Source organism: Streptomyces sp. NPDC050508 (genome assembly GCF_040655155.1).
In the GTDB taxonomy this organism is placed as follows: domain Bacteria; phylum Actinomycetota; class Actinomycetes; order Streptomycetales; family Streptomycetaceae; genus Streptomyces.
This window is the reverse complement of the sequence record NZ_JBFAJJ010000004.1, coordinates 454,152-509,548: the sequence shown is the minus strand read 5'-3', so window position 1 is coordinate 509,548 and position 55,397 is coordinate 454,152. Positions and strand designations below refer to the sequence as shown.

General features: G+C 70.1%; 55 protein-coding genes, 1 tRNA gene, 1 pseudogene and 1 riboswitch. Of the genes and pseudogenes, 15 read left to right on the top strand and 42 right to left on the bottom strand.

The features are described 5' to 3' along the window. Positions 1-1,369 precede the first annotated feature (1,369 nt). Both AB0I69_RS14705 and AB0I69_RS14700 read left to right on the top strand, forming a co-directional pair. A complete protein-coding gene (locus tag AB0I69_RS14705) occupies positions 1,370-1,522 on the top strand; it encodes a hypothetical protein (protein WP_327399718.1) in 153 nt (50 codons plus the stop codon). Continuing rightward, a complete protein-coding gene (locus AB0I69_RS14700) occupies positions 1,522-2,739 on the top strand; it encodes a site-specific integrase (protein ID WP_363095982.1) in 1,218 nt (405 codons plus the stop codon). Before AB0I69_RS14705 ends, AB0I69_RS14700 begins: the two co-directional genes overlap by 1 nt. A 100-nt stretch (positions 2,740-2,839) precedes the next feature. Here AB0I69_RS14700 and AB0I69_RS14695 read toward each other — a convergent pair. Further along, positions 2,840-2,913 (bottom strand) — tRNA-Pro (locus tag AB0I69_RS14695). Between the two features lie 159 nt (positions 2,914-3,072). Here AB0I69_RS14695 and AB0I69_RS14690 point away from each other — a divergent pair. Together AB0I69_RS14690 and AB0I69_RS14685 are read left to right on the top strand one after the other, a co-directional pair. Continuing rightward, entirely contained in the window at positions 3,073-3,780 is a 708-nt protein-coding gene (locus AB0I69_RS14690) for a transketolase (RefSeq protein WP_363095981.1), read from the top strand. Between the two features lie 56 nt (positions 3,781-3,836). Then, complete coding sequence (locus tag AB0I69_RS14685) at positions 3,837-4,757, top strand: transketolase (protein WP_363095980.1); 921 nt, start codon at positions 3,837-3,839, stop codon at positions 4,755-4,757. Positions 4,758-4,805: 48 nt separating this feature from the next. Here the strand turns inward: AB0I69_RS14685 and AB0I69_RS14680 are convergent, their stop codons facing one another. From AB0I69_RS14680 to AB0I69_RS14640, 9 genes are all read right to left on the bottom strand, one after another. Continuing rightward, entirely contained in the window at positions 4,806-5,165 is a 360-nt protein-coding gene (locus tag AB0I69_RS14680) for an MmcQ/YjbR family DNA-binding protein (RefSeq protein ID WP_363095979.1), read from the bottom strand. A 30-nt stretch (positions 5,166-5,195) separates the two neighbouring features. Next, positions 5,196-5,753, bottom strand: coding sequence for a GNAT family N-acetyltransferase (locus tag AB0I69_RS14675; RefSeq protein WP_363095978.1), 558 nt, complete (start codon positions 5,751-5,753; stop codon positions 5,196-5,198). Then, positions 5,750-6,325, bottom strand: coding sequence for an XRE family transcriptional regulator (locus AB0I69_RS14670; protein WP_363096150.1), 576 nt, complete (start codon positions 6,323-6,325; stop codon positions 5,750-5,752). The genes AB0I69_RS14675 and AB0I69_RS14670 overlap by 4 nt, the downstream gene beginning before the upstream one ends. A gap of 38 nt (positions 6,326-6,363) precedes the next feature. Further along, the gene (locus AB0I69_RS14665; RefSeq protein ID WP_363095977.1) at positions 6,364-7,266 is read right to left on the bottom strand and encodes a LysR family transcriptional regulator; all 903 of its coding nucleotides are present in this window, start codon (positions 7,264-7,266) and stop codon (positions 6,364-6,366) included. A gap of 31 nt (positions 7,267-7,297) precedes the next feature. Beyond that, on the bottom strand, positions 7,298-8,491 hold the full coding sequence (locus tag AB0I69_RS14660) for a glycine C-acetyltransferase (protein WP_363095976.1): 1,194 nt from the start codon (positions 8,489-8,491) through the stop codon (positions 7,298-7,300). A gap of 36 nt (positions 8,492-8,527) precedes the next feature. Further along, entirely contained in the window at positions 8,528-9,556 is a 1,029-nt protein-coding gene (tdh, locus tag AB0I69_RS14655) for an L-threonine 3-dehydrogenase (RefSeq protein ID WP_363095975.1), read from the bottom strand. Positions 9,557-9,751: 195 nt separating this feature from the next. Next, positions 9,752-10,126, bottom strand: coding sequence for a hypothetical protein (locus AB0I69_RS14650; protein WP_363095974.1), 375 nt, complete (start codon positions 10,124-10,126; stop codon positions 9,752-9,754). A 15-nt stretch (positions 10,127-10,141) separates the two neighbouring features. Next, positions 10,142-10,855, bottom strand: coding sequence for an SDR family oxidoreductase (locus tag AB0I69_RS14645; RefSeq protein ID WP_363095973.1), 714 nt, complete (start codon positions 10,853-10,855; stop codon positions 10,142-10,144). Positions 10,856-11,026: 171 nt separating this feature from the next. Then, on the bottom strand, positions 11,027-11,953 hold the full coding sequence (locus tag AB0I69_RS14640; protein ID WP_363095972.1) for a LysR family transcriptional regulator: 927 nt from the start codon (positions 11,951-11,953) through the stop codon (positions 11,027-11,029). Positions 11,954-12,094: 141 nt separating this feature from the next. On the opposite strand from AB0I69_RS14640, the gene AB0I69_RS14635 reads away from it, so the two are divergent. Together AB0I69_RS14635 and AB0I69_RS14630 are read left to right on the top strand one after the other, a co-directional pair. Next, on the top strand, positions 12,095-12,388 hold the full coding sequence (locus AB0I69_RS14635) for a muconolactone Delta-isomerase family protein (protein ID WP_363096149.1): 294 nt from the start codon (positions 12,095-12,097) through the stop codon (positions 12,386-12,388). A 41-nt stretch (positions 12,389-12,429) separates the two neighbouring features. Next, positions 12,430-13,653, top strand: a complete 1,224-nt coding sequence (locus tag AB0I69_RS14630) for a YbfB/YjiJ family MFS transporter (RefSeq protein ID WP_363095971.1) — start codon at positions 12,430-12,432, stop codon at positions 13,651-13,653. Here AB0I69_RS14630 and AB0I69_RS14625 read toward each other — a convergent pair whose 3' ends face one another. From AB0I69_RS14625 to AB0I69_RS14600, 6 genes and pseudogenes are all read right to left on the bottom strand, one after another. After that, on the bottom strand, positions 13,654-14,253 hold the full coding sequence (locus AB0I69_RS14625) for a TetR/AcrR family transcriptional regulator (protein WP_363095970.1): 600 nt from the start codon (positions 14,251-14,253) through the stop codon (positions 13,654-13,656). A 23-nt stretch (positions 14,254-14,276) separates the two neighbouring features. Further along, positions 14,277-14,852, bottom strand: coding sequence for a GAF domain-containing protein (locus AB0I69_RS14620; protein WP_363095969.1), 576 nt, complete (start codon positions 14,850-14,852; stop codon positions 14,277-14,279). Between the two features lie 60 nt (positions 14,853-14,912). Further along, entirely contained in the window at positions 14,913-15,530 is a 618-nt protein-coding gene (locus AB0I69_RS14615) for an ATP/GTP-binding protein (protein ID WP_363095968.1), read from the bottom strand. Next, complete coding sequence (locus AB0I69_RS14610; RefSeq protein WP_363096148.1) at positions 15,508-15,879, bottom strand: DUF742 domain-containing protein; 372 nt, start codon at positions 15,877-15,879, stop codon at positions 15,508-15,510. The genes AB0I69_RS14615 and AB0I69_RS14610 overlap by 23 nt, the downstream gene beginning before the upstream one ends. Positions 15,880-15,881: 2 nt before the next feature. Beyond that, positions 15,882-16,316 carry a roadblock/LC7 domain-containing protein gene (locus AB0I69_RS14605; protein WP_019069670.1) on the bottom strand — a complete coding sequence of 145 codons (435 nt, stop codon included), beginning with the start codon at positions 16,314-16,316 and terminating at the stop codon, positions 15,882-15,884. A gap of 800 nt (positions 16,317-17,116) precedes the next feature. Continuing rightward, positions 17,117-18,919 (bottom strand): annotated as a pseudogene (locus AB0I69_RS14600) (ATP-binding protein); the annotation flags it as partial. 672 nt (positions 18,920-19,591) lie between these two features. Here AB0I69_RS14600 and AB0I69_RS14595 point away from each other — a divergent pair. Further along, positions 19,592-19,756, top strand: a complete 165-nt coding sequence (locus AB0I69_RS14595) for a hypothetical protein (protein ID WP_363095967.1) — start codon at positions 19,592-19,594, stop codon at positions 19,754-19,756. 35 nt (positions 19,757-19,791) lie between these two features. Here the strand turns inward: AB0I69_RS14595 and AB0I69_RS14590 are convergent, their stop codons facing one another. Continuing rightward, positions 19,792-20,172, bottom strand: a complete 381-nt coding sequence (locus AB0I69_RS14590; protein WP_363095966.1) for a helix-turn-helix domain-containing protein — start codon at positions 20,170-20,172, stop codon at positions 19,792-19,794. Between the two features lie 99 nt (positions 20,173-20,271). Between AB0I69_RS14590 and AB0I69_RS14585 the strand changes: the two genes are divergently transcribed. Next, positions 20,272-20,679, top strand: coding sequence for a RidA family protein (locus AB0I69_RS14585; RefSeq protein WP_363095965.1), 408 nt, complete (start codon positions 20,272-20,274; stop codon positions 20,677-20,679). 132 nt (positions 20,680-20,811) lie between these two features. Here the strand turns inward: AB0I69_RS14585 and AB0I69_RS14580 are convergent, their stop codons facing one another. Beyond that, positions 20,812-22,008, bottom strand: coding sequence for an MBL fold metallo-hydrolase (locus tag AB0I69_RS14580; protein WP_363095964.1), 1,197 nt, complete (start codon positions 22,006-22,008; stop codon positions 20,812-20,814). 218 nt (positions 22,009-22,226) lie between these two features. Here AB0I69_RS14580 and AB0I69_RS14575 point away from each other — a divergent pair, with 218 nt between their 5' ends. Further along, complete coding sequence (locus AB0I69_RS14575; protein ID WP_363095963.1) at positions 22,227-23,405, top strand: Glu/Leu/Phe/Val dehydrogenase dimerization domain-containing protein; 1,179 nt, start codon at positions 22,227-22,229, stop codon at positions 23,403-23,405. Positions 23,406-23,449: 44 nt separating this feature from the next. Further along, a complete protein-coding gene (locus tag AB0I69_RS14570) occupies positions 23,450-24,064 on the top strand; it encodes a TetR/AcrR family transcriptional regulator (protein WP_363095962.1) in 615 nt (204 codons plus the stop codon). Positions 24,065-24,122: 58 nt separating this feature from the next. On the opposite strand, the gene AB0I69_RS14565 is transcribed toward AB0I69_RS14570, so the two are convergent. The 3 genes from AB0I69_RS14565 to AB0I69_RS14555 all read right to left on the bottom strand — a co-directional run bounded on the left by AB0I69_RS14565 (position 24,123) and on the right by AB0I69_RS14555 (position 28,524). After that, the gene (locus AB0I69_RS14565; protein WP_363096147.1) at positions 24,123-24,908 is read right to left on the bottom strand and encodes an SGNH/GDSL hydrolase family protein; all 786 of its coding nucleotides are present in this window, start codon (positions 24,906-24,908) and stop codon (positions 24,123-24,125) included. 188 nt (positions 24,909-25,096) lie between these two features. Then, entirely contained in the window at positions 25,097-25,981 is an 885-nt protein-coding gene (locus tag AB0I69_RS14560) for a peptidoglycan DD-metalloendopeptidase family protein (RefSeq protein WP_363095961.1), read from the bottom strand. 4 nt (positions 25,982-25,985) lie between these two features. Then, positions 25,986-26,148, bottom strand: a riboswitch (cyclic di-AMP (ydaO/yuaA leader). Positions 26,149-26,451: 303 nt separating this feature from the next. Continuing rightward, positions 26,452-28,524 carry an alpha-galactosidase gene (locus AB0I69_RS14555; protein ID WP_363095960.1) on the bottom strand — a complete coding sequence of 691 codons (2,073 nt, stop codon included), beginning with the start codon at positions 28,522-28,524 and terminating at the stop codon, positions 26,452-26,454. 170 nt (positions 28,525-28,694) lie between these two features. Between AB0I69_RS14555 and AB0I69_RS14550 the strand changes: the two genes are divergently transcribed. Then, the gene (locus AB0I69_RS14550) at positions 28,695-29,492 is read left to right on the top strand and encodes a tyrosine-protein phosphatase (RefSeq protein WP_363095959.1); all 798 of its coding nucleotides are present in this window, start codon (positions 28,695-28,697) and stop codon (positions 29,490-29,492) included. 27 nt (positions 29,493-29,519) lie between these two features. On the opposite strand, the gene AB0I69_RS14545 is transcribed toward AB0I69_RS14550, so the two are convergent. From AB0I69_RS14545 to AB0I69_RS14450, 20 genes are all read right to left on the bottom strand, one after another. Beyond that, positions 29,520-29,645, bottom strand: a complete 126-nt coding sequence (locus AB0I69_RS14545) for a DUF6126 family protein (protein WP_019058824.1) — start codon at positions 29,643-29,645, stop codon at positions 29,520-29,522. Continuing rightward, positions 29,642-30,274 (bottom strand): XRE family transcriptional regulator, encoded by a 633-nt coding sequence (locus AB0I69_RS14540; RefSeq protein WP_363095958.1) that lies wholly within the window; start codon positions 30,272-30,274, stop codon positions 29,642-29,644. Before AB0I69_RS14540 ends, AB0I69_RS14545 begins: the two co-directional genes overlap by 4 nt. A gap of 75 nt (positions 30,275-30,349) precedes the next feature. Continuing rightward, the gene (locus tag AB0I69_RS14535) at positions 30,350-31,735 is read right to left on the bottom strand and encodes an aspartate aminotransferase family protein (protein ID WP_363095957.1); all 1,386 of its coding nucleotides are present in this window, start codon (positions 31,733-31,735) and stop codon (positions 30,350-30,352) included. Continuing rightward, positions 31,732-33,639: a 1-deoxy-D-xylulose-5-phosphate synthase gene (gene dxs / locus AB0I69_RS14530; RefSeq protein ID WP_363095956.1), complete on the bottom strand. Its 1,908-nt coding sequence runs from the start codon at positions 33,637-33,639 to the stop codon at positions 31,732-31,734. Before dxs ends, AB0I69_RS14535 begins: the two co-directional genes overlap by 4 nt. A gap of 27 nt (positions 33,640-33,666) precedes the next feature. Continuing rightward, positions 33,667-34,824: a flavodoxin-dependent (E)-4-hydroxy-3-methylbut-2-enyl-diphosphate synthase gene (ispG, locus tag AB0I69_RS14525; RefSeq protein WP_363095955.1), complete on the bottom strand. Its 1,158-nt coding sequence runs from the start codon at positions 34,822-34,824 to the stop codon at positions 33,667-33,669. 4 nt (positions 34,825-34,828) lie between these two features. Next, a complete protein-coding gene (gene hpnH, locus AB0I69_RS14520) occupies positions 34,829-35,851 on the bottom strand; it encodes an adenosyl-hopene transferase HpnH (RefSeq protein ID WP_363095954.1) in 1,023 nt (340 codons plus the stop codon). Positions 35,852-35,856: 5 nt separating this feature from the next. Further along, on the bottom strand, positions 35,857-36,498 hold the full coding sequence (locus AB0I69_RS14515; RefSeq protein WP_363095953.1) for a 1-hydroxy-2-methyl-2-butenyl 4-diphosphate reductase: 642 nt from the start codon (positions 36,496-36,498) through the stop codon (positions 35,857-35,859). After that, positions 36,498-38,504, bottom strand: coding sequence for a squalene--hopene cyclase (gene shc / locus AB0I69_RS14510; protein ID WP_363095952.1), 2,007 nt, complete (start codon positions 38,502-38,504; stop codon positions 36,498-36,500). Before shc ends, AB0I69_RS14515 begins: the two co-directional genes overlap by 1 nt. 112 nt (positions 38,505-38,616) lie before the next feature. Beyond that, on the bottom strand, positions 38,617-39,747 hold the full coding sequence (locus tag AB0I69_RS14505) for a polyprenyl synthetase family protein (protein WP_363095951.1): 1,131 nt from the start codon (positions 39,745-39,747) through the stop codon (positions 38,617-38,619). After that, complete coding sequence (hpnE, locus tag AB0I69_RS14500) at positions 39,747-41,177, bottom strand: hydroxysqualene dehydroxylase HpnE (RefSeq protein WP_363095950.1); 1,431 nt, start codon at positions 41,175-41,177, stop codon at positions 39,747-39,749. The genes AB0I69_RS14505 and hpnE overlap by 1 nt, the downstream gene beginning before the upstream one ends. Continuing rightward, positions 41,174-41,296 carry a DUF6380 family protein gene (locus AB0I69_RS14495; RefSeq protein ID WP_363095949.1) on the bottom strand — a complete coding sequence of 41 codons (123 nt, stop codon included), beginning with the start codon at positions 41,294-41,296 and terminating at the stop codon, positions 41,174-41,176. The genes hpnE and AB0I69_RS14495 overlap by 4 nt, the downstream gene beginning before the upstream one ends. Next, positions 41,296-42,246: a presqualene diphosphate synthase HpnD gene (hpnD, locus tag AB0I69_RS14490; RefSeq protein WP_363095948.1), complete on the bottom strand. Its 951-nt coding sequence runs from the start codon at positions 42,244-42,246 to the stop codon at positions 41,296-41,298. The genes AB0I69_RS14495 and hpnD overlap by 1 nt, the downstream gene beginning before the upstream one ends. Then, complete coding sequence (gene hpnC / locus AB0I69_RS14485; RefSeq protein ID WP_363095947.1) at positions 42,243-43,145, bottom strand: squalene synthase HpnC; 903 nt, start codon at positions 43,143-43,145, stop codon at positions 42,243-42,245. Before hpnC ends, hpnD begins: the two co-directional genes overlap by 4 nt. A gap of 386 nt (positions 43,146-43,531) precedes the next feature. Next, entirely contained in the window at positions 43,532-44,335 is an 804-nt protein-coding gene (locus tag AB0I69_RS14480; protein ID WP_363095946.1) for an ABC transporter ATP-binding protein, read from the bottom strand. Further along, complete coding sequence (locus AB0I69_RS14475; RefSeq protein WP_363095945.1) at positions 44,328-45,257, bottom strand: ABC transporter permease; 930 nt, start codon at positions 45,255-45,257, stop codon at positions 44,328-44,330. Before AB0I69_RS14475 ends, AB0I69_RS14480 begins: the two co-directional genes overlap by 8 nt. Before the next feature lie 152 nt (positions 45,258-45,409). Next, complete coding sequence (locus AB0I69_RS14470) at positions 45,410-46,282, bottom strand: glycosyltransferase (protein ID WP_363096146.1); 873 nt, start codon at positions 46,280-46,282, stop codon at positions 45,410-45,412. 5 nt (positions 46,283-46,287) lie between these two features. Then, entirely contained in the window at positions 46,288-47,067 is a 780-nt protein-coding gene (locus AB0I69_RS14465; RefSeq protein WP_317880951.1) for a CDP-alcohol phosphatidyltransferase family protein, read from the bottom strand. After that, on the bottom strand, positions 47,045-48,106 hold the full coding sequence (locus AB0I69_RS14460; RefSeq protein WP_363095944.1) for an iron-containing alcohol dehydrogenase family protein: 1,062 nt from the start codon (positions 48,104-48,106) through the stop codon (positions 47,045-47,047). Before AB0I69_RS14460 ends, AB0I69_RS14465 begins: the two co-directional genes overlap by 23 nt. Then, positions 48,094-48,846 carry a phosphocholine cytidylyltransferase family protein gene (locus AB0I69_RS14455; protein ID WP_363095943.1) on the bottom strand — a complete coding sequence of 251 codons (753 nt, stop codon included), beginning with the start codon at positions 48,844-48,846 and terminating at the stop codon, positions 48,094-48,096. Before AB0I69_RS14455 ends, AB0I69_RS14460 begins: the two co-directional genes overlap by 13 nt. After that, on the bottom strand, positions 48,843-50,627 hold the full coding sequence (locus tag AB0I69_RS14450) for a DUF5941 domain-containing protein (protein ID WP_363095942.1): 1,785 nt from the start codon (positions 50,625-50,627) through the stop codon (positions 48,843-48,845). The genes AB0I69_RS14455 and AB0I69_RS14450 overlap by 4 nt, the downstream gene beginning before the upstream one ends. A gap of 277 nt (positions 50,628-50,904) precedes the next feature. Between AB0I69_RS14450 and galE the strand changes: the two genes are divergently transcribed. From galE to idi, 3 genes are all read left to right on the top strand, one after another. Then, a complete protein-coding gene (gene galE, locus AB0I69_RS14445) occupies positions 50,905-51,876 on the top strand; it encodes a UDP-glucose 4-epimerase GalE (protein WP_363095941.1) in 972 nt (323 codons plus the stop codon). 136 nt (positions 51,877-52,012) lie between these two features. After that, positions 52,013-52,951, top strand: coding sequence for a cation diffusion facilitator family transporter (locus AB0I69_RS14440; RefSeq protein ID WP_363095940.1), 939 nt, complete (start codon positions 52,013-52,015; stop codon positions 52,949-52,951). 240 nt (positions 52,952-53,191) lie between these two features. Continuing rightward, positions 53,192-53,785: an isopentenyl-diphosphate Delta-isomerase gene (idi, locus tag AB0I69_RS14435; protein WP_363095939.1), complete on the top strand. Its 594-nt coding sequence runs from the start codon at positions 53,192-53,194 to the stop codon at positions 53,783-53,785. 9 nt (positions 53,786-53,794) lie between these two features. Here the strand turns inward: idi and AB0I69_RS14430 are convergent, their stop codons facing one another. After that, on the bottom strand, positions 53,795-54,316 hold the full coding sequence (locus tag AB0I69_RS14430; protein WP_363096145.1) for an ATP-binding protein: 522 nt from the start codon (positions 54,314-54,316) through the stop codon (positions 53,795-53,797). A gap of 204 nt (positions 54,317-54,520) precedes the next feature. Here AB0I69_RS14430 and AB0I69_RS14425 point away from each other — a divergent pair, with 204 nt between their 5' ends. Next, entirely contained in the window at positions 54,521-55,294 is a 774-nt protein-coding gene (locus AB0I69_RS14425; RefSeq protein ID WP_363095938.1) for an enoyl-CoA hydratase/isomerase family protein, read from the top strand. The last annotated feature ends 103 nt before the right edge of the window (positions 55,295-55,397 follow it).

Below are 55,397 nucleotides of genomic sequence, written 5' to 3'. Positions count from 1 at the left end.
TGGAGGCAGGCGTGCCGTAATCTGCTCCGCACCCCGCGGAGGTCACCCAGTGCCGTTCGTGCGGACCACCATGTTCACCGGGTCTGCTCCGCACCCGCAGAGGTCACACGTCGCTCGGCTTCGCCCCCTACTTCATGGAGGCGTCTGCTCCGCCCCCGCGGAGGTCACCCGCGCATATCTAACCGCTGGCAGCGTGAGGCGTAGTCTGCTCCGTACCAGCGGAGGTGTTCCGATCCGTCACGACCTGCGATTACGGGGCCGCCGGTCGGCTCCGCGCGAGCGGAGGTGTTCCGGCATCCGGGGTGCCGGAAAGCCGAGGGGGGATGTCGGCTCCGCGCGAGCGGAGGTGTTCCGATGACCGGCCAAGGTCTCTGTCGGACGGCCGCGTCAGCTCCGCGCGAGCGGAGGTGTTCCGGCGTCGGCGTCGTCGCCGTAGGGATCGGGGACGTCAGTTCCGCGCGAGCGGAGGTGTTCCGTCGGCAATGGCCAGGGTGAAGGTGGTGCCGTCATCAGCTCCGCGCGAGCGGAGGTGTTCCGCTGTCGACGCTCATCGACGCGTTCACCGCGACGTCAGCTCCGCGCGAGCGGAGGTATTCCGGCCAGCCTCCGAACCGGGTGCAGACGCACGAGTCAGCTCCGCGCGAGCGGAGGTGTTCCGGTACAGCAGTCACATCGCCTGACCAGAGACGCAACGCGTCTGACGCCCCATCAGAACGAGCGTCACGAGCGTCGTTTCAGCGTCAAGATATCGCCCGTAACGCCCACACTACACATAACGCACGCGCACAAAACGGCAGGTCAGGACACCTTTGCCACCAGCTCAAGGAGCGCAACACACTCCACATGGTGCGTCATCGGGAAAGCATGAAACGGCACGGCACCTGATGCGTCAAGCATGTACGCGATCGCCGACGCATCCGACGAATCTCGTCGCCCCGCAGGAGCCGCGCTCCGGCAATTTCGCTCGTGAGCGAGGGGAACATAGCCGCACATCGCCGGTTAGCCAAACCGGCGTTTCTGCAGACGATTGTTGTCCAACGTCTGCCCCGAGCACCACTGCGGATCGATCCATCAGCGAGGATTCACCACCGCTGCGGAGGTGGAATCCCCTGTTCTCCGTTTGCGAGCGGTGTCATCCATCGCCGGAGGTTCTTCTCCGGTATCCGTTTGGTGCTCCATACCGCCCGGAGATCCACCGCACTTGCCCCCCGAACCGATAATAGATTCCACAATCCATCAGCCACGCAAGCAAAAGGAGCACGCGGCGCACTCCATAGCCAGTCAGGCCGTCTCCGTCCAAGGTGACAGCCGTTCGTCCCTTCTGGCCAACGCCTGGTATTCGACGAGTGATCTCGCCTCCTGTCTGCACGTGGACGCCTCGACTCTGCGTCGGTGGCGCACCGCCCGGCCACCGCAGGGCCCGCCGTTCGTCTCCGTTTCGGAACGCGTCGTCATGTACAGCGCGCTCGACGTCGAGGAATGGCTGCACAGCCGCCGGACCGTCCCGCGCCGAGAAGCCTGATGGCCGAGAAGACCATTGTTCCGGTCGGCGTCAAGCTCTCCACCGACATCGAGTACCGGCCCGATCGTCCCAATCCCTACCGAGCGCGCGTCCGCTGGTTCGATCCGGCGACGAAGCGACGCCTGTCCCTGTCGGAGGGAAAGGCGGACGAGGACGAGGCTCAGGAGTGGCTCCAGGACATCATCGACGCCGCGCAGGCCGGCCTGTCCCCGTCGCTCGCCACCATGAAACTCGCCGAATACGGCGACACCAACATGGATCTCGCCCTGCGCGGGCTGGAGTTGAAGACCCTCGACCCGTATCTCGCGGGATGGCGGATGCGCGTGGTCCCAGCCCTGGGCCACCTCGCCGTACGGATGATCACCAACGGCGTCGTCGACCGCAGCGTGCAGAACTGGATCGTCGACGACCACAGTCGCTCCACGGTCAAGAACACCATCGCCGTCCTGGTCCGCGTCATGGAGCAGGCGGTCCGCGACGGCATCATCAAGGTCAACCCCGCCCGCGTCAGCGGCTGGCAGAAGCTCTACAAGCAGGCCGAGGACGAACTCCGCGACCCACGGGCCCTCGCCCTGCCCGACTGGGACACGCTCGTCCAGCTGGCCGAGGCACTCGTGGCCGCCTCCTCCAACCAGTACCGAGGCTGGGGCGACGTCGTTCTGTTCGCCGCGAGCACCGCCGCCCGGATCGGAGAGGTCTCCGGGTGCCGCGTCGGAGACATCGACACCAGCCAGTGGATCTGGACGGTGCGGCGTCAGACCACGCCCGCGCCCGGCGGACTGACCGACAAGGGCACCAAGGGCAAGCGCGCCCGGAAGGTTCCCATCATCGAGGAGATCCGCCCGCTCGTGGCCCAGCGCATCCTCTCCGCCGGCCCTGCCCCCGACGCGCGGCTGTTCACCGGCCCACGCGGAGGACGCATCTCCACCGCGGTCCTGCGCGACGCGACCCACTGGGACGAGGTGGTCACCCAGCTCGGCTACGAGCACCTGCGCCGCCACGATCTCCGCCACACCGGACTGACCTGGCTCGCGGACGCCGGAGTCCCCATCCACGTCCTGCGCAGGATCGCTGGTCACGGTTCACTGACGACCACTCAGCGCTACCTGCACCCAGACGTCCACAAGATCACAGCCGCAGGTACGGCACTCTCCGCACACCTCAGCGTGCTGCGCGCCCCGCGCACGCTTCCCGCGACGGCTGTCCTCACCCGCTGACACCGGTCAAGGCACGCTGGTCCCCAACTGGTCCCCAACAATGATCAAGGGGCGGTTTCGGATTCCTCCGAAACCGCCCCTCACCAGCGACTCCATCGAGTCGGGACGACAGGATTTGAACCTGCGACCCCTTGACCCCCAGTCAAGTGCGCTACCAAGCTGCGCCACGTCCCGTTGCCCATCTGACCTGGGGTTTCCCCTGGCCGAACGCGCATGGAAACAATACCGCACTCGCGTCAGTGATCGCGCACGCCTTTATTCGGGGCGGACTTTCGACCGCCCCCCTCTCCGACACTTGACCTGAAGTTTGGTTGAGGTTGCACGATCGTCCGTATGACGACGACCACGGAACACAGCCGCACCTACACGCACGACGACCTGCCCCGCCTCATGGGGCTGATGACCGGCGACGAGAAGCACGGTCCGGCGGCGACGTCGACGCTGGACGTGCTGTGGGTGCTCTACGACCGGGTGCTGCGGGTCGGCCCGGAGCGGATGGGCGACCCCGAACGTGACCGGTTCCTGCTCTCCAAGGGGCACGGTCCGATGGCGTACTACGCCGTACTGGCCGCCAAGGGGTTCGTCCCGGTGGAGTGGCTCCCGGGCTTCGGCTCGTACGACTCGCCGCTCGGGCACCACCCCGACCGGGTGCTGGTGCCGGGCGCCGAGATCGGCAGCGGGTCGCTGGGGCACGGGCTGCCGATCGCCGTCGGGACGGCACTGGGGCTGCGGGCCCAGGGGCGTGCCGAACCGCGGGTCTGGGTGCTGGTCGGGGACGCCGAGCTGGACGAGGGCAGCAACCACGAGGCCATCGCCTTCGCCGGGCCTGCCGGACTGGACCGGCTGCACACCGTCGTCGTCGACAACTCCTCCGCCAGTCACGCCCGGCCCGGCGGCATCGCCGCCCGCTTCGAGGCCGCGGGCTGGTCCGCGGTGACGGTCGACGGCCGTGATCACGAGGCGCTGTACGCCGCCTTCACCGCGCCGCACCCCGGCCGGCCGCACGTGGTCGTGGCCCGGGTGGAGCCGAAGTCCGTCTGATCACCCGCCTCCCTCACCACCACCATCAGCATCAGTTCAAGAAGGGTTCCCTCTCCATGGACACCATGCGTGACCGTTTTGCCCCGGTCGTCTCCCGGCTGCTCGACGAGGATCCGCGGGTCGCTGTCGTCCTCGCCGAGATCGGCCGGGACGGCTTCGCGGAGGCACAGCTCAGCCATCCCGACCGGGTGATCAACGTCGGCATCCGCGAGCAGCTCCTCGTCGGGGCGGGCGCGGGGCTCGCCCTGACCGGCATGCGTCCGGTCGTGCACACCTTCGCCAGCTTCCTCGTCGAGCGGCCCTTCGAGCAGGTCAAGCTGGACCTCGGGCACCAGAACGTCGGCGCGGTGCTGGTGAGCGCGGCGGCCTCGTTCGACTGGCCCGCCGGCGGGTTCACGCACATGGCTCCGAGCGATGTGGCCCTCCTCGACACCCTCGACGGCTGGACCGTCCATGTGCCGGGCCACCCGGACGAGGCCGAGACCCTGCTGCGGCACGCGGTCGCCGCAGGCGACGACAGGGTGTACGTACGCCTGTCCATCCAGTCCAACACGGAGGGCCTCCCGGTCGACGGCGAGCGTTTTCTGACCGTCCGCGAGGGCGGCTCCGGTGTGGTCGTCGCCGTCGGGCCGATGCTCGACGCCGTACTCACCGCGACGGAGGGCCTCGACGTCACCGTCCTGTACGCCACGACCGTGCGGCCCTTCGACGCGACCGCGCTGCGCCGTGCCACGCGGACGGCCGGGACGGACGTCGTCCTCGTCGAGCCGTACCTGGCCGGCACCTCGACGGCCGCAGCTGGCGACGCGCTCGCCGACGTGCCCCACCGTGTGCTGGGCCTGGGTGTGGGACGCGCCGAACTGCGGCGCTACGGCACCCTCACGGAGCACCTGTCCGCCCACGGCCTCGACGCCCGGACGCTGCGCGAGCGGATCGGCGGCTTCGTCGGAGGCGGACGGATGGCGGTGTCGAGCTGAGGTCGGCGCCTGCCGGCGAAAGAGCGTCTCCGTTGGCACCGACGGCTGTCAGTCGCCGGACGGCGGGCCCAACTCCGGGTAGGAGTCGAGGAGTCGGGGCGGGGCCGCCTGGCGCCAGGAGTCGGTGAGGATGTCGCGCAGTTCGTCCTCGCTCTCCAGCGCGGCGAGCCGGGCCCGGACCCAGGCGAAGCCCGCCTCGTGGTCGGCGACCCAGAACTTCTCCGGCTCGGCCAGGACCAGTTCGTCGCGCTCCTCCTTCGGGCAGCGCACGGCGATGGAGGTCTCCTCCTCGGGCACTGTGACGAACATCTTCCCGGCGACCCGGAACGTGGGCATGTTCCAGGCGATCTTCTCCGTCGTGTCCGGGAGGGAGAGGGCGATTCGGCGTACGTCTTCGGCATCCGGCATGACACGCAACATAGCGTCCGGCACTGACAATCACCTGGTGAGAGCGGCTGCCCCCACCTCCGCCCCGGCGCCCTTCCCCACGTGCTTGTAGTAGAGCGTCGTCGGCCGCAGCACCCCGGCCGGGCTCGCCGCGTAGTCGGGGATCACGCCGGCCCGGGTCCAGCCGGCTGTGCGATACAAGTGCTCGGCGAGGCTGTCGGTCTCGGTGTCCAGGTGGAGCAGGGTGATGCCGGCGGCGACGGCCGCGTCCTCGGCGAGGGCCAGGAGCCGGCGTCCGAGCCCCTCTCCCCTGGCCTCTCTGTGCACCATCAGCTTGACCAGTTCGGCGCGGTGGCGGCTGTTGGGCTTGTCGGCGAAGGCCAGGCTCACGGTGCCGACGACCCGGTCGCCGCTCAGCGCCGCCCACACGGCGAGCTGCCCGGCGGCCACACCGACGGCACGCCGGCGCCACCAGGCGACGGCTGCCGTCCGGTCGAGCGGTGCGAGGAATCCGACCGAGGCGCCGTCGTCGACGGTGTCGGTCAACAGGTCCGCCAACTCGTCGACCATCGCGAGGAGTTGGGGAGCGTCCAGCCGCGTCGCCTTCATGGCAGCACCACGGCCAGCACGTAGCGCACGTCGTCGGGGCCCGGGCACCGGAAGCGGGTCGGCCCCCACACCCGCAGCCGCAGGCAGTCGCCGGTGTCGAGGTGGTGCTCGGCGTCCTGGGCCGTCACGCCGAGGGCGCCTTCGAGGACCCAGATGTGCTGTTCCAGTCCGGGTACGGGCGGCCGGTCGTAGGCGATGTCGGCGCCCGCCGCGAGCCGCCCCTCGACGAGTTCGCCGCGCAGCCCGGTGTGTGGGGGCGACACGGACCGCCGTACGAAACCGGAGGTGCGGTCCTCCCACACAGGTTGCTCGGCGGCACGTAGCAGCAGGGCGGGTTCGGCCTCCACCTCGCTGAGGAGTTGGGACATGGTCCGGCCGTAGACGCCGCACAGGCGGTTGAGGAGCGAGGCGGTGGGGCTGGTCTCGGCGCGTTCGGCCCGGGACAGCGTCGACCGGCTCACTCCGCTGCGCTCCGCCAACTCCCCGAGGGACCAGCCGTGTTGGGCCCGCAGCTCGGCCAGGCGGGCGCCGAGGCGGGCGTCCACCGGGTCCGGAGCCTCTTCTTCGTGCATCACATCTGGGACGATATCCCGAATATGAAACGGCGAGGTTACGTCCGGGCCACTTCTTCCAGTGCGTCCAGCACCGGGCGGATCAGTGGGTGCTCCTTCGTGCCGCGTCGTACGGCCGCGAAGACCCGGCGGGTCGGCGCCACCCCGTCGACGGGCCGGACGACGACTCCCGTCAGGTCCATGCCGCTCAGCGCCGAGCGGGGGACGAGGGCGACGCCCGCGTCGGCCGACGCCAGGGCGACCACCGCGCGGAAGTCGTCCGAGGAGTGTTCGAGGCGGGGCCGGAACCCGGCGTTCTCGCAGGCCAGGACGACCACCTCGTGGCAGGGGTTGCCGGGGTACGGGCCGATCCACGAGTCCTTGGCCAGTTCGGCGAGGGGGATCTCGGTGGCGTCGGCGAGGCGGTGGGTGACCGGGACGACGGCGTCGAACGGCTCGGCGTAGAGCGGGACATGGATCAGGCGCGGGTCGTCGGCGGGCGGGGCGCCGCGGTACTCGACGGCGACCGCGACGTCCACCTGCCGGTCGAGCACCATCGGCAGGCTGGCGTCGCCCTCGGCGTCCTGGACGCGCAGGCGGATGCCCGGCGCGAGGAGTGCGAGACGGGACACCGCGGGTGCTACGACCTGTGCGATGCCCGTCGCGAAGGCGGCGACGGTGACCGTGCCGGCCGCGCCCGAGCTGTAGGCGGCGAGTTCCGCCTCGGCCCGTTCCAGCTGGGCCAGGACCACGTTGGTGTGGCTGAGCAGGATCTCGCCGGCCGGGGTCAGCCGTACGCCCTTGGCGCCGCGCTCGACCAGGCGGTGGCCGGTCTCCTGCTCCAGGGCGGCGAGCTGCTGGGAGACCGCCGAGGGGGTGAGGTACAGCGCGGCGGCTGCCGCCGTCACGGTGCGGTGGTCGGCCACCGCACGGAGGATGTGGAGCCGCCGCGCTTCGATCATGCGACCGATTATCGCAATATGTCGGAGCTGCTCAGCCCTCCAGCTCCGCGCGGGCCGCGACGAACGCGTCGACCGCCCGGTTCACGTCCTGTGTCGAGTGCGCGGCGGACAGCTGGACCCGGATACGGGCCTGACCCTGCGGCACTACCGGGTACGAGAAGCCGATCACGTACACACCCCGCTCCAGCAGCAGCTCCGCCATCCGGCCCGCCACCGCCGCGTCGCCGATCATCACGGGCGCGATGGCGTGGTCGCCGGGAAGGACGTCGAAGCCCTCCTCGGTCATCCGGCGCCGGAACAGGGCCGTGTTCTCGGCGAGTTGGACGCGCAGGTCGTCCGCGGACTCCAGCAGGTCGAGCACCTTGAGCGAGGCCGCGGCGATCACCGGGGCGAGGGTGTTCGAGAAGAGGTACGGCCGCGAGCGCTGGCGCAGCAGCGCGACGATCTCGGCGCGGGCGGCGACGTAACCGCCGGAGGCGCCGCCGAGGGCCTTGCCCAGCGTGCCGGTGATGATGTCGACGCGGTCCATGACGCCGTGCAGTTCCGGGGTGCCCCGGCCGCCGGGGCCGACGAAGCCGACGGCGTGGGAGTCGTCGACCATGACCATCGCGTCGTAGCGGTCGGCGAGGTCGCAGATGTCGCGGAGGGGTGCGACGTAGCCGTCCATGGAGAAGACGCCGTCGGTGACGATCAGCTTGCGCCGGGCGCCCGCGGCCTCCTTCAACTGCCGTTCCAGATCGGCCATGTCACGGTTGGCGTAGCGGAGGCGGCGGGCCTTGGAGAGGCGGATGCCGTCGATGATCGACGCGTGGTTGAGGGCGTCGGAGATCACCGCGTCCTCCGGGCCCAACAGGGTTTCGAAGACACCGCCGTTGGCGTCGAAGCAGGAGGAGTAGAGTATCGTGTCCTCCTGGCCGAGGAACGTGGCCAGGCGGGCCTCAAGTTCCTTGTGGACCTCCTGGGTTCCGCAGATGAAGCGCACGGAGGCCATGCCGTAGCCCCAGCGGTCCAGGGCCTCGTGGGCGGCGGCGACGACCTCGGGGTGGTCGGCAAGGCCGAGGTAGTTGTTGGCGCAGAAGTTGAGGACCTCGCCGGGACGGCCGCCCGCGGTGACGTTCACCGTCGCGGACTGCGGGGAGCCGATCACGCGCTCGGGCTTGTGGAGTCCGGCGGCGCGGATCTCGTCGAGGGTGGTGCGGAGGTCGTCGCGCACGGAGTCGAACATGGGGGAAGCTCCTAAAGTTCCTTCGCAGAAAGGGAGTTACGCGGTCCAGTCGAGAATGACCTTGCCGCCGCGGCCACTTGCCGCGTCCGCGAACGCCGCCTCGAAGTCGCGGTATCCGTACCGGCCGGTGATCACGGGCGCAAGGTCCAGACCGCCTTCCAGCAGTACCGACATGGCATACCACGTCTCGAACATCTCACGGCCGTAGATGCCCTTGATGATCAGCATCGAGGTGACGATGCGGGACCAGTCGACCGGGAACTCCTGGGCGGGCAGTCCCAGCATCGCGATCCGGCCGCCGTGCGTCATGTTGGCGATCATGTCGCGCATGGCCTCAGGGCGCCCTGACATCTCCAGGCCGATGTCGAAGCCCTCACGGAGTCCCAACTCCCGCTGTCCGTCGGCGATCTGAGCATCCGTCACATTCAGTGCGAGGCTGACGCCGATCTTGCGGGCGAGGGCGAGTCGCTCCTCGCTCACATCGGTGACCACGACGTTCCGCGCGCCGGCGTGCCGGGCAACTGCCGCTGCCATCAGGCCGATCGGTCCCGCCCCGGTGATCAGCACGTCCTCGCCGACCAGCGGGAACGACAGCGCGGTGTGCACGGCGTTGCCGAACGGGTCGAAGATCGCGGCGACATCGAGGTCGACGGGGACGCGGTGCACCCACACATTCGCGGCGGGCAGCACGACGTACTCCGCGAAGGCCCCGTCCCTGCCGACGCCGAGCCCGACCGTGGCACGGCACAAGTGGCGGCGCCCGGCAAGGCAGTTGCGGCACTTGCCGCACACGAGGTGGCCCTCGCCGCTGACTCGGTCACCGGCCTTGATGTCGGCGACATCGCGGCCGGTGTCCACGACCTCACCCACGAACTCGTGGCCGAGCACCAGCGGTGTACGGATCGTCTGCCGCGCCCAGCCGTCCCAGGACCGGATGTGCAGGTCGGTGCCGCAGATCCCGGTCCGCAGGACCTTGATCAGTACGTCGCCGGGTCCGACGGCGGGCTCCGGCACGTCCGCGAGCCACAGCCCGGGCTCCGCCTTCTCCTTGACCAGCGCCTTCAACGCTACGGCTCCTGAGGGTGAGGTCCCGGGGCCGGGCACGATCCGGGCATGCCGGACGAGCCCGTTCCAGGGGTGGGGGTGGATTCTGCTAGCAATCTGCCCCACCGGAGCGCCCCGGTCCATCGAGGTTTTCTTAAGCCGTGCCGCAGCTTTCCTTCACACCTGGCACCTTCGCACCTGTCACCTTCACGCCCGTCACCCGTCGAGCCGCGACACCTGGTAGTGGGCGATGTACCAGCCGTCCGCCAGCCGCTTCACCAGGACGGCGAGCTTGACCTCGACCGGCGGCCGGTCGGTGAACGTGAACTCCGTGTCCAGATAGCCGAGTACGAGGTCGTCGGCGTACCGCCGGGTCTCCAGGATCCGGTAGGCGGCCTTCATCCCGAGCGGCTGGGAGGCGTAGTACTCGGCGACGCCGGGTCGGCCGACGCCGTAGGGGTGCAGCCCCTGGAAGATCGCGTCCTCGGTGAAGAGCCGGGCCACTTCCTCCGGTTCGTGGGCGTCGACGGCCGCTTTCCAGGGGTCCAGGACGCCGCGCAGGACGAGTTCGTCGTCGTTCGTGGTGTTCATGTCCGTCGACCTTTCTCAGTGACCGGCGCTCATGCCGCCGTCGACGTGCAGGATCTCACCGGTGACGAAGGGGGCGTTCTCCAAGAACACCACGGCGTCGACGATGTCGCTCACCTCGCCCATCCGGCCGACCGGATGCAGGGCGGCGAGGCCCATGTGGGTCTCCTCCGGGTGCATCGGGGTCTTGATGGTGCCGGGCGACACGGCGTTGGCGCGGATACCGCGGGTCGCGTACTCGATGGCGAGGGACTTGGTGGCGGACTGCAGCCCGCCCTTGGTCAGCGAGGCCAGGGCGGAGGGGACGCGGGCGTCCGCGTTGTCGACCAGGCTGGTGGTGACGTTGACGATGTGGCCGCCGCCCTGGGTGAGCATGTGCGGGATGGCCAACTGAGTGATCCGGAAGAACCCGGTCAGGTTGATGCCGATCACGGTCGCGTAGTCGTCGGCCGTGTAGTCGGTGAACGGCTTGGCGACGAAGACGCCCGCGTTGTTGACCACGGTGTCGATGCGGCCGAACCGCTCGATCGCGGCGGCCACGACCCGCTCGGCGGTGGCCGGGTCGGCGATGTCGCCCTGGACGGTCAGGATGTCCGCGTCGTCGGCCGGGGCGATGGTGCGCGAGGTGGCGACGACGCCGTAACCGAGCTTGCGGTAGGCGTCGACGACGCCGGCTCCGATGCCCTGCGAGGCACCGGTGACGATCGCGACCTTCTGGTTCTGAGAGCTCATGACGACCTTCTCCGAAGTGGTGGCTGAATGCTCCCGGTCGATCATCTCTACTAGCCGACCGGTCGCCTATTGGAGAAAGTAGGCGACCCGGAGAGGTGAAAGCAAAGGTCAGAAGGGGTTTTCCCAGGACCGGAATCCTTGTTGCTGGGAGGTCTGGCCTCCCAGTCCACGTCAGCGGTGCGGGTCGCCCTCGGGCAGCCAGGCATCGGGGGCGCGGAGTCCGAGGTCGTCGACACCGACGCCTTCGCAGAGGGCGTCCACGGCGGCGAGGACCGCCGTACGCGTCTCGCCCTCACGCCACACCAGCGACCAGGTCCAATGGACGGTCGGGCCGACGATCTCGCGGCGCACCAGGTCGGACGGCAGTGAAGTGGTCTGCCCCTTGGGCGAGTTGACGACCGGGCGGCGGCTGCGGCGGACGTGGTCGAAGAACGCGGGGCCGGTGATCCCGCCGTCGGAGATGAGCACCGCGCGCGCCCCGGTGTCGTGGGCCAGCTGCTCGGCGTAGACGTTCCAGGACGACCAGGAATTGGTGTCGTCGTCGAGGAGGACGGATGTGTCCCGGGCACACACGTCACCGGCGTCGATACCTGTGCTCACCGCATACAGCCGGTCCGCACCCAGCAGCCGAGCCCGGAGGCCGTACCGCTTCAGGTCCTCCTCCCGCACCCAGCACACGGCGAGGTCGAGGCTGCCGTCCGCGACCCGGGCGGCCTGCGTGTGCGAGGGGGCGACCCACGCGTCGACGTGCACCTGGGCCACTCCGGCGGTGCGCGAAGTCAGGTCCCCGGGCAGCCAGTTGACGTAGCCGAGCCGGACCGCCTCCGAGCCCGCGAGCCGGCCGGCCCGGCGCTGGAGGTCGTCGGCCCGCTCCAGCAGGGCACGGGTGTGCGGGAGCAGGGCGGCGCCGGCCGGGGTGAGGGAGACCGAGCGGCGGTCGCGGTCGAAGAGCCGTACGCCCAGGTCGCGTTCGAGGGCCTTGATCTGCTGGGAGAGGGAGGGGCCGGCGATCAGGAGGCGGTCGGCGGCCCGGCCGAAGTTGAGTTCCTCGGCGACGGCGACGAAATACCTGAGTTGGCGCAGCTCCACGCCCGTCATGCTACGCGGGCTGGGAGGCCGTCCCTCTCAACAGGGAGCAAGCCCGTCGTGGCGCCCGCGCCGGTCCCGAGCCACCATGAGGGCATGGAAACCCGGCACCTCGTCGTCCCGCCGGGCGGGCCCGAACGGAGCGAGATCATGCTGCGAGAGTTCCTGGTCGAGATCACCACCACCGTCCCTGAGGGCACTGCCCAGGACGAGGTCGACCGGCGCCGTGCCGCCGAGGCCGTCCGCGCCCGTGAACTGGCCGCCACCGGCCACCTCGCCAGGCTGTGGCGCCCGGTCGGTGAACTGCGCAGTGTCGGCGTCTGGCGCGCCTCCGACGAGGAGGAACTGCACGAGAAGGTGCTCGGCACACTGCCCCTGCACGCCTGGATGACGTTCGCCGTCACCCCGCTGGAGCCGCACCCGAACGACCCCGGCAGCTCGGTGTAACACCACGTCAACTCGGCTCCGGCACAAGGGATTTCATCACCATGAGCCCCTACGCCCCGGTCCCCGCGCCCCGGGCGGACGGCATCGTGCTGTCCCCCTGGACCCACGTCGCACGGGTCGCCGCGGCCCTCGCCGCGGGCATGGGCGTCGGCCGCTTCGTGTACACCCCGATCCTCCCGCTGATGCACGCCCAGGCGGGGCTCTCCACCGACGCGGGCGCCCAACTGGCCACCGCCAACTACGTCGGCTACCTCCTCGGCGCTCTCGCCGGAACCCTGCTCCCCGCCCTGGTCCGCTCCCGCGCGGTTCTGCGCGGCTCACTCGTCCTGCTGATCGGCACCCTCACCGCGATGCCGGCCACCCACAGCACCGGGGTGTGGATCGCACTGCGCCTGCTGGCCGGCGTGGCGAGCGCGCTGATCTTCGTGGTCGCGGTCAGCTCGCTCCTCGGCCACCTGCGCAACCACCCGGCGCACCTGCCCGGTTGGGCCTTCGGCGGCGTCGGCGCCGGCATCGCGCTCTCCGGCCTGCTGGTCCTCGCCCTGCGCTCCGCCGCGGACTGGCGGGCCGCCTGGTGGGCGGAGGCCGCACTGGCAACGGCGCTCGCTGCCGCGGCATGGAATCTACGGCCCGAGGTGCCGGTCGCGCCCTCAACCGGCGCCCCTGGAACGGCGGTTGACCCCTGGTTCGGCGCCCTGTTCGTCAGCTACAGCCTGGAGGGCGTCGGCTACATCGTCGCCGGCACCTTCCTGGTCGCGGCGATCGGCCAGAGCTCCCCCGGCTGGATCGGCAGCGGCGCGTGGGTGCTCGTCGGGCTGGCCGCCGTACCGTCCTCCGCGTTGTGGGCGCGGCTCGGGCGCCGCTGGTCGCGGTCCGGGCTGCTCGTGGTGGCGTTGATGATCCAGGCGGTCGGCGTCGCGCTGCCCGCGCTGGTCGGCGGGGTGGCGGCGGCCCTGGTCTCCGCGGTGCTGTTCGGCGCGACCTTCATCGGGGTCAGCACGCTCGCCCTGGCGGCGGGGGCCGAGTTGCGGTTCCCGCGCTCGGTGGCCCTGCTGACCGCCGGCTACTCCGTCGGCCAGATCCTCGGCCCGCTCGCCGTCGCCCCGCTGCTGCACCACGGCTACCGCCCGGCCCTGCTGCCGGCCGCCGTGGTGGTCCTCGCCGCGGCCGTGGCCGCCGCCGTCCTGCGCATCGGCTCCCCGCACCACGCGGTGGCGGTACGACGCTCCGTGCCGGACCAGGAGGTACGGACCGCCGGTCGCTGATCAGGCGGCGCGGGCCCCGAGCAGGGCGCGGCAGTTGGCCCAAAGGGGGCTCAGCCGCCCGGTGTTGTTGTAGAGCTTCGCGAACATCACCTGGCCCTCCAACTGGGCGACGACGGACCGTGCCGCCTCCCGGGTGTCAGTGACGGTGACGTCCCCGCGGTCGCGGGCCTCGCCGACGACCGCGTCGACCATCTCGACCTGGGCGTCGAAGATCTCCTGAAGCCGGGTGCGGACGGCCTCGGTCCGGTTGCTCATCTCCAGGCTGAGGTTGCCGAACAGACAGCCCATCACAGTGCCGCAGCCCTGCTGTCCGGCGCGCAGCCCTGCCTCCGTCTCCTCGAACAACTGCCGCAGCCGCTCCAGGGGTTGGGCGTCCCCGCCGAGGACACGTGTCCACTCCCGCCGCTGGTCCGCCCAGTGCTCGTCCACGACGGCGAGCGCGAGGGCCTCCTTCGACTCGAAGAAGTAGTAGAAGCTGCCCTTCGGCACCCCGGCCGCCCTGCAGATCTCGGCCACCCCCAGCGCCGAGTAACCGCGCGCCTCGAAAAGCGACCGCCCGGCGGCGAGGATCTTCTCTCCGGCATCACTGGTCCTACCCATACGGTCATTATACGACCGGTCGGCTACTCACCACCCAGCAGTTCCAGCCGGGCCACCAGCTCCGCCGCCGTCGACTTGATCGTCTCCAGGCCCGGCTTCCCCCACGGCCGCGGCTCCGTGTCGACGACACACACCGTGCCCAGCACCATCCCCGTGGAGTCGATGAGCGGCGCCCCCAGATAGGAACGGATGCCGAACTCGTCCACGACCGGATTGCCCGCGAACCGCGGATAGTCGCAGACATCCTCAAGAACCAGCGCTTTACGTCGCACCACCACATGGGGGCAGAACCCATAGTCGCGGGCCAACTGCCGGCCCACCTCGGGCTTGGCGTGCTCCCCGCCCGAGGTCGGCCTGGGCAGTCCGACACTGCCCGGGGTATGCAGACCGGCGAAGAACTGCCGGTCCTGATCAATGAAGTTGACCATGGCGTACGGCGCCCCGGTGAGCTCGGCGAGATGGTCCGCGAAGGCGTCGAGCGCCGGGTCCGGATGCTCCCCCAGACCCAACCCGCGCAGCCGTCTCGTCCGTTGGGGGGCCTCCTTGTCCTCGGGCGTGAGCAGCAGACGACCGGCCGGACGCGGCGGGTCGTAGCTCATGGGCCTACTCCGTCCCTGTGGACGTACGTCATAGAGGAACTCCGTGGCGGTGTGCGGGAATCACATGTGGGCGCCATGGCTCGGCGCATGCGCCGGAGCGTGGGCGATGAGATGGCGTACGAGGGTCAACAGGGTCTGGACACCGGAACTGGAGATCCGCGCGTCGCAGCGGACGACCGGGATCCCGGGATCGAGATCGATGGCGGCACGCACCTCCTCCGGGTCGTAGCGGTGGGAGCCGTCGAACTCGTTGATCGCGACGATGAATCCGAGGCCGCGCTGCTCGAAGAAGTCGACGGCCGCGAAGCACTCCTCCAGGCGTCGGGTGTCGGCGAGGATGACCGCGCCGAGCGCGCCTTCGGACAGCTCGTCCCACATGAACCAGAACCGCTCCTGTCCGGGCGTACCGAACAGATAGAGCACGTGTTCCGGGTCGAGGGTGATCCGGCCGAAGTCCATCGCCACGGTCGTCTCGACCTTGTTCTCGATGCCTTCGAGATCGTCGGTCGCGGCACTGACCGTGGTGAGCAGCTCCTCCGTGCTGAGCGGCGCGATCTCGCTCACCGCGCCGACGAAGGTCGTCTTGCCGACGCCGAAACCGCCCGCCACCAGGATCTTCAGTGCGGTGGGAAAGGGATCGTGGCCGCTCTCGTAGTCAGAGCTGTCGTCGTAGTCCATCGAGCACTGCCTCCAGAAGAGACCGGTCAGTGGGGTTGTGGTGGAACTCGGGTGGCTTGGTGGTCAGCGCCCCGCAGTCGACCAGGTCCGACAGCAGCACCTTGGTGACCACCGCCGGCAGCTTCAGGTGGGCGGCGACCTCGGCGACCGAGACGGGCGCGCGGCACAGGTCGAGCGCCTGCGCGTGCTCCGGGCCGAGGTAGCCGAGGGGGGTGGCGCCGGTGCCCCTCACCTGCGACAGGAGGTCGAGTGCGATGGAGGGCCGGGTACGGCCGTTGCTGACCGTGAAGGGGCGCACAAGACGTCCGGCCGCGTCGTCCAACCAAGGCCCGTCGCCGGCCGTCGCCACGCTCAAGGCCTCATCGCAGGGGATTCGACGGCGTGCTGCCGGGGAGCGGTCACGAGGTAGGGGCGGACGCTCTTGACCAGCATCGCCATCTCGTAGCCGAGGACGGCCGCGTCGGCCTCGCGGCCGGCGAGCACGGCGAGACAGGTGCCGGAGCCTGCCGTGGTGACGAAGAGCAGCGTCGAGTCGAGCTCGACGACGACCTGCCGGACGTCTCCACCGTCACCGAAGCGGACGCCCGCGCTCCGGCCGAGGGAGTACAGGCCGGAGGCCAGGGCCGCCATGTGGTCGGCGCTGTCGGGGTCGAGGCCGTGGACCGACTTCACGAGCCCGTCGCAGGAGAGCAGGACCGCGCTGGTGGTGTGCGGTACGCGCTGCACGAGGCCGCTCATCAGCCAGTCGAGATCGGATACATGGCCGGTCGGCGCATCGCTCGCCATGGTGGATCGACTCCTTGGGGTACGAAGGTCTGCGGGAGCGCGGGTGGGGGTGGGCGTGGGCGTGCGGGGAGTGGTGACCGTGGGGGTGGGGACGTGCGTGGTCATCCGGCTGATGCGCTCCCGTCGTGCCGGGCGGTGAGGTCGTGGCCGGGCGCATGCGCGTGCGCTTCGGCTATGGGTGCCGCATCCATGTGGGGGGCGAGGGTGAGGGGCGGCATCTCTGTGTGGTCTGCGGATGTGTGGTCGGCGGAGATGTGGTCCGCCGACGTGCGGTCGGCGAGCAGGAAGCGGTCCGTGCCGTTGGCCGCGGCGGAGCGGGCTGTGCCGGTACCGGTACCCGTGGCGATGCCGGTGCCGATGTCCGGTGTCGTGGGTTGAGGGTCGTGGCGGCGTGGTGCGGTGTCCATATGGTCGGAGCCCATGTGCGTTGCCGACATGTGGAATGGCTCCATGAGGGACGGGTCCAGCGGGGTCGGGCCCGTGTAGGACGGGCTCATGTAGACCCCGCCCGTGTGGACTCCGTTCGTGTGCGGGAACTCCGTGTGGTCTGTCGCCGTGTGGGCGGCAGCCGTGTGGGCCGTATCCATATGGGCCGACCCCATGTCGACCGATCCCGTATCGACCGACCCCAGCTGGTGCGGCTCGGCATGCGCCGCCGGTGCCTGTAGCGAGTCGACGTGGGCCGACTCCATGTGCGGCACGTCCGTGTGCGGAGCCTCCCTGTGGAGCGGCTCCATGTGCGGAGCTTCGACGTGGAGCGGCTCCATGTGAGGTGACGCCAGGTCGGCACCCTCCGCCATGTCCGCCGCCTCCATGTGCTGCTGTGCCTCTGCGAGGCCGATCCCGCGCTGGAAGGCCGCCATCAGGCCCGGGTCGTGGCCTGCGGGGTGCTCGGAGTCCTGACGGGGTGCCGGGCCGTCGCGGAGTTGGGGTGCGATGTGTTCCTGGGCGCGACGCCGCGGCAGTTGGGGCGGCTTGCCCATGGTGCCGCGTACCGTGCCGCCTCGTGGGGCGGGCGATGTGGTCGTGTTCGCCGCCACGGTCTGCCGGTCGTCGGGCCGGATGCCGGGCACCGCCTCCGCCGGGTTGGCCCGTTCCGCGCGGGCGCCGCGCACGGGCAGCGGTACCGGTCCGCTGCCGTTCGGTCCCGGTGCGGCGGGCGGTACGGAGTCCCGTCGCTGATGCCGCCCCGGTGCCCCGGACTCGCGCTGGTGCCGCCCCGGCACGGCAGGCACCGACGCCGGTGCACCCCGTCGGCCGACGGCCTGTCGGCCACCTTCGGTCCCACCTTGCGCCACGCCCTGTGCCCCGCCCTGCGGTGACTGCTGCGGAGGGAGGAGCGGACGCCCCCCGCCCATCGTGTCGTCCGGCTGCCCCATGGCCCCGAGCTCGCCCGGCGCCGTGCCCAACAGGGCCTGTGGCACCACGAGTACGGCCTGGACCCCGCCGTAGATGTTGGTCTGCAGGCGGACGTGGATGCCGTGGCGGCGGGCGAGTTGGGAGACCACGAACAGGCCGATGCGGCCGTCGGCCAGCAGGCTGGCGACGTTGACCTGGTCGGGGTCGGTGAGCAGGGCGTTCATGCGGCTCTGCTCGCCGACGGGCATGCCGAGTCCGCGGTCCTCGACCTCGACGGCGAGGCCCGAGGTGACGAGGTTGGCGCGGAGCAGCACTTGGGTGTGCGGGGCGGAGAACACCGTGGCGTTCTCGACGAGTTCGGCCAGCAGGTGGATCACGTCGGCGACGGCGTGGCCGCGCAGGGTGCCGTCGATCGGCGGTACGAGTTTGACGCGGGAGTACTGCTCGACCTCGGCGATGGCGGAGCGCAGCACCTCGGTCATGGAGACCGGATTGCTCCACTGTCTGCGGGACACGGCGCCGCCGAGGACAGCGAGGTTCTCGGCGTGGCGGCGGATACGGGTGGCGAGGTGGTCGACGTGGAAGAGGCCCTTGAGCAGGTCGGGGTCCTCGATCTCGTTCTCCAGCTCGTCGAGGATGGAGATCTCCCGGTGCACGAGGGACTGCAGGCGCCGGGCGAGGTTCACGAAGACCTCGACCTTCTGTTCGCTGCCGGCCTGGCTGGAGAGCTGGGCGGCAGACACGACGGCGGTGACGGCGCCGTCGTGCGCGTGTGCCAGGTCGGCGGCGAGCAGGTCGAAGTCGTCGGCGTTCCCGGGGGGCCGACTGCGCGGCTTGCGCTGGGGCGGGCCCTCGCCGCGGCGCAGCGCCTCGACCAGGTCACGCAGGTCGGCCTCGCCGCGCGCGCTGCTGCGGCGCAGGGCGCCGATGCGGTCACTGACGGAACTGGCGGCGCGGCCCGCGGCCACGGCGGCGATCAGGATGCCCGCGCACGTCACCGAGGTGGCTCCGGCGAGGACGCCCCAGAGGGTGAGGCTGGTCCGCGCTCCGGTGGAGCGGACGGTGAACAGGACGGCCGCGCTGGCGCTCAGCGCGACCGCGATGGGCGGTAGCACGGCGAGGCGCAGGAGTTGGGGCCGTATGTGCGTCTCGGGCAGTGCGGGCACGGGGCGGGCTGCCGGTCGCCCGTGCCGGCCGCCCTCACGGCGGTCTGCGCGTGCGGCCGGTGCACGGAGTTGAGACATCGTCGTCCTCGTACTGGTGCGTCGGACCTGTTTGCTCGCGCGGGGTGCGCGATTGGGGCATACGCCATCGCGGTGCCGGTCGAGAGAGCCGAAAAAATCGGCCCTGCGTCGCCCGACGGACACTCACAGTAGTCGCCAACGCATCAGGTGCGGTGGGCAGTTGACAAAGTCCCCCGGCGAGCGTCCCGCTCTGGTATGAGGCCTCGTACGACAGACCGATAACCGCCGCACTCTTATGCCGAGGAAGGACAAAGAATCGATCGCCCCTGATCAGAACCGGTCACGAACGGGCTTCGCGGGCCGAGGAGTTCGATGCGGCCCGTCCCCGCCGTTCACCTGTTCCGCGATCGGCGGCCGGGCCGCCGCAGCCCTTTCCGAGAGTTCCGCCGTCCTCCGCCGCGGCTCCGGCACATCACAGGCAGTGTCCGCCGGAGCCCGTCGGTGGAGCGTGCGGAACCGACCTTGTCCGGGTGATGTCCGGACAGGAGTGGCGTCTCTTCTGTTTCTGATACTGGTCTTCTCGCCGTTCATGACGCCGTCCACGTTCGCGGCCGCGGCCGTGGCGCTCGCCTGGCGGGCCTGCCATCGGCTACCAGTCGGGGTTCTACATCCTGGACCCGGACCAGGATGTGCGCGGCAAAGGGCGTACAGGGCGATCACGTTGTGACGCGGATGACGTTGCCGGTCAGTTCGCAGTGCGTCACGTCGGACAGCGTGGGCACCGAGTTGGTGCCGGACTGGGTGAACCCCGTGGTCTTCATGGGACTCCCCCTGCTGGCACTCGCCCTCGCGGCGGGCACCTACGCGGGAGTACGCCGGCTCCGTGCCCTGCGCTGAGGTGTTCCGGCCCGCCCATGGTCGGGTGTCGACCGTCAGGTGTCGAAGCGGCGGCGGGCTGCCTCGATGTCGCCGAGGTACCGGTGGGTCCAGCCGCACATGGCGTCGACCGTCGCCCGCAGGCCCTGGCCCGACTCGGTGAGGGTGTAGTCGACCCGCGGTGGCACGGTGGGGTGCACGTCGCGCTCGACCAGGCCGTTGCGCTCCAGCATGCGTAGGTTCTGGGTGAGCATCTTGTGACTGATGCCCTCGATCGCGTTCCGCAGCTCACTGAAGCGCAGGGTGCCTTCGCCGAGGGCCTCGATGATCAGGAACGCCCACTTGTTGGCGACGTCGGAGAAGATCTCCCGCGCCAGGGAGTCGGCGCGCCTGAGGTCCGCGTCCTCGGGCGAGTCGCTGAACTGCTTGGTCACCATAAGGTTCCTCAGTCACGGAAAAGTGCGTTCTTCCAGGTCAGCGGCAACTCTCCTACGGTTCCCGAGTAACCACAAGTGACCGAGAACGAGGTGCGCGACATGGCCATCACTCTGATGAACCCCAGCGGACTGCCGGAGATCCCGGTGTACCGGCAGGTGTCGATCGCGACGGGGTCGAAGCTGGTCTTCGTCGCCGGGCAGGTCGCCTGGGACGCCGAGGGGAACACGGTCGGCGAGGGCGATCTCGCCGCGCAGGTCGAGCGCGGCTACCTCAACGTCGGCACCGCGCTGGCCGCGGTCGGCGCGTCCTTCGACGACGTGGCGAAGCTGACCGTCTACGTCGTCGACTGGACCCCCGACAAGATGCCGCTGTTCCTGGAGGGGGTCGCCCGGGCCTCCGCGAAACTGGGCATCACGCCGATGGCGCCGGGCACACTGATCGGGGTGGCGGCCCTGGACGTACCCGATCATCTGGTCGAGGTCGAAGCCACCGCGATCATCGACTGAGCGTCGCGGACCGGCCCTTGCCGCGGGGGCGCGGCCACGCCGAACCGCGACCCCGTCAGCGCCAGGCGGTACCGATCAGGGGGCGGTCGCCCCCGTCAACGCGCGTCAGTACCGCTCAGGGAAGTCGCCCTGTCAGCGCTCGCTCGCCAGGTCGAGTTCCGCCGGAGTCGCCGTCGGCTTCGGCTCCACCGGCTCGGGGCTCCGCCAGGGATGCGTGAGTGTTCCCCCGAAGGGCTGCCACCAACGGTCCGTCGTCAGGTCGCCGCCCGGCTCGAACGGCTCGCCCGGCCTGGGGGTGGCGACGGCCTGGCCCACGGCTGCCGCCTCGTCCGCGGTCCACTCTCCGGGCTCGGCCCACGGGTGCAGCGCCAGATTGAACGTGCCCCAGTGGATCGGCAGCAGCACCCCGTGCGGCTGCCCGCCCTGGAGGTCGAGGTGGGCGCGCATGCCCTCCTCGGGCGTCATGTGGATGTCGGGCCAGAACTCGCTGTACGCGCCGATCTGGATCATCGTGGCGTCGAACGGGCCGTGCGCCGCACCGATGTCCTTGAAGCCCTCGAAGTAGCCGGTGTCACCGCTGTGGTAGATGCGGTGCTCGTCACCGGCGACGACCCAGGAGGCCCAGAGCGTGTGCTGGGTGTTGCGCAGGCCCCGGCCGCAGAAGTGGCGGGCCGGGGTCGCGGTCAGGGTGAGGCCGCCGACCTTGGTCTCCTCGTGCCAGTCCAGCTCGCGCAGCCGGTCGGCGGAGACGCCCCAGTGCTCCAGGTGGGCGCCGACGCCGAGCGGCACGGCGAACAGGGTGTCCGTGTCGACCAGCGCCTTGATCGTGGGCATGTCCAGGTGGTCGTAGTGGTCGTGCGAGATGACGACGACGTCGACCGGGCCGAGCGCGGCCAGCGGCAGGGGCACCGGGTGCAGCCGCTTGGGTCCGGCGAACGGGAACGGGGAGCAGCGCTCGCCCCAGACCGGGTCGAAGAGCACCCGGTGGCCGTCGATCTCCGCGAGCACGCTGGAGTGCCCCATCCAGGTCAGCCGCAGCCCGGTGGCGGCGGGCCTGGCCAGGTCGGCGAGGGTGGTGGCGTGGACGGGCAGCGTGCCGTCGGGGGCGCGGCGGGCGCGCTGCTCCTTGTCGAGGTAGGACTTGCCCATCTCGCGCATCGTGCCGCCGGACGGGCGGACGTTCGTGTTGCCCCCGGGGTTCTGGAAGACCCCGTCCTTGAAGTGGGGGGATCTGCGGATGCGCGCCAGGCGCTCGCCGCTCGGGTCCGCGCCGAAGGCCGCGGGCTGCAGCGCGCGGAGCCCGGAGCTCAGGGTACGGATTCCGGTCACGATGCCTCCAGGTGGAGTCGGTCAGGCTTTCCATTATGGTCGACGCCTGTGACAACGCCGGTGCATCGGCGTCCCGAGGGCCGCTTTCCAAGGAAAGACCAAAGTTCCACGTCTCCGCGGGCCTGATTCGATCTTCCGTTGACAGGACACGACACCGCTTCCGATACTGACTCACCGTTCAGTACCTGTCCTGACGGCCGGCGTCCCCAGGAGCCCCCATGACCGCCCCCTTGATGTCGCTCACCTGGACCGACCACGTCACCGGCCGCCAGGGCTTCCTGGTCGTCGACCGGCTGGTGCGCGGTGTGTCCAGCGGCGGGCTGCGGATGCGCCCGGGCTGCACCCTCGACGAGGTGGCGGGGCTCGCCCGCGGCATGACCATGAAAGAGGCGCTGCACTACGACCCCGAGGGCCGTTACATCCCTCTGGGCGGCGCCAAGGGCGGCATCGACTGCGATCCCCAGGACCCGGTGTCGTACGGCCTCCTCGTGCGCTACCTGCGTGCCATGCGGCCGTACATCGAGAGCTTCTGGACGACGGGCGAGGATCTGGGGCTCACCCAGGACCTGGTCGACCGGGCCGCCGCGGAGGCGGGGCTCGTGTCGTCGATCCAGGCCGTGTATCCGCTCCTCGACGACGAGGCGACGGCGCGACGGCGGCTCGCGGACGCCTTCGCGGTGGAGGTGGACGGCATCGGGCTCGACGAGCTGGTCGGCGGCTGCGGGGTCGCCGAGTCGGTGCTCGCGGCGCTGGACCGGGCGGACGTGCCGTACGCGGGGACGCGGGTCGCCGTGCAGGGCCTGGGCACCATGGGCGGGGCCACGGCACGGTTCCTCACGCGCGCGGGGCTTGCGGTCGTGGCCGTCGCCGACATCAAGGGCACGATCGCGAACCCGGCCGGGCTCGACGTGGACGCACTGCTCGCGGCGCGGGACGCGTACGGCACCGTGGACCGCGCCGTGCTGCGCCCCGGCGACCGCGAACTCCCGGGCGAGGACTGGCTGTCCACCGAGGCGGAGGTACTGGTTCCGGCGGCGGTGTCGTACGCGATCGACACCACGAACCAGCAAGGGATCACCGCCCGCTGGATCGTGGAGGCGGCCAACATGCCCGTACTGCCGGAGGCGGAGGAACTGCTCTCCGCGCGCGGGGTCGTCGTGCTGCCGGACGTGGTCGTGAACTCCGGGACGAACGCCTGGTGGTGGTGGACCCTGTTCGGCGACATCGGCGCCGACGCGGACGAGGCGTTCGCCCACACCCGGCGTTCGATGCGCGCCCTGATCGACCGGATGCTGGCCCGCGCGGAGGCCGACGGCACGACACCGCGCGCCGCTGCGCACGCCATCGTCGCGGACCGGCTGCCGGTCATCGCGGAACGGTTCGGCTGGTACCGGTGACGTACGGGACAACACCCCTGTCGGCGACGGATTAGGGTGACCGCGTGGCGAGAGTGCGGTTGAGCGTGGCGGAGCGGCGTGCGGAGTTGCTGCGGGCCGCCGTCGAGCAGATCGAGGCGCGAGGTGTCGCGGCGGTCAGGATCGCCGACGTGGCCTCGGCGCTCGGGGTGAGCAACGCGCTGGTGCTCTATCACTTCTCCACCAAGGAGAAACTGGTCGCCGCCGCCTTCACCTTCGCCGCCGAGGACGACCTCGCGCATCTGCGCAGACTGCTGGGACGCCGTACGACCGCGCTGCGCCGGCTGCGGGCCGCGGTGCGCTGGTACGCGCCGACCGGACAGGCCAAGGGCTGGCGGCTGTGGATCGAGGGCTGGGCGGCAGCACTGCGCGAACCCGCCCTCCTGGACGTCACGCGCGATCTCGACCGGCAGTGGAAACAGGCAATCGCCGAGGTCGTCGCCGAGGGAGTGAGCGCGGGCGAGTTCCACTGCCCGGACCCGGCCGCCGCGGCCCTGCGCCTCACGGCCCTCCTCGACGGCCTCGCCGTACAGATGACGGCGTACGCGGGCGCGGTGTCGCGCGCGCGGGCGCTGGAGTGGGTCGACGAGGCACTCGCCCGCGAACTCGGTCTGGAGCGGGCGGCGTTGACCGCTGCCTGACACGGGCGACCTCAAACTCCGGGTCCGTACCCTTTCGCGCGACGCGCCCGTCGCTCCGTCAGGCCACCGACTCGATCCGCATCTTGATGTCGTCCGGCGACAGCGCGCCCTTGGCCTCCACGTGGTCGCCCGAGGACTCGCCGCGCAACCGGCGCCCGATCCACGGCACCAGGTACTCGCGCGCCCAGTGCACGTCGTCGCGCCGGACGTCGAGCGGGCCGCGCGGCGGGAGCGGGGGCCAGGGCTGGTCCGGGTCGGCCGGGACCTCGACGCCGAGGACCTGGCCGGCGCGGAGCGCCACGCGCGTGTGCCCCTCGGGAGAGAGGTGGAGCCGGTCGCCGTCCCAGGCCCGCCGGTCCTGGACCGTCTTCAGGGACCACAGGTCGAGCACCGGACAGCCGTATCGGTCGGCGATGGCCCGCACATGTCCGTTGTAGGTGGCGATCTTGCCGCGCAGATGCTTGAGCACGGGCACGCCGCGGGTGTCGAAGCCGGTCGTCACCATGACGGTGCCGACGGCGGCGGTGAGGTCGGCGACCGCGCGTTCGAAGCGCTCGGCGACCTCGTCGGGGTCGGTGCCCGGACGGATGATGTCGTTGCCGCCCGCGGCCAGGGAGACCAGGTCGGGCCCGATCTCCTTGGCCCGGGTGAGCTGGTCGGCCACGATCTGGTCGAGCAGTTTCCCGCGCACGGCCAGGTTGGTGTACTCGAAGTCGCCCTCGGGCCGCCGGTCCGCGAGCAGTACCGCGAACCGGTCGGCCCAGCCGACCATCGCCCCGTCGGGCCCGGGGTCGCCGACGCCCTCGGTGAAGCTGTCCCCCAGCGCCACGTACGACCCGATCACTGATCTGTTGTCACTCTTCGAATCGTTAGCCACGGCAACCATAATTCACCCTGGTGTGTGACCTACGCGATCGTATTAAGGGGTTGACGGGCGGTGAGATAAGCCACTTGCAAAGGGTTGTCCAAAGTCGGAATAACCCCCTGATCAGGGGCGTTGACCGCGAAACTGCTTCGCACCGGGCTCCGGTGTCAGCCGACGGTGACGCCGTGCGAGCGGAGGTAGGCGACCGGGTCCACGTCCGAGCCGTAGTAGGGCGTGGTCCGGATCTCGAAGTGCAGGTGCGGGCCGGTGACGTTGCCGGTCGCGCCGGAGAGGCCGATCTGCTGGCCCTCGGTCACGGTCTGGCCGGCCGAGACGGACAGCTGCGACATGTGGGCGTACTGCGAGTACTCGCCGTCCGCGTGCCGGATCACGACCTCGTTGCCGTAGGCGCCGTCGTACGCCGCCGAGACGACCGTGCCCGCGGCTATCGCCTTGATGGTGGTCCCGGTCGGGACGACGAAGTCGACGCCCGTGTGGTAGCCGCTTGACCACATGCTGCCCGCGACGCGGTATCCGGTTCCGATGGTGGCGCCGGTCACGGGGAGGGCGTAGCCGGAGGAGGTGCTGGTGGTGTCGGCGCTCTGCTCGGCCGACGTGTCCTTCGACGAGGACGAGGACGACGAAGAGGACGAGGAACCGGACGACTTGGTCGTGCTCGTCGCGGCCTTCTGGCCGAGGGCGAGCTTCAGGCCCGGGTGGATCAGCGACGGGTTGCCGCCGATAGCCTCGCGGTTGTCCTGGTAGATCTTCTTCCAGCCGCCGGTGACGTCCTGCTCCTCGGCGATCTTCGCGAGATAATCGCCCGCCTTCACCGAGTACGTGGTAACCCCTGTCGACTTCGCGGTGACCGTTTTCTCGGTCGCCGGAAGGGACTGAACGGCCTTTTCCGGAGCGGAAGTCGAAGGTGCGGCATGGGCGCCGGCGGCCCCCATGAGCGGAAGGGCGAGCGCGGCGCCGCCAGTTCCCGCTACGGCTATCGAACGGCTGAGGCGCTGGGACTTCGGACGGCGGTGCTTACCGTTCGCGGGCATGACGAATTCCTCTCCGGCGCCTGCGAGGTGAGCTGTCGGGTGCGAGCTGGAGATGCCCGGCCGCGCGCTGGTCGCGACTTAACCCCTAGCCCGTTCCGGAGACCGGAACAGGCGTCTTACCTGTGGGTCCCCCGCTCCTGCCGCATACGGGTGGGTGTGTGCGGAGTCCGGTCGGCGGCAGGATTGGGCGTCCGTCCGGATTGGTGGCGAACGTAAGCGAGGAAGACGCAAAGGGACAAGCAAGAGGTTCCACGGTTATGTGTTTCTTGTGATCCCCTGCGGGAATTCACCGTCACCCTCCGTGAATTCCCCCGGGCCGCCATCCCTCAATACCCCTGAAAAAGCACGTCAATTACGTGAACATGACGAACGACGCACGGTCACGAATATGACGCTGATCACGTACGTTCCCCTCAGGTTCCTTTATTCCAGAGCGAGTTGGAACTAAGGCTGCAATTCGGGCAGAAGGCTCAGATGCGACGCAGCCGGAGAACCGTCGCATCGAGGTCACCGCGCAGCCCGGTACGCAGCCCGTGGTGCAACAGGACCGCACCCCGGTGGACTTCGCCCGTTTCGAGGCATTCGTACGACGCCGTCGGGTCGAGCCCGCGCAGCCGGAGTGCCGGTACCGGCTCGCCGTAGTGCTGTGCCTGGAGCAGGGCGAGGACGACGGTCCCGTCGCCGCGCACGTACTGCACGGCGCTCAGTCCGCCCGTCGGCGGGCGGAGCCGGTAGAGGTCGCCGTGCTGCACGAGCGGCCGGATCTCCTTGTAGAGGGCGACCCACTCGCGGGCCTCGGCGAGTTCCGCCTCGGTCCACTCCGAGAGGTCGCCGCCCACGCCGAGCACCCCAGCCATGGCGCTCACGAACCGGAAGCGCAGGCTGCTGACCCGGCCGTTGAGCTGGTTGTTCGGGCTGTCGGTGACCCAGGCGGCCATCACGCGCGCGGGGTGGATCTGGCTGAAGCCGTGCTGGATGGCGAGCCGGTCGAGCGGGTCGGTGTTGTCCGAGGTCCACACCTGGTCCGTGCGGCTCATGATGCCGAGGTCGATCCGGCCGCCGCCGCCCGAGCAGGACTCGAAGGCCACACCGGGGTGGGCCTCCCGCAGCCGGTCCAACAGGGCGTACAGAGCGCGCACATGGTCGACCCAGAGGCGCTGCGGATAGGCCTCGCCGGGCCAGCCGGCGTCCGTGAAGCAGCGGTTGAAGTCCCACTTCACATAGTCGATCGGGGCGCTGGAGAGGAGCCCGTCGAGCTGCTCCCAGAGGTACTCCTGGACGTCCTCGCGGGCCAGGTTGAGGACGAGCTGATTGCGGAACTCCGTCCGCTTTCGCCCCTCCTGGTACTGCACCCACTCCGGGTGCGCGCGGTACAGGTCGCTGTCCGGGTTGATCATCTCGGGCTCGACCCAGATGCCGAACTGCATGCCCTGGGCGTGCACGCGGTCGGCGAGCGGCTTGAGGCCGGCGGGGAAGCGGTCCGGGTTGGGGGTCCAGTCGCCGAGCCCGGCGCGGTCGCTGGTACGGGCGCCGAACCAGCCGTCGTCCACCACGAACAGCTCGACACCGACCGCCGCCGCACGCTGCGCGAGGGTCTCCTGCTGTTCCTCGGAGATGTCGAACTGCGTGGCCTCCCAGGAGTTGTAGAGCACCGGACGGTCCTGGTCCGCGTCCGGGATGACGTACGTCCGCTGGTACGAGTGCCAGGTGCGGCTGGCGCCCCCGAAGCCGCTCTCGCTCCACAGGCCCGCGAAGACGGGCGTCGTGAAGGACTCCCCCGCTTCCAGAAGCAGCAGCCCGGAGTCGTCGTACCCGGCGCCGCCGGTGATCTGCACGCGCGCGTCCGGGAGTTGGGCCACGGCGATCCGCCAGGACCCCGACCAGCCGAGGGCACAGCCGTAGACCTCGCCACGCTCCTCGGTCGCGTCGGTGTCGAGCGCGAGCCAGGGCAGGTGCTGGTGTCCGGTGTGGCCGCGCCTGCTGCCGATGACCTTCTCACCGTAGGTGAGGGAGGAGCGCACCAGACGCGACTCGGCGGCCCAGCGCCCGTGCACATGCGACAGCTGCCAGTCCTCCCGGTCGGGCAGCGTCCAGGTCGCGGAGTCGGCGCGCAGCAGCTCCAGCGGCTCGGCCCCGTCGTTGTCGAGGGTCGTCCAGCGCTCTACGACGTCGCCGCGCATCCGGTAGTGCAGGGTGATCGCCAGTCCGGCGTCGCGGAAGCGGAGCCGCAGCTCGTCGCCCTCCGTGTCGTACCGGTCGAAGCTCCACTCCGTGCCACGCCGCTCGGCCGTGCGCACCGACAGGGCGGGCCGTACGAAGCGGGGGCCGCCCTCGACCGGGTACTCCTCGCGTCCGTCGAGCGGGGACTCGAAGGAGGCGCCGCTGGGCAGCGGACGGGCGGCGAGTTCCTCGGCGTCGGCGAGTGCGATGCGGGGGCCCCAGTGGAGATGGAGCAGCTCGTCGTTCTCGGTGAGATGGACGGCATAACTGCTTGTAGGGCCCGACAGCACCCACGTACGGCCGTTCTCGGCGATGTCTGGCATACGTCCCTCACAGATTCCAACAGGCTCGATCAATCGCCAACATCATCAAGGGCTCGGGGGCCCGGAGGCAACGCCTGTGGACAACTGATTGCCCCAGGAATCCGATGTCGTATCGTCGGAAGCGTGCCCGCTGATGAGCCGCGTCGGGGGGCGGAGTGGGAGGAGCCCCCGTGACGCAACAGGTGCCGTCGACCGAGCCGGAGCTGGCCGGAGTGCGCAACTTCCGTGACGTGGGCGGGCTTCCGACGGTGGACGGACGGCGGGTGCGGTTCGGGGTGCTGTTCCGCAGCGGCCATCTGGCGCACGCGACCGACGAGGACGCGGTGTTCCTCGCCTCCCTCGGGCTGCACACGATCTTCGACTTCCGCAACGCGGCCGACAAGAAGCTCGAAGGGCCGGACGTCGAGCTGCCCGGGGTGCGGAATGTGAATCTGCCGCTGAGCGACCCGGCGGACGGCGGTGAGTTCTGGAAGATGGTTCGTGACGGCGAGATCGACCAGCTCCGCTCGATCCTCGGGGACGGCAAGGGCGCGGACCGCATGATCAGCTCGTACCGCACGCTCGTCACACGGCGCACCGCCGAGCACTCCCAGGTGCTGCGCTCGCTCGCGGAGGACAGTGTCCCGGTACTGATGCACTGCGCCGCGGGCAAGGACCGCGCGGGCCTGTCCATAGCCGTGACGCTCCTCGCCCTCGGGGTGGAGCGCGACGCGATCCTCGCCGACTACCTGGAGTCGAACGCCAAGCACCGCCGCTACAAGGTGCGCCGCAGCAACTCCTCCACCGCGGGCTACTCCCCCGAGGTGATGGAACTGCTCAGCCCTCTCTTCGACGCCCGCGCCGAGTATCTGACGGCTGCCTTCGAGACCGCCGAGGAGACCTGGGGCAGCGTGGACGCCTATCTGGAACAGGGGCTGGGGATCACCCCGGAGATCCGGGAGCGGCTGCGCGAGCGCCTGCTCGACTGAACGGACTCGACAGGCCGCCGCGGCGGGCTACTTGGCGCCCACGGAGAACAGCAGGTAGATGAAAGCCGCGAAGACGTGGCCTACGGCGATGTAGATGATGAGCCGTACCCACAGGGCGCGCGGGAACTTGTCCTCGATGTTGTTGCCGCTCATGGCGTCTCTCCGGTGATCGGGCCCAGGCACAGGGTGGCCGTGGGGCTCTGCAGCAGGGTGTGGACGAACAGGACCTCTACGCCGGTCTCGTCGGCGGCGGCGAGCCGGTGCGGGGTGAGCGAGTCGAAGTGCGCGCTGTCGCCCGGCGCGAGGAGGTGCGCGGTGTCGCCGAGGCGCAGCCGCAGCCGTCCCTTGAGGACGTAGAGCCACTCCTCGCCGGGGTGCACGCGCACGATGTCGCCCTGGGAGCCGTGCGGGATGCGCACGCGCAGCGACTGCATCCCGCGGCCGGGGGCGCCGGCCTGCCAGTACGTCCAGCCGCCCGCACGGGTCGGTTCCATGTCGGCGGCGCGGACGACGGCGTCCCGGTCGGCGACCGTCTCACCGAGCAGATCCGAGACCGTCGTACCGTAGATGCGGGCGAGCGCGAGCAGCATCGGCAGCGAGGGCTGGCGCAGCCCGGTCTCCAGCCGGGAGAGATGGGCGGGCGAGAGTCCGGCCGAGCGGGCGGCGGCCTCCAGGGTGAGGGAGGCGCGGCGGCGCAGGGCGCGGAGCTGTGGTGCGACGGTGGCCGGCAGGTCTTCGACCGGCCCGGCCGACTGTTCCGGCTCGGTCTCGGGAGAGCTCATGCTCTCCATTCAGCCGGACCTTTGCCTCTGCGGCAAATTTCTTGCCCCAGAGGCAAAAGCCTCGGCTCTGACAGCTCAGCGGTTGGCCACCGCCTGCTTCACCAGCGTCTTGCTGAAGTCCCACATCAGACCGCCGCCACTGTGCGCGTCGTCCATCACGGCGGTGAAGGAGTCCACGAACCGGTCCACCTCACGCTCGCCGACGATCAGCGGCGGGATCAGCTTGATGACCTCCAGGTGGTCGCCGGAGACCTGGGTGAGGATCCGGTGCCGCTGGAGCAACGGTACGACCACCATCTGCGCGAAGAGCCCCTTCCGCGCGGCCTGCAACATGGTCCAACGGCTGCGCAGCTTCAGCGACTTGGGCCTGCCGAACTCGATGCCGATCATCAGGCCCCGGCCGCGGACGTCGGCGAGCAGCTCGTACTTGTCGACCAGCGCGGTGAGCCGAGACCTCAACTGGTCACCGGTGGCACGGGCGTTGGCGACGATCTGCTCGTTCTCCATGACCGACAGCACGGCGAGGCCCGCCGCCATGGCCTGCGCGTTGGACCCGAAACTCGCCGAGTGGACGAGGACACGGTCCATGGACGAGTAGACCTTCTTGAAGATCCAGTCCTTGCCGAGGGTCGCACCGACCGGCACATAACCGCCGGACAACGCCTTGGCCACGCACACCAAATCCGGCTCCACACCCTCCTCGTGCTGGTAGGCGTAGAAGTCGCCGGTCCGGCCGAGACCGGTCTGTACCTCGTCGGCGATGAGCAACGCCTTGTGCTGGTGCAGGAGTTGCTGCGCGGCGCGCAGATAACCGGGCGGGGCCTCATGCACACCCTTGCCCTGGATCGGTTCGACGACGAGGGCGGCGACGTCACCCTTCTTCAACTCCCGTGCCAGCGCGTCGAGATCACCGAGCGGCACGGCCGTGTCGGGCAGCAGCGGGGCGAAGCCGTCCCGGAAGCCGTCCTCGCCGTTGACCGAGAGCGAGCCGGTGGTCAGGCCGTGGAAGGCGTGGTCGCAGTACAGGACGCGAGGTTTCCCGGTGGCGTAGCGGGCGAACTTGAGCGCGGTCTCGACCGCCTCCGTACCGCTGTTGCCGAAGAAAACCCGGTCCAGGTGCGGGCTGTGGGTGAGGAGCTTCTCGGCGAGGAGGCCGGGCAGCGGCTGGCAGTCGAAGCGGGTGAGGTCGGCGAGCTGGGCGTCGAGGACGTCGTGCAGCGCCTTGCGGACGACGGGGTGGTGGCGGCCCAGGCCCATCACCCCGAACCCGGCGAGCATGTCCAGGTAGTCGTTGCCCTCCGCGTCCCAGAAGTAGGCGCCCTCGCCCCGCTCGTAGACCTTGTCGAAGCCGATGGTGTGCAGCATGCGCGGGAGCTGGTGGTTGAGGTACTTGGCGTGCAGCTCGTAGCGCTCGGCTCCGCGCTCGGCCAAGAGCGCGGTGAGGTCGAACTCCTTGGTCATTCGGGTTTCTCCTTGGCTGCGTGGTCGGTCGTGTCCTTGACCGCCAGGCTTGCGCTGATCCGTCCGGCGACCTCGACGGGTGTGAGGCCGATGTCGGCGAGCACCTCGCCGCGTTTGGCGTGCGCGAGGAACTGCTCCGGAATGCCGAACCGCCGTACGGGGACGTCGACTTCGGCGTCCCCCAGCGCCAGCGCCACCGCGGCGCCGACGCCGGAGGCCCGGCTGTTGTCCTCGACGACGGCGACGAGGCGGTGTTCGGCGGCGAGGCCGGGGAGCGCCGGGTCGACGGGTTTGACCCAACGGGGGTCCACGACCGTGCAGTTGATGCCTCGGGCTTCGAGGAGTTCGGCGGCCTGGAGGCAGACGGGCGCCATCACTCCTACGGCGACGAGCAGCACCTCGGGGGTCTCAGCACCTCGGTGCAGGACGTCGAGGCCGCCCACGCGGTCGATCGCGGGGATCTCCGGTCCGACCGACTCCTTCGGGAAGCGGACCAGGGTCGGCGCGTCGTCTACGGCGACCGCTTCCCGTAGCTGGGCCCGGAGTTGGTCGGCGTCACGCGGCGCGGCGATGCGAAGACCCGGCACGACCTGGAGGATGGACATGTCCCACATGCCGTTGTGTGACGCTCCGTCAACTCCGGTCACTCCGGCGCGGTCCAGGACGAACGTCACCCCGCAGCGGTGCAACGCCACGTCCATCAGGAGTTGGTCGAAGGCGCGGTTGAGGAAGGTGGCGTAGACGGCGACGACGGGATGCAGTCCGCCGGTCGCCAGTCCCGCCGCCGACACGGCCGCGTGCTGTTCGGCGATGCCGACGTCCCACACCCGGTCCGGGAACTTCGCGGCGAACTTGCCGAGGCCGACCGGATGCAGCATGGCCGCCGTGATCGCCACGACGTCCTCCCGCTCCTCTCCGATGCGCAGGATCTCGTCGCCGAACACACTGGTCCAGGAAGGGCCGTTGGAGGGCACGAGGGGTTCGCAGGTGAGCGGGTCCATCACGCCGACGGTGTGGAAGTGGTCCTCCTCGTGGGCGAGGGCGGGTTCGTAGCCGCGCCCCTTCTCCGTGAGGCAGTGGACGAGGACCGGGCCGTGGAAGCGTTTCGCGCGGCGCAGTGCGGACTCGACGGCGCCGATGTCGTGTCCGTCGATCGGGCCTACGTACTTGAGACCCAGGTCCTCGAACATGCCCTGCGGCGCGAACGCGTCCTTGAAGCCCTTCTTCGCGCCGTGCAGCGACTCGTAGAGGGTGTTGCCGACGACCGGGGTGCGCAGCAGGACGCTCTTGCCCCAGGCGAGGACCTGCTCGTAGCTGTCGGTCGTGCGCAGGGTGGCCAGGTGGTTGGCGAGCCCGCCGATGGTGGGCGAGTAGGAGCGCTCGTTGTCGTTGACGACGATGATCAGCGGCCGGTCCTTGGCGGCGGCGATGTTGTTCAGCGCCTCCCAGGCCATGCCGCCGGTGAGCGCGCCGTCGCCGATGACCGCGACGACATGGCCCTTCTCGCCCTGCACCTGGCGGGCCTTGGCGAGGCCGTCGGCCCAGCCGAGCGCGGTGGAGGCGTGGCTGTTCTCGATGACGTCGTGCTCGGACTCCTCGCGCGAGGGGTAGCCGGAGAGGCCGCCCTTGCTGCGCAGCTTCGAGAAGTCCTGACGGCCCGTCAACATCTTGTGGACGTAGCTCTGGTGGCCGGTGTCCCACAGGATGCGGTCGGTCGGGGACTCGAAGACCCGGTGGAGCGCGATGGTCAGTTCCACCACGCCCAGGTTGGGCCCGAGGTGTCCGCCGGTCCTGGCCACCGCGTGGACCAGGAACTCCCTTATTTCTTCGGACAGTTCGCCGAGTTCCGCCTCGGACAGCGACTTCAGGTCGCGTGGTTGCCGGATGTTCTCCAGGATCGTCACGTCGGGCCCCCTTCGGTCCGTGCTGGTTCAGCTCACGGTGACGGCCGGCTCCCCCGCCGCGACGCCGTCCTGCTCCATCTGTTCGGCGATCTTCATCGCCTCCTCGATGAGGGTCTCCACGATCTTCGACTCGGGCACGGTCTTGATGACCTCACCCTTGACGAAGATCTGGCCCTTGCCGTTGCCGGAGGCGACTCCCAGGTCCGCCTCCCGCGCCTCGCCTGGTCCGTTGACGACGCAGCCCATGACCGCGACGCGCAGCGGGACCTCCATGCCTTCCAGGCCCGCCGTGACCTCGTCGGCGAGCTTGTAGACGTCCACCTGGGCGCGCCCGCAGGACGGGCACGACACGATCTCCAGCCGGCGGGGCTTGAGGTTCAGCGACTCCAGGATCTGGAGGCCGACCTTGACCTCCTCCACCGGCGGGGCGGACAGCGACACCCGGATCGTGTCGCCGATGCCCTCGCTGAGCAGTGCCCCGAAGGCGACCGCCGACTTGATCGTGCCCTGGAACGCGGGCCCGGCCTCGGTGACCCCGAGGTGCAGCGGATAGTCGCTCTGCGCGGCGAGCTGCCGGTAGGCGTTGACCATCACCACGGGGTCGTTGTGCTTGACGGAGATCTTGATGTCGTGGAAGCCGTGCTCCTCGAAGAGGGACGCCTCCCAGAGGGCCGACTCGACGAGCGCCTCGGGCGTCGCCTTGCCGTACTTCTGGAGCAGACGGCGGTCCAGGGAACCGGCGTTGACCCCGATGCGGATCGGCGTGCCGTGGTCCTTCGCGGCCCGCGCGATCTCCTTGACCTTGTCGTCGAACTGCTTGATGTTGCCCGGATTGACGCGAACTGCCGCGCAGCCGGCCTCGATTGCGGCGAACACGTACTTCGGCTGGAAGTGGATGTCCGCGATCACCGGGATCTGCGACTTGCGGGCGATGGTCGCCAGCGCGTCCGCGTCGTCCTGCGTGGGGCAGGCGACGCGGACGATCTGGCAGCCGGACGCGGTGAGTTCGGCGATCTGCTGGAGGGTGGCGCCGATGTCCGACGTACGGGTCGTGGTCATCGACTGGACCGAGACGGGGGCCCCGCCCCCGACCGCCACCGATCCGACCTGGATGCGTCGCGACACACGTCGCTCGGCGATCGGCCGGACCGGCATCTCGGGGACGCCCAGGGCTACGACGGTCATGACGTCAGTCGCGGTTTCCGGCGACGGTCTCGCGCATGGCCCGCAGGGACTCCTTGAGGGAGCCCATGGTGGCGAGGACGGCGGTGGGCTCGTAGCCGCAGTGCGCCATGCAGTTGGCGCAGCGCGGGTCCTTGCCGCGGCCGTACTTGTCCCAGTCGGTGTCCTCGATCAGCTCCCGGTACGTCGGGACGTACCCGTCGCTCATCAGGTAGCAGGGGCGCTGCCAGCCGAAGAGCGAGTAGTTCGGGATCGCCCAGGCCGTGCACGGGAAGTCGACCTTGCCCTCCAGGAAGTCCAGGAAGAGCGGGGAGTGGTTGAGCCGCCACTTCCTGCGGTTGCCGCCCGCGAAGGCCTTCTTGAACAGCTCGTGGGTCTGCGTGACACCCAGGAAGTGCTCCTGGTCGGGCGCCTTCTCGTAGGCGTAGGCGGGCGAGATCATCATCTCGTCGACCTTGATCTCGTCGTTGAGGAAGTTGAGCACCTCGATGATGGTCTGCGGGGTGTCCGTGTTGAAGAAGGTCGAGTTGGTGGTGACCCGGAAGCCGCGCTTCTTGGCCTCCTTCATCGCCTCCACCGCCTCGTCGAACACTCCCTCCTTCGCGACGGACTCGTCGTGCCGCTCACGCAGCCCGTCGATGTGCACCGCGAACGCGAAGTACGGCGAGGGCGTGAACTTGTCGAGCTTCTTGCGCAGCAGCATGGCGTTGGTGCAGAGGAAGACGTACTTCTTCTTCGCCACCAACTGCCGCACGATCTCGTCGATCTGAGGGTGCATCAGGGGCTCGCCGCCCGCGATGGACACCATCGGCGCACCGGATTCGAGCACCGCCCCGACGGCCTGCGCCACCGGCATGCGCTGCTTGAGCACGCCCGCCGGGTGCTGGATCTTGCCGCAGCCCTCGCACTTCAGGTTGCACGCGAAGAGCGGTTCCAGCTCCACGATCAGGGGGAACTTGTCCCGCTTGCGAAGCTTCTGTTCGGCCAAATATGTAGCGACCTTGATGGTCTGGCGCAGCGGCATGGCCATCTGGCTCACCTCCGGGGGAGCAGCAAAGAACGGTGCCATTCGAAGAAAGCGGGAAGAACGGATCGAAGAACGCGGAAGGCTGATATTCCACCGCGCACCGTGCCGATCCGGACGAGTTCATGTTCAGGAGCGTCCACGACCACCCGTACGGCCGCAACCGGGCGCACGCCCGTACGCACGGCGCTCAGCAGCGTGGCCGCCGACTCCATGTCGACCGCGATTGCGCCGGTCGCGAGCAGATCCGACCGTTCCTGTCCGCGGACGACGTGATCGGAGCCGGCGAGGGGGCCGGTGTGGACGGTGCGTCCGGGCAGGGCCCGCACCAGTTCCTTGACGAGCAGCTCGGTGCCGACGCACGGAACGGTTCCGCGCGGGTCCCTGGTCTCCTCGGCGACCACCAGGTCGCCGGGGTGCATGCCGGGGGCGAGTCCGGCGCAGAAGCCCGTGGCCAGTACGGCGGCCTCGGACAGCGCCGGGTCGGCGAGGCGCCGGGTGACGGCCTCCTCGGCCGCCTGGGGCCCCATCCCCGTCTTGAGGAGGGTGACCGGCCCGCCGGCGCCGGAGCGGTCGCCTGCGCGCAGGGCGAGGTGCTCGATGCCGAGCGCGCAGGCGATCAGCAGCGGCGGCCCGGCGGGCTGTGTGCTCATCAGCCCCCCTTGGTCGGAGAGAACGTGGTCTGGGAGAACGGTTCTCCGTGCACGAAGCGCCCGAGCGCGGTGAGCGGAAAGACCTGCCGGTAGAGGTGGTAGTTGATGGAGAAGTCCCACGGGAACCCCGTGCCGGTGAAGTAGGGCTCGTCCCAGGACCCGTCCTCCCGCTGGGTCGTGGCGAGCCACTCGACACCACGCTCCACGGCCTTGGAGTCCCGCTCCCCGGCCGCGAGCAGGGCCATCAGTGCCCAGGCCGTCTGCGAGGCGGTGGAGGCGCCCCGGCCGCTCCATTCCTTGGCGTACTTGTAGGAGCGCAGGTCCTCGCCCCAGCCGCCGTCGTCGTTCTGCACGGTCTCCAGCCAGGTGACCGCCCGCCGGATCGCCGGGTGCGAGCCGGGGATCCCGGCCGCGGCGAGCGCCGGTACGACGGACCCTGTGCCGTAGACGTAGTTGACGCCCCAGCGGCCGAACCACGAGCCGTCCGGCTCCTGTTCGGCGAGCAGCCACTCGATGCCGCGCCGGGTGCGCGGGTCGTGGGCGAGGCCCTCGACGGCGAGCATCTCGACGACGTGCGCGGTGACGTCCGCCGACGGCGGGTCGATGACCTCGCCGAAGTCGCAGAACGGCAGTCGGTTGGGGAAGGGGCTGGTGTTGTCGACGTCGAAGGCGCCCCAACCGCCGTTCTTCGACTGCATTCCGAGGTTCCAGCGGACCGCGCGTCCGGCGGCCCGGTCCAGGCGCTCCGGGTCGTGATGTCTGACCCGGCGCAGTGCGAGCACGACCTCGGCGGTGTCGTCGATGTCGGGGTAGTTGTCGTTGTGGAACTCGAACGCCCAGCCGCCCGGCGGCAGTTGGGGCCGTTTGACCGCCCAGTCGCCAGGGCGGACGATCTCCTCCCCGAGCATCCAGTCGGCCGCCTTGACCAGTTGGGGATGGTCGGCGGGTACGCCCGCGTCGGCGAGCGCGATGGTCGCGAGGCAGGTGTCCCACACCGGGGACTGGCAGGCCTCGATCATCCGGGACCCGTCCTCGCGCCAGACGGCGAACCGGTCAAGGGACTCAAGTCCCGCACGCATCACGGGGTGTTCGAGGTCGTAGCCGAGCAGGTGCAGGGCGATCACCGAGTACACGGCCGGCGGTTGGATGCCGCCCCAGCAGCCGTCGTTCTCCTGCCGCTCGATGATCCAGCGCGCGGCCGACTTCATGGCCGCCCCGCGCAGCTTGCGCGGCGCGACCTTGCGGTAGAGGTGCAGCGCCTTGTCGAGCCGCTGGAAGGCGCCGTCCCAACTCACCACCGGGGCAAGGGGCTTGACCGGGTTCGGGTTGTCCGGGTCGGTGTGGAGTTCGTCGAGCGGGAAGGGCGCGGGCCGTACCGGCCGCTTCGCGGAGACGACCGTCAGCGGGACGATGGTCTGCCGGGCCCAGCATCCGAAGTCGTAGATGTTGAGCGGTGCCCAGGTGGGGAAGTACAGGAGTTCCGGCGGGAGTTCGGGCAGGTCGTCCCACTTCCACCAGCCGAACAGCGCGAGCCAGATCCGGGTGAAGACCCGGGCCGAGGCGATCCCGCCCCGCTCACGGACCCACGCGGACGCCTTCGCCATGTGCGGGGCGTCCGGTGTGTCACCGGCCAGGCGGAGGGCGACGTACGCCTCGATGGTGGTGGAGAGTTCGCCGGGGCCGCCGTAGAAACTGGCCCAGGCGCCGTCCTCGCGCTGCTCGCCGCGGATGAAGAGTGCGGCGGCCTGGGTCGTCGACTCCTCGCGGATGCCCAGGAACTGACGGAGCAGCAGGTCCTCGGCGTCCATGGTGACGTTCGTCTCCAGGTCGCCCTTCCACCAGCCCTGGGCGTCCTGCTGCGAGAGCAGGAAGTCGGTGGCGCGCTGTACCGCGTGTGCGGCGGCGTCGTGCACCCCGGCCGCCACGGGGGTGTTGATGTCGGTTTCGCTGGCCGCGGCAACACGGGGAGGCATGGCCCCGGTGCTTCCGTCGGTCGTCGCTGTCATGGCTTCCCCTTCGTGCAGTGGCATGTCTCTGCTGTGGGTCCGCCGTCGGCCGGTACTCGTTCGTTCGCAGCACCGGCCGGCGACTACGCGAGGGCTATTCGACCGATAGTGATCATCTCTTTCGTACGACGACGAAGTCGGCGAGCGCCGTGAACTGCGCCCGAACCCGGTCGGGCATGTCGATGGCGTCGAGGGCCTCGATGGCGATGGTGTGCTGACGGCGTGCCTCTTCGGCGGTCCACTCGCGGCCGCCGGCCTCCTCGATGAGCGCGGCGCGGGCCGCGAACTCCTCCTCGGAGAAGTTCTCGAAGTCGCTGCTCTTGGCGTCGGCGGCGAGGATCTCGCCGAGCCGGTCCGAGGCGGGTCCGCCCGCCGCGAGCGCCGCCACCACGGGCAGGGACTTCTTGCGCTGGCGCAGATCGCTCCAGGCCTGCTTGCCGGTGGCCTCCGGGTCGCCCCAGATGCCGAGGAGGTCGTCGACGGCCTGGAAGGCCAGGCCGAGGTGGTGGCCGTACTTCTCCAGGACGTCGGCGGTGCGGTCGTCCGCACCGCCGAGCACGGCCCCGATGGAGGAGGCGCAGGCGAGCAGGGCACCGGTCTTGTTGCCCTCCATCTCCAGGCACTCCTCGACGCTGACGCGGTCGCGGTGCTCGTAGGAGATGTCCTGCGCCTGTCCGTCGATGAGGGCGCGGGTCGCGGTGGTGAGGCGGCGGGTGGCGCGGCCGGCCTCGACGGTGCCGAGCTCCAGCAGGACCTCGTTGGCGAGCGCGAACAGGGCGTCGCCGACAAGGATGGCCTGCGCGGGGCCGTGCACCTTCCAGACGGTGTCGCGGTGCCGGCGCTGTTCGTCGCCGTCCATCAGGTCGTCGTGCAGCAGCGAGAAGTTGTGGACCAGTTCGACGGCCACGGCGCCGGGGATGCCGGTCTCGGGGGAGGCGCCGGTGACCTCCGCGGAGAGCACGGCGAGCGCGGGGCGTACGGCCTTGCCGCCGTCGCCGGCCGCCGGGTTGCCCTCGGCGTCGATCCAGCCGAAGTGGTAGGCGGAAACGGTGTCCATGGGGGGAGCCAGGCGGTCCACGGCCGCCCGCAGTACCGGTGTGGCAAGGGTCCGGCCGCGCTCCAGGAGCGCGGACACGTCCACCGCGTCGGCAGCCGTCTCGGCCGGGGGCACAGTGGGCACAGTCTCTCCTCTTGTTGCGGTACCGGGGGTGCGGGGGTCGCCTGCCGCCTGCTGATCGAGCATCACGCCGCCTCCTCGACTTCGAAGAGGTGACGGGGGCGGGGCCGGCCCAGGGCAGCGAGTGCGGCGTCCGCCGCGCTCACCCCACTGCGGACCGCACTCTCCATGGTCGCGGGCCACCCTGTGGCGGTCCACGCTCCGGCCAGGTACAGGCCGGGGGCCTTGGTGCGGGCGCCGGGCCGCAGCCGTCCGACGCCGGGGGCGGGAGCGAACGTCGCGGTGCGCTCCCTGGTCACGAAGAAGTCCTTCACCTCGGCGCCGCGCGCACCGGGCAGCAGCCGCTCCAGCTCGGGGAGGTAGCGCTCCCGCAGCGCGGCCACGGGCTCGTCGATCTCGTCGTGCACGGCGGACTGGGACAGCGCCAGGTACTGGCCGTCCTTCAGCCCGGACGCGTCGGTCCGGTCGAACACCCACTGCACGGGCGTGCCGAGAGCCGCGAAGAACGGCCGGGCGAGCACCTTGCGGTCGTAGACGACATGGATGTTGAGGATCGGCGCGGTGTCGATCGCGAGCAGCCGCCCGGGGTCGTCGAGGGCGCCGTCGGGCAACAGTTCGTGGGCCTCGCGCTGCGGTACGGCGAGCACGACGGCGTCGGCGACGAGATTCTCGCCGGGAACCTGAACGGTCCAGCGCCCGTTCTCGTCTGTAGAGACGGAGGTGACGCGTGTACGGACTTCGGTGCGCACGCCCGCGGAGTCGAGCGCCTTGCGGGCGAGCCGGTCGTGCAGTTCGCCCAGCGGGACGTGAGCCCAGCCGATGTCGGCCGCGCCCGGGTCGGAGAGCAGACCGGTCTTGAACACCATCGCGGCCAGCGCCAGCGAGGAATCGCCCGCTACCGCGTTGAGGGTGGCGACCCCCACCAGGTCCCACAGTGCCTCGACGGCACGCGCCGACTGACCGTGCGCGGTCAGCCAACTGCCGAAGTTCTGCGCGTCCAGGGCCGGATCGGCGAGGTCGAGCCCTTTGAGGGCGAGTGCGGCACGGCCCACTTTGGCGCGCTCGGCGAACGAGAGATGCGGGTACGTCGCGAGGCTGCGCCCCAGATGCAGGGGCACGGGCAGCGCGTCGCGCCGCAGTCTGCCGAGCCGTCGCCCCTCGGGGCGGTTCGCGTCGAGTACGGGCACGTCGAGACGATCCTGCAGCGGAGCCAGCGCCGCGCCCTCGATGCGGTCGAGGAACCAGCGGTAGGCGGTGCAGCAGCGCAGATACACGTGCTGTCCGTTGTCCACGGTGAGTTCGCCGCGCTGGAAGGAGAAGGCGAGCCCGCCCAGGCGCGGTCGGCCTTCGAGGAGGGTGACGCGGACTCCGGCGTCGGCGAGCGCGAGTGCGGTGGTGATGCCGGCGAGCCCGCCGCCGACCACGACGGCATGCCGTACGGTCCGTCCCGCCGGTGGATCGGCGGGCAGCCCGTCGGGCTGCGTCCCGTCGCTCATCGTGCACTCCCCCCTGCGTACCCGCCGTGGCAGGTCGTTGCAGTCAGGGACGCCACTTCACACCGGAGGGTTGCGTGCCGCATTCCTCCGGTGACATCACCTTGGCCCACTTTGTCCATCAGGTGCGCCTCCTGAGGGTCCTTCGCGTGACGTGCCGGGTGTCCAGACCGGACAGGCCGCGCACGGCGACGTAGGCCTTCTCGCGGCCGGGCAGCGAGACCCGGCCGCGCAGTACGGCCTCCGGCTCGCGCTCGATGCGGTCCAGGAGGCGGCGGTAGATGCCGGCCATGGCGGCGACACAGGCGCCGCTGCGGCGGTCGAGCATGGGGAGCAGCCGGTAGCCCTCGGCGAAAAGGGTGCGGGCCCGTCGCACCTCGAAGTGCACGAGACCCGCGAAGTCGGAGCCCTCCGGTGGGGTCGGCCCGTTGAACCCGGCCGAGCACCCGAATTTCGCGAGGTCGTCGGCGGGCAGATAGGTACGGCCGCCCTCGGCGTCCTCGCGGACGTCTCTCAGGATGTTGGTGAGCTGGAGGGCCAGTCCAAGCGTGTCGGCGTACTCCGAGGCGCGCTCGGCGCCGCGCGCCCCCGCCTCGGTGCCGAACACACCGAGCGAGAGCCGCCCGATCGCCCCCGCGACACACCGGCAGTAGACCTTCAGGTCGTCCCAGGTCTCGTAGGTCTCGCCCTGTACGTCCATCAGGACGCCGTCGATCAGCTCATCCAGGCCGTCGAGCGGGATCGGGAAGGCATCGGAGGCGTGGGCGAGAGCGACCGCCACCGGGTCGGTGTCGTCCTCCTCGACCTTGCCTTCGCGAACCCGGGTGAGCAGCGCTCGGGTGTCCTCCAGGCGCGCCGACTTCACGTCGGTCGCCAGCGTGCCGTCGCCGATGTCGTCGACACGCCGGGAGAACGCGTACAGCGCCGACATCGCGCGGCGCTTGGGCGTCGGCAGCAGTCTGATGCCGTACGCGAAGTTACGTGCCTGCTGTCCGGTGACGGCCTCGCAGTAGCTGTAGGCGGCGAGTACCGGTGCGGACATGTGCGGTGCAGACTCCACGCTGCGGATCACCCCTCTCCTCGCAGAGTCACGCCCACCTCGCGCAGCAACTGGATCTTGCCGGGCTTGGGCGGGCCGGGAAGTACGTCGTATTCGGCGGCGACGATCGCTCGGATCGCCGCCCTTCCCCCCGCCACGAACCCCGCGAGCAGCAGCTTCAACCTGCCGTGGACGCTACCCACCAGGGGGGCGCCTTCATTCAGGAGATCGCGGGCGCGTTCTGCTTCGTATGCAACCAGTGCGCGCACCGATGCGCCCGCGGAGGGCGTGGCGAGATCCGCTTCCTGGACGTGAAAGCGCTTCATGTCCTGGGCGGGCAGGTAGATGCGGTCGCGGCCGAGGTCCTCGGCGACGTCCTGCAGGTGTTCGACGATCTGAAGTGCGGTACAGATCGCGTCGGAGTGCCGGACCCGCTCGGGGGTCTCGGTGCCGGTGACGCCTAGAACGAGGCGGCCGACGGGGTTGGCGGACAGTTCGCAGTAGGCGAGGAGATCGTCGTAGGTCTCGTAGCGCGTGACGAGCTGGTCCTGGCGGTTCGCCGCGATCAGGCCGAGGAAGGGCTCCGGGGTAAGCGCGCACCGGCGGACGGTCGGCTGGAGGCGGCGCAGCAGGGGGTGGCCCGGGGTGCCGTCGAAGACGCGGTGCAGATCGGCCTCGAAGGCGTCGAGGAGGAGCAGACGGTCCTCGGCCTCCGCGGGCGACACACCGAGCAGCCTGGCGTCGGCGCCGCCGGGGGCCAGGTCACCGTCGCCGATGTCGTCTACGAGGCGGGCGAATCCGTACACCGCCATGAGGTCGGTGCGCCAGGCCTTGGGCAGGAAGAAAGGCGCCACGGGGAAGTTCTCACCCGCGGCCTTGTCGAGTGTGCCGCGCTCCGGATCACCGGTGGCGGCGGTGCCGGTTCCCGTCACCGTTCACTGCCAGGGGCGGGGACGGCACATGCTTCGGTGAGCTGGGGAGTTTCCGTAGCCATTGCCGTCACATCTCCCGTTCTACACTGCCGACCCAATACACACTATTTCGGACACGCCGCCCAGTCGTCCGCACAGATACCCGCAGAAGGCTGTCGCGCATTATCGCCCCACTTGCCGCTATTCGGCACCGGTACAGCTTACGTTGTACAACGCAGCGAGCTTCCTCGGGGTGTCCTGCACATCACAACAACACACCGATTGGCGTCAAGATTCCTTCGGCGGCGCCGAGTTGACGTTTCCTTTGCAGACGCAGGGCCCCGCCGGAACAGTTCCGGCGGGGCCCTGGGAAGCGTTCTGGGCTTTTGCGCCCCTGTGCGAGTGGACTACTTGCCCGTGAACTTCTCGTACTCCTTGAGTACTTCTTCGGTCGGGCCGTCCATCCGCAGTTCGCCGCGTTCCAGCCACAGCACCCGGTCGCAGGTGTCGCGGATCGACTTGTTGTTGTGACTGACCAGAAACACCGTGCCCGCGGACTTGCGCAGCTCCCGGATGCGCTCCTCCGAGCGGACCTGGAACTTGCGGTCGCCGGTGGCCAGCGCCTCGTCGATCATCAGGACGTCGTGGTCCTTGGCGGCGGCGATGGAGAAGCGCAGGCGGGCCGCCATTCCGGAGGAGTAGGTGCGCATCGGGAGGGTGATGAAGTCGCCCTTCTCGTTGATACCGGAGAAGTCGACGATGTCCTGGTAGCGCTCCCTGACCTGCTCGCGGGTCATGCCCATGGCGAGCCCGCCCAGGATGACGTTCCGCTCGCCGGTGAGGTCGTTCATCAGGGCCGCGTTCACGCCGAGCAGCGAGGGCTGGCCGTTGGTGTAGACACGGCCCTTCTCCGCGGGGAGCAGGCCGGCGATGGCGCGCAGCAGGGTCGACTTGCCGGAGCCGTTCGAGCCGATCAGGCCGACGGCCTCGCCGCGGTAGGCGACGAAGGAGACGCCCTTGACGGCGTGCACCTTGCGCACACCGCGCTCCTCGCCGCGCTTGACTATGCGGCTGAGGGCGGAAGTGGCGCTGCCCTTGCCGGTCTTGGCGCCGTGGACGCGGTAGACGATGTGCAGCTCGTCCGCGATGACGGTGGGGATCAGGTCCGCAGGGGTCTGCTGAAGGGTCTGCTCAAGATTCTGCTCAGCCACGGCCGTACCGCTCCTCCGCCTTCCAGAAGTACACGAAACCTCCGACGAACAGGACCACGGCCCAGAAGGAGGCGATGGCCCAGACGTGCGGGGGCAGGTTCGACGCGCCGTAGCCGTCGATGAGCGCGAAGCGCATCAGGTCCATGTAGATGGCTGCCGGGTTCACCTGGAGGAAGCGGACGAACAGCTCGGAGCGGCCCTCCATCATCTTGCTGATGGAGAACATGACGCCCGACGTGTACATCCAGGTGCGCAGGATGAACGGCATCAGCTGGGCGAGGTCCGGGGTCTTGGCGCCCATCCGCGCCACGATCAGCGCGAGCCCGGTGTTGAACAGGAACTGCAGCACCAGGACCGGGACGATCAGCAGCCAGGACAGGCTGGGGTAGCTGCCGAAGCCGACGACGATGATGAACAGCACGATCATCGAGAACAGCAGCTGCTGGAGCTGCTGGAGCGCGAAGGAGATCGGCAGCGAGGCGCGCGGGAAGTGCAGTGCGCGCACCAGGCCGAGGTTGCCGGAGATCGCGCGGACGCCCGCCATGATCGAGCTCTGCGTGAAGGTGAACACGAAGACGCCCGTGACCAGGAACGGGATGTACACGTCGCGGGACATGCCCCGGCTGGCCTTCAGGATGACGCCGAAGATGAAGAAGTACACGGCCGCGTTCAGCAGCGGCGTGGCCACCTGCCAGAGCTGGCCGAGCTTCGCCTGGCTGTACTGGGCCGTCAGCTTCGCCTGGGAGAAGGCGAGGATGAAGTGGCGGCGTCCCCAGAGCTGGCGGACGTACTCGGCGAGTCCGGGGCGGGCACCGCTCACGGTCAGCCCGTACTTGGCGGCGAGCTGTGCCGCCGTGAGGCCCTCGTCGGGCGACGGCCGCGGGCTCACCGCGACTCCGCCGTCATGCGTTGTCTCACTCAAGGGTGGATGCCTTCATCTTCGGATTCGTCTTACGACTGTCTTGTGTTCGTCTTACGGAATTGTGCTACAGGACGCGACACGTATCCGCCGACGGGCACATTCCCGGGGCGTCCGCGCGCCCGGCGCGCGGTCCGCACCTTCGAACTTGTCTGTCAGATCACGGGGGGACGGCCCAGGCGGGTCAGCCGCCACACCGTACGCCACTTCATGGGCCTGCGCGGTCCGCACGGAGTGGTCCAGCCCTCCTTGAACCCGCCGAACCAGGCATGCAGGGCCGGGCGCGAGGGGCGGCGCAGGAGGGTGAGCAGCAGCCATACCCCGAGGTAGACGGGGACGAGGGGCGCGGGGAGGTTGCGGCGGGCCAGCCAGACCCGGTTGCGGGCGACCATGCGGTGGTAGACCGCGTGCCGTGAGGGCGCGGTCGTCGGGTGGTACAGGACCATGTCGGACCGGTAGTCGATCATCCAGCCCGCGTCGAGGGCCCGCCACGCGAGGTCGGTCTCCTCGTGGGCGTAGAAGAACTCGTCCGGGAGTCCGCCGACCTCGGCGAAGACCTTCGTGCGGACGGCGTTGGCGCCGCCGAGGAAGGTGGTGACCCGGGAGGAGCGCATCGGGTCGGAGGCCCGCAGTCGCGGGACGTGGCGGCGCTGGGTGACCCCGGTCTCCGGGTCGGCGATGCGGAAGCTGATGATGCCGAGGCGGGGGTCGGCGGCGAAGGCCTGCCGGCACAGCTCGGCGGTGTCGTGCTGGGCGAGGAGCCCGTCGTCGTCGAGGAACATCACTATGTCGACATCGCGACCGCCCGGCCCGAAGCCCTCCAGGCCGACGTTGCGGCCACCGGGGATGCCGAGGTTCTCGGGCAGTTCTATGGTCCGGACGCCTTCGGGGACGTCCGGGACGGGCGAGCCGTTGCCGACGACGACCGCCTCGACCCGGTCGCCGTCCTGCTTGGCGACCGAGTCGAGCAACGCCCGTAGTTCGTCGGGGCGGTTGCCCATGGTGATGATCACCGCGCCGACCTTCATGCCGCTCACTTCAGCCTGCTCGACGCGAGGATCGACACGAGGTGCAGCAGGGTCTGCAGCAGCGCGATGCCGGCCAGTACGGCGACTCCGAGCCGCGAGTAGAACAGGTCGCCGCGCATCTGGTCCACGATCGCGAGGACCAGGATCAGCAGGGACGCCTCGATGCCGAGGATCAACCGGTGGAACTTGAAGGCGGCGGCGGCCCGGCGGGCCAGCGCCATCCCGGAGGACCGCATCTCGGCCGCCGACTCCTGGACCGGTGCCTTGCCGGTCTGGTGGCGGGCGACCCCCACCAGGTCGGTCTCGGCCTTGATCAGGATCGCGCCGAGCGCGGCCAGCGTGCCGAGGAAGGCCCACAGCCAGTCGATACGGCCGCTGCCCCACAGGTCGGCGGCGCGCAGCCCGAAGCCGACGAGCACGGCCGCGTCGGTGAGGTAGGCGCCGACCCGGTCGAGGTAGACCCCGGCGAGGGAGTACTGCTTGCGCCAGCGGGCGATCTCGCCGTCGACGCAGTCCAGCAGCAGGTACATCTGGACGCACACCACGCCGAGGACCGCGCCCGTGATCCCCGGCACCAGCAGCGCCGGGGCGGCGAGCACGCCGAAGACGGTCATCAGGTACGTGAGCTGGTTGGGCGAGACCCTGGTGTTCACCAGGTAGCGGTCCACCCGCAGGGACACCTCACGCATGTAGAGGCGTCCCATCCAGTGCTCACCGCTGCGCCGGTCCTTCACCCCTGCGGGGTGGACGACGGGACGGAGTTCAGCTACCGATGGCCTTGACATAGTCGGCGTAGATGTCCTTGATCTGGTCGGTTTTCAGGTCGAGGTGTTCGAGGATCGTGTAGCGGCCGGGGCGGGTCTCCGGAGCGAACTCCACCGCGCGGACGAACTCGTCCACCGTGAAGCCGATCTCCTCGGGCAGCACCGGCAGTCCGTGCCGGCGCAACACCTCGGCCATGTACGCCGATTCCTCGTGGGCTCCGCGCAGGTACATCGCGAAGGCCGCGCCCAGTCCGCACTGCTCGCCGTGGGCGGCGGCGCGTTTGGGGAAGAGCAGGTCGAAGGCGTGGTTGATCTCGTGGCAGGCGCCGGAGGACGGGCGTGAGTCGCCCGACACCGACATGGCGATGCCGCTGAGGACGAGCGCCTCGGCGAGCACCTGGAGGAAGGCGTTGTCGCCGACCCCGCCCGGGTGCCGCAGTACGGCCTCGCCGGCCTGCCGGGCCATGGCCGCGGCGAGACCGTCGATCTTCTCGCCGGTGACGCGGTTGGCGAGTTCCCAGTCCGCGATCGCGGAGATGTTGGAGATCGCGTCCCCGATGCCCGCCCGCACGAAGCGAACCGGTGCCTCGCGGATGACGTCCAGGTCGATGACGACCGCGATCGGGTTCGGCACGCCGTAGGAGCCGCGGCCCGCGTCGTTGTCGAGGGTGGCGACCGGCGAGCACAGGCCGTCGTGCGCGAGGTTCGTCGGTACGGCGACCAGGGGCAGGCCGATGCGTGCCGCGGCGAACTTGGCGCAGTCGATGATCTTGCCGCCGCCGAGGCCGACGACCGCGTCGTAGTGACCGGCCTTCATCTCGCCGGCCAGTTCGATCGCGTCGTCGAGGGTGCCGCCGCCGACCTCGTACCAGGTGGCGCCGGGCAGGCTGGGTTCGAGGCGGGCGCGCAGCCGGGCGCCGGAGCCCCCGCTGACCGCGACCGCGAGCCGGCCGGAGTGCGAGATGCGCTGGTCGGCGAGGACGCAGGCCAGGTCGTCGAGGGCACCCGGGCGGATGTCGACGACGACGGGCGAGGGGATCAGCCGGGTCAGTACAGGCACGCGATCTCCCGCCCCTTGGCCAGATCGTCGTGGTTGTCGATCTCGACCCACTTGACGTCGCCGATCGGGGCCACGTCGATCCGGAAGCCGCGGTTCACGAGCTCCTGGTAGCCGTGCTCGTAGAACTGCTGCGGGTCGGTCTCCCACACGGTCTTGAGTGCGTCGGCCAGCTCGGACATGGCGTCGCCCTCGATGAGGGTGACGCCGATGTACTCACCGGTGGCCTCGGCGGGATCCATCAGCTTGGTGATCTTCGTCATGCCCTTGGCGGGGTCGACGACGACCTTCATCTCCTCGTCCGCAAGGGACTTGACGGTGTCCAGCGCGAGGATGATCCGCTTGCCGTCGCCGCGGGCGGCGAGCAGCGTGTGCTCGACGGAGACCGGGTGGACGGTGTCGCCGTTGGCGAGGATCACGCCGTCCTTGAGGGCGTCACGTCCGCACCACAGGGAGTAGGCGTTGTTCCACTCCTCGGCCTTGTCGTTGTCGATGAGGGTCAGCTTGAGGCCGTACTTCTGCTCAAGGGCCGCCTTGCGCTCGTACACGGCTTCCTTGCGGTAGCCGACGATGATCGCGACCTCGGTCAGACCGATCTCGGCGAAGTTGCCGAGCGTCAGGTCCAGGACCGTCGGTTCGCCCTCTATGCCCGCGGGCCCCACCGGCACCAGAGCCTTGGGAAGGCTGTCGGTGTAGGGGCGCAGACGCCGTCCGGCGCCGGCCGCCAGCACGAGGCCGATCATGCGGGTTCTCCTTCATCGTGTACGGCGGGCGCCCCTGCGGACACCCAGAAGCGGATGCTCTCGACGAGCACCAGCAGGGCCACGGCCACGGCGAGGACCGTGAGCGCGACCGTGAACTGCGACGCGGTGAGCGCGGCGGCGAGAACGGTGACGAGCAGCGTCCGTCCTTCGTGCCCCCCGGTGGCGCGCACCAGCCAGGCCGGGGGCGCCCCGGCATTGCCGCGGATGCGGTACACCGTGTCGTAGTGATGGTAGGCGACGGCGGCCACCAGGCCGAAAGCCGCAGGAAGCGCTCCGTTCACCTCCGCTTTGGCCGCGAGGATCAGGACCGTGCAGTATTCGGCCGCCCGGAAGAGCGGGGGGACCAGCCAGTCGAGGGAGCCCTTGAGGGGGCGGGACAAGGCCTGGCCGGCGGTGATCGCGTAGACGAAGGCGCCCGCCACGGGGGCCCAGGTGACGCCGGAGAAGAGGGACACGGCGAGGACAGCCGTACCAGCGAGCGCGATCAGGAGCGGTGCGCCGAGGCGGGCGGGGTTCACCCGGGCCACGAACGAGGCGATCGGCCCGCTGTCCGCGAGGTCCGCCAGTGCCCGCGCCGCGCGGTCCGTCCGGGTCGCCTTGCGGGTCAGCGAGCGCAGCACCCGGCCCGCCGTCGTGTACGTCGCCGCGAAGGCGCAGCCGACGAGGAGGACGTAGAAGGTGATCCGGGGTGTGGTCACTGCCGTGAGGACGGCGATCATCGCCCATCGTTCGCCGATGGGCAGGACTATCATCCGGCGCACCCAGACCGTCCAGCCGACGCTGTCGAGCTTGTCGGAGAGGGCGGCGGTGGGGCTGGTGTTGGCGGTGGCGTCGTGGTTGGCCTCGTTGAAGGAGAAGTCCACGACGTGCCGGCAGGTCTGCAGGATCATCGCGCCGAGCGCGAGCGCCCATACGTCGTCGCCGCCGCGGGCCGCCCCCAGCGCGAGGCCGGCGTAGTAGGCGTACTCCTTGGCGCGGTCGAAGGTGGCGTCGAGCCAGGCGCCGAGCGTGGAGTACTGGAGGGCGTAGCGGGCGATCTGTCCGTCGACGCAGTCGAGGACGAAGGAGAAGAGGAGCAGCACCCCGGCCGCGACGAATCCGACGCGGGTGCCGGTGGCCGCGCAGCCCGCCGCGATGATCGCGGTGAGCAGCGAGGCGGTGGTGACCTGGTTCGGGGTGAGGCCGCGGCGGGCGCACCAGCGCGCGATGTAGCGGGAGTACGGGCTGATGAAGTGGGTGGTGAAGAAGCCGTCGCGGGACTTCACGGCCGACTTCAGGCGTACGGCCTCGTCGTCGACGGCGGCGACGGCCTGCCGTGCCTCGCTGCCGGCCTGCGCGTCGGCGGGGACCGTGGCGACGAGGCTGCCCAGCTCGGGGCGGTACACGTCGCAGCCGTCGGCGTCGAGCGCGGTGACGATGCGGTCGGCGAGGTTGTCGAGGAGCGTCGTGCCGGTGCTCGCCGAGTTCTCGCGGGCGACCGCGCGGGTCAGCGCCTGGCGGCCTGCGGGCTGGGCGGTCACGGCGCCCGGTACCGCGGCGAGCGGGAAGCGGGGGTCGGTGAGGCCGAGGCGCAGCGCGTGCAGGTGGCCCACGAAGCGGGCGTCCACGACGGCGACGCGTCGGTCGCCGGGGACCGCCGCCAGGAGCGTTTCCGCCTCGGTGGTGTCAGCGGCGATCCGGACGTCGAAGCCGAGCGAGCGCAGATCGTTCTCGATCGACGATCCGGGGACCGGCTGACCGGTGAGGATGGCGGTCGACAACCGAACTCACTCCCTGGGTGCCGACGCTCGGGCGCCGGTCATGTGCATGGTGGTGGCGCCCAACGGGTGGCACCCGGGCGGCATGTCGGCAGAGGCTATCGGATGCTCTCAAGCCCGTGTTCACCGGCCGTTCATGGCCTGATCAACACGGTCTGACAGCGCCTCCGCCGAGATCATCATCAGGGATTCGGGGCCCGGCCGACAAACCGCACCCGCCAGACCGGGCATCGCGGGACATTGCGGAGGCCCTCTCCGGATCGGCATAGGGTGAATGCCCATGACATGGCTGATCACCGGCGGAGCCGGATACATCGGGGCCCATGTGGCACGGGCGATGGCGGACGCCGGGGAGCGCGTCGTCGCCCTCGACGATCTCTCGGCGGGGAATCCCGCACGCCTTCCGGCGGACGTCGCGCTCGTCCACGGCTCCTCGCTGGACGGCGGCCTGCTGAAGCGGGTGTTCGCCGAGCACGAGGTGACGGGGGTCGTCCATCTCGCGGCGCGCAAGCAGGTCGCCGAGTCCGTGGCACAGCCGACGCGCTACTACCGGGAGAACGTGGGCGGCCTCGCGACCCTCCTGGACGCGGTGGCCGGCGCGGGCATCAAGCGGTTCGTGTTCTCGTCCTCGGCGGCGGTCTACGGCGACCCGGGCGTGGACCTGATCACGGAGGACACCCCGTGCGCGCCGGTGAACCCGTACGGCGAGACCAAGCTCACCGGCGAGTGGCTGGTCCGGGCGGCGGGCGCGGCGCACGGCATCAAGACGGTGTGCCTGCGCTACTTCAACGTGGCGGGCGCGGCGGCGCCGGAACTGGCCGACACCGGAGTCTTCAACATCGTCCCGATGGTCTTCGACCGGCTCACCCGCGACGGGGCCCCGCGGATCTTCGGCGACGACTATCCGACGCCCGACGGCACCTGCATCCGCGACTACATCCATGTCGCCGACCTCGCCGAGGCGCATCTGGCGGCGGCCCGGCGGCTGGCCGACGGGAACGCGAGGGGCGACCTGACCGTGAACATCGGCCGCGGGGAAGGGGTTTCGGTCCGTGAGCTGGTCACGGTGATCGGTGAGGTCACCGGGGACCGGCGGCCGGCCGTCGTCGAGGGGCGGCGTCCCGGGGACGCGCCGCGGGCCGTCGCCTCCGCCGAGCGGGCCGCCGTAGAACTCGGGTGGACGGCTCGGCGTGGGGTGCGGGAGATGGTCGAGTCGGCGTGGCGCGGGTGGCAGTTGCACCACGGGCACTGATCCCGGCACCCTCCTGAATCGTCGTTCGTTTGCGCAGGTCAGGGCATATGACAACGGTGTTCAGTGCCGCGTTGCCCGATACCCCCCACCCGTAGTTCACTGGGGTCTCCGGCAGCGATCAGGAGGGCGGCTTTCCATGGGGGCAGGGCACGACCACGGGCACTCGCACGGCGCTCCTGTCACCGGTACGGCGGCGGCCGCGTACCGGGGCAGGCTGCGGGTCGCGCTGGGGATCACGCTCACCGTGATGGTGGTCGAGGTCGTCGGCGGGCTGCTCGCGGACTCCCTCGCGCTCATCGCGGACGCGGCCCACATGGCGACGGACGCGCTGGGCCTCGGCATGGCGCTGCTCGCGATCCACTTCGCGAACCGCCCGGCAACCGGCAACCGCACCTTCGGTTACGCCCGCGCGGAGATCCTCGCCGCGCTCGCCAACTGTCTGCTGCTGCTCGGCGTCGGCGGATACGTCCTGTACGAGGCGGTCCAGCGGTTCGTCACGCCCGCCGACACCGAGGGCGGGCTGACCGTCGTGTTCGGTCTGATCGGCCTGGTCGCGAACATGATCTCCCTCACGCTGCTGGTGCGCGGCCAGAAGGAGAGCCTGAACGTGCGCGGCGCGTTCCTGGAGGTCGCCGCCGACGCGCTGGGCTCCCTCGCGGTGATCATCTCCGCCGTGGTGATCCTGACGACGGGCCGGCAGGCCGCCGACCCGATCGCCTCGCTCGCCATCGGCCTGATGATCGTCCCGCGCACCCTGAAGCTGCTGCGCGAGACCCTCGACGTCCTGCTGGAGTCGGCCCCCAAGGATGTCGACATGCAGGATGTCCGCGCCCACATCCTGGCCCTGGACGGGGTCGAGGACGTCCACGATCTGCACGCGTGGACGATCACCTCGGGCATGCCGGTACTCTCCGCACACGTCGTCGTCCGCTCGGACGTGCTGAACGCCATCGGCAACGAGAAGATCCTCCACGAACTCCAGGGCTGCCTCGGCGACCACTTCGACGTGGAGCACTGCACCTTCCAGCTGGAGCCCGGCGGGCATGCGGAGCACGAGGCGAAGCTGTGCCACTGACGTTCGCACGAGATTCCCGTACGGCTTCATGAGGTTCCCGTACGGCTTCCGCACTGACGGAAATCGACAGAAATCGATCGACTTCGACGGAACGCAGCCGTCCGGCGCGCACCCGCGTCCTCACTGCCACAGCCCCACCCCCCGGACGGTTCCACCGTCGCCGCGCCGGGCACGATGAACTGCCGGGAGTGCCGGATCCGTACGGCAGACTTGGCTCGTAGACCGAAGTGAAGGATGGGTATGCCGATCACACCTGCCACCGCGACGCACAACTCGTCGAACGGCAACGCTGAAGCGATCTTGCTCGAACTGGTCGACGAGAACGGCGTGACGATCGGCACCGCGGAGAAGCTCGCCGCCCATCAGCCGCCGGGGCGGCTGCACCGCGCCTTCTCCGTCTTCCTCTTCGACGAGCAGGGCCGGCTGCTGCTCCAGCAGCGGGCGCTCGGCAAGTACCACTCCCCCGGCGTGTGGTCCAACACCTGCTGCGGCCACCCCTACCCGGGCGAGGCGCCCTTCGCGGCGGCGGCCCGACGGACGTACGAGGAGCTGGGGGTGTCCCCGTCGCTGCTCGCCGAGGCGGGCACGGTCCGCTACAACCACCCGGACCCGGACTCGGGCCTGGTGGAGCAGGAGTACAACCACCTCTTCGTCGGCATGGTGCAGTCGCCGCTGCGGCCGGACCCGGAGGAGGTGGGTACGACCGCTTTCGTGACCCCCGCCGAGCTGGCGGAGCGGCACGCGAAGGACACCTTCTCGTCCTGGTTCATGACGGTCCTGGACGCGGCCCGTCCGGCGGTCAGGGAGCTGACGGGCCCGTCCGCGGGCTGGTGACCTCCTCGGCTACGTCACCTGCGCGGGTTTGAGCGGCAGGGCGGCCCAGATCACCTTGCCGCCGCTCGCCGTGTGCTCGACGTCGCAGACGCCGCCCGCCTCCCGGGTCACCTCGCGTACCAGGAGCAGTCCCCGACCGCCGGTCTCGTCGTGGTCGGCCACCAGGGCGGTCGGGCGGTAGGGGTGGTTGTCCTCGACGGACACCCGCACCCACTCGGCTCCGACGGCGATCTCCACGGCGAGGGTCGGCGACAGCAGCACCGCGTGCCGGACCACGTTGGTGACCAGCTCGGAGACGATCAGCAACAGCCCCTGCAGCAGGTCGTCCGAGAGGGGCACGCCCTGCCGGAAGAGCAGGTCCCGTACGGCGTGTCGCGCCTGCGGGACGGAGGCGTCGACGGCGGAGGCGGTGAACCGCCAGACTCCTTCGTACGGCAGCGGGTCCGGCGGGGCGGGGGCGGGGACGGGATCCGGGGGATCGTCTCTGCCGCCTTCTGGGCGTGGGGCTGACCCTCGCCCGTGGTTCTCCATCGTCCGGTCGCCACCCTTGCGCTCGATTGTCACCACACGACGAGTGTTGGCACCGACCCGCGCCACCCCGGACGCCTGAACAGAAGTCAGCAGGTATCGGGCGTCTTCCGACCACTTCCGCACGATATGGTCGTCTGTCGGACCGCTCGTGTTCCGATCGTGCCGACTTCGCGAACTCTTCCGGTTGTACGTAGCATCCGGCGCATGGAGCCCCACCTGCTGCACGACGTCACCGACTCGGTCGCTACCGTCGTCGTCCACCACCCCGGCAAGCGCAACGCGATGACCGCCGAGATGTGGCGTTCGCTGCCGCCGCTGCTCGACGCGCTGGCCGCCGATCCGGCCGTACGGGCGCTCGTGCTGACCGGTGAGGGCGGGACGTTCTGCGCCGGGGCCGACATCTCGACGCTGCGGGAGTCGGCGAGTGAGGCGCAGGGGCTGTCGGTGCTCGCGGAGGAGGCTCTCGCGGCGTTCCCGAAGCCGACGTTGGCTGCGATCCGGGGGCATTGCGTGGGCGGCGGTGCGCAGTTGGCGGCGGCCTGTGATCTGCGGTTCGCCGAGGAGGGCGCGCTGTTCGGGGTGACTCCGGCGAAGCTCGGGATCGTGTATCCGGCGTCCGCCACCCGGCGGTTGGTGTCGCTGGTGGGTCCGGGGGCCGCCAAGTACCTGCTGTTCTCGGGCGAGTTGATCGACGCGGAGCGGGCGCTGCGCACCGGGTTCGTCGACGAGCTGCTGCCCGAGGGCGAACTCGTCAAGCGGGTCACGGAGTTCACCCGGGTGCTGGTGTCCCGCTCGCAGTTGACGCAGGCCGCGGCGAAGGAGTTCGCCGACGGGCGTACGGACAGGGACGGTTACTGGGCGGAGCAGGTGCGCGGCAGCGGCGACACCGCGGAGGGCGTCGCCGCGTTCCTGGAGCGCCGCGCGCCGCGCTTCACCTGGACTGCATCAGGGAGTGCGTCAGAAACTACGTCAGGATGAAGCGGCTGCTCGCGCGGAACCTCTCGACGAGGTGCGCGGGCGCCTTCTGCGGGGACCCCGCGTCGTAGGGCGGCTGCGGGTCGTACTCGGTCAACAGGTGTAT

Bases quoted from the DNA above. Each gene is read 5' to 3' on its own strand.
- AB0I69_RS14545 (WP_019058824.1), bottom strand. From the start codon at position 29,645: ATGAGCGGCAACAACATCGAGGACAAGTTCCCGCGCGCCCTGTGGGTA.
- AB0I69_RS14690 (WP_363095981.1), top strand. From the start codon at position 3,073: ATGACGACGACCACGGAACACAGCCGCACCTACACGCACGACGACCTG.
- AB0I69_RS14440 (WP_363095940.1), top strand. From the start codon at position 52,013: ATGGGGGCAGGGCACGACCACGGGCACTCGCACGGCGCTCCTGTCACC.
- AB0I69_RS14640 (WP_363095972.1), bottom strand. From the start codon at position 11,953: ATGACGGGCGTGGAGCTGCGCCAACTCAGGTATTTCGTCGCCGTCGCC.
- idi (WP_363095939.1), top strand. From the start codon at position 53,192: ATGCCGATCACACCTGCCACCGCGACGCACAACTCGTCGAACGGCAAC.
- AB0I69_RS14425 (WP_363095938.1), top strand. From the start codon at position 54,521: ATGGAGCCCCACCTGCTGCACGACGTCACCGACTCGGTCGCTACCGTC.
- shc (WP_363095952.1), bottom strand. From the start codon at position 38,504: ATGACAGCGACGACCGACGGAAGCACCGGGGCCATGCCTCCCCGTGTT.
- AB0I69_RS14590 (WP_363095966.1), bottom strand. From the start codon at position 20,172: ATGGTGACCAAGCAGTTCAGCGACTCGCCCGAGGACGCGGACCTCAGG.
- AB0I69_RS14660 (WP_363095976.1), bottom strand. From the start codon at position 8,491: ATGTTCGACTCCGTGCGCGACGACCTCCGCACCACCCTCGACGAGATC.
- AB0I69_RS14595 (WP_363095967.1), top strand. From the start codon at position 19,592: ATGACGTTGCCGGTCAGTTCGCAGTGCGTCACGTCGGACAGCGTGGGC.
- AB0I69_RS14495 (WP_363095949.1), bottom strand. From the start codon at position 41,296: ATGGACAAAGTGGGCCAAGGTGATGTCACCGGAGGAATGCGGCACGCA.
- AB0I69_RS14465 (WP_317880951.1), bottom strand. From the start codon at position 47,067: ATGTCAAGGCCATCGGTAGCTGAACTCCGTCCCGTCGTCCACCCCGCA.
- AB0I69_RS14665 (WP_363095977.1), bottom strand. From the start codon at position 7,266: ATGATCGAAGCGCGGCGGCTCCACATCCTCCGTGCGGTGGCCGACCAC.
- AB0I69_RS14535 (WP_363095957.1), bottom strand. From the start codon at position 31,735: ATGACCAAGGAGTTCGACCTCACCGCGCTCTTGGCCGAGCGCGGAGCC.
- ispG (WP_363095955.1), bottom strand. From the start codon at position 34,824: ATGACCGTCGTAGCCCTGGGCGTCCCCGAGATGCCGGTCCGGCCGATC.
- AB0I69_RS14670 (WP_363096150.1), bottom strand. From the start codon at position 6,325: ATGCACGAAGAAGAGGCTCCGGACCCGGTGGACGCCCGCCTCGGCGCC.
- AB0I69_RS14645 (WP_363095973.1), bottom strand. From the start codon at position 10,855: ATGAGCTCTCAGAACCAGAAGGTCGCGATCGTCACCGGTGCCTCGCAG.
- AB0I69_RS14700 (WP_363095982.1), top strand. From the start codon at position 1,522: ATGGCCGAGAAGACCATTGTTCCGGTCGGCGTCAAGCTCTCCACCGAC.
- AB0I69_RS14620 (WP_363095969.1), bottom strand. From the start codon at position 14,852: ATGAGCTACGACCCGCCGCGTCCGGCCGGTCGTCTGCTGCTCACGCCC.
- AB0I69_RS14605 (WP_019069670.1), bottom strand. From the start codon at position 16,316: ATGGCGAGCGATGCGCCGACCGGCCATGTATCCGATCTCGACTGGCTG.
- AB0I69_RS14625 (WP_363095970.1), bottom strand. From the start codon at position 14,253: ATGGGTAGGACCAGTGATGCCGGAGAGAAGATCCTCGCCGCCGGGCGG.
- AB0I69_RS14650 (WP_363095974.1), bottom strand. From the start codon at position 10,126: ATGAACACCACGAACGACGACGAACTCGTCCTGCGCGGCGTCCTGGAC.
- AB0I69_RS14455 (WP_363095943.1), bottom strand. From the start codon at position 48,846: ATGATCGGCCTCGTGCTGGCGGCCGGCGCCGGACGGCGTCTGCGCCCC.
- galE (WP_363095941.1), top strand. From the start codon at position 50,905: ATGACATGGCTGATCACCGGCGGAGCCGGATACATCGGGGCCCATGTG.
- AB0I69_RS14555 (WP_363095960.1), bottom strand. From the start codon at position 28,524: ATGCCAGACATCGCCGAGAACGGCCGTACGTGGGTGCTGTCGGGCCCT.
- AB0I69_RS14630 (WP_363095971.1), top strand. From the start codon at position 12,430: ATGAGCCCCTACGCCCCGGTCCCCGCGCCCCGGGCGGACGGCATCGTG.
- hpnH (WP_363095954.1), bottom strand. From the start codon at position 35,851: ATGGCCATGCCGCTGCGCCAGACCATCAAGGTCGCTACATATTTGGCC.
- AB0I69_RS14615 (WP_363095968.1), bottom strand. From the start codon at position 15,530: ATGGACTACGACGACAGCTCTGACTACGAGAGCGGCCACGATCCCTTT.
- AB0I69_RS14685 (WP_363095980.1), top strand. From the start codon at position 3,837: ATGGACACCATGCGTGACCGTTTTGCCCCGGTCGTCTCCCGGCTGCTC.
- AB0I69_RS14585 (WP_363095965.1), top strand. From the start codon at position 20,272: ATGGCCATCACTCTGATGAACCCCAGCGGACTGCCGGAGATCCCGGTG.
- AB0I69_RS14575 (WP_363095963.1), top strand. From the start codon at position 22,227: ATGACCGCCCCCTTGATGTCGCTCACCTGGACCGACCACGTCACCGGC.
- AB0I69_RS14470 (WP_363096146.1), bottom strand. From the start codon at position 46,282: ATGAAGGTCGGCGCGGTGATCATCACCATGGGCAACCGCCCCGACGAA.
- AB0I69_RS14505 (WP_363095951.1), bottom strand. From the start codon at position 39,747: ATGCTCGATCAGCAGGCGGCAGGCGACCCCCGCACCCCCGGTACCGCA.
- AB0I69_RS14430 (WP_363096145.1), bottom strand. From the start codon at position 54,316: ATGGAGAACCACGGGCGAGGGTCAGCCCCACGCCCAGAAGGCGGCAGA.
- AB0I69_RS14675 (WP_363095978.1), bottom strand. From the start codon at position 5,753: ATGAAGGCGACGCGGCTGGACGCTCCCCAACTCCTCGCGATGGTCGAC.
- AB0I69_RS14540 (WP_363095958.1), bottom strand. From the start codon at position 30,274: ATGAGCTCTCCCGAGACCGAGCCGGAACAGTCGGCCGGGCCGGTCGAA.
- AB0I69_RS14560 (WP_363095961.1), bottom strand. From the start codon at position 25,981: ATGCCCGCGAACGGTAAGCACCGCCGTCCGAAGTCCCAGCGCCTCAGC.
- AB0I69_RS14680 (WP_363095979.1), bottom strand. From the start codon at position 5,165: ATGCCGGATGCCGAAGACGTACGCCGAATCGCCCTCTCCCTCCCGGAC.
- hpnE (WP_363095950.1), bottom strand. From the start codon at position 41,177: ATGAGCGACGGGACGCAGCCCGACGGGCTGCCCGCCGATCCACCGGCG.
- AB0I69_RS14515 (WP_363095953.1), bottom strand. From the start codon at position 36,498: ATGAGCACACAGCCCGCCGGGCCGCCGCTGCTGATCGCCTGCGCGCTC.